The sequence below is a fragment of the Pseudoalteromonas sp. Angola-7 genome (assembly GCF_028599255.1).
GTDB lineage: Bacteria > Pseudomonadota > Gammaproteobacteria > Enterobacterales > Alteromonadaceae > Pseudoalteromonas > Pseudoalteromonas atlantica.
This window is the reverse complement of sequence record NZ_JAQREL010000003.1, coordinates 1-57,671: the sequence shown is the minus strand read 5'-3', so window position 1 is coordinate 57,671 and position 57,671 is coordinate 1. Positions and strand designations below refer to the sequence as shown.

Genomic DNA, 57,671 nt, shown 5'->3' with positions numbered 1-57,671 from the left:
CCATATCAACGCGGGCGCCCCAAAACTCATCATCGTTACTACGTGCTTTTTGTTTTAAAATGGCCAAAGCGGTTGTAAAGTCATCGTTTAACCAATGCGCTCTTGCAAGCCAAAGTAAGTCTTCTTCGTTTTTCGGCCCTGCGTAGTGAGGCCACAAAGCTCTCAGCCCAGCTAAATTACCGGTATCGTGTAACACCTTGGCTTTCCAATATTGTGAAAGAGGTGTTTTTCCGTTTATTTGCTCATAGCGCTCAATATGATTAAGCTCTTGTTTTGCGTTACCAATAAATTCGTTGGTTTGCATCCAATTTGCAAATCCGTTGTCTTTAAGCTGTCGGTTTTGCGCTTTATATTCGTAAATGTCGTTGGCATCTTGATATAAGTACAAGGCATTCGCATCATTAATGCTGTCGGTCAGCATAGCTACATCAACGGCTTTATGGGCCATTAACCATTTAAATTCTTTAAGCGCCTGTTTAGGCTTATTTTGCCAGCGCATAATTTTCCAATTTAAAAGCCTCAGCGCTTTATCATTGGGTGTTTTAAGTAATAACTTTGCGATTAATTGTTCAGCTGCGTTTGCATTGCCATTGGCTAAGTTTAAATGCATGGCTTTGGTTAAATATTCGCTGTTATTAGGCTGAGTTTTTAATAATTTTTCTACTGCTTTTAAGGCTTCTTTATTATCACCCGCTAAGCTTGCAAAATATAATGTACGCTCGGTATTAGCGGTATCACCGTATTTTTTCCACCATGTGTAAGCTTGTTTTGGATTGTTAGCACCCAGTGCAGTTTCAATGGCTTTTTGGGCTACATCGGCATTAATGTGGGTTTTATAAATAGCGAGCGCTTTGCCAGGCTCACCTGCGCCTAACCAAAAATCAGCGGCTAATAATGGCTGTGCTTGTTGCTCATAATATTGCGCTACGTTTACATTGAGCCCCGTGGCTTTAGCTATATTTAATAACTGGCTATCCCAGTGTTTAAATGCCGCAAGTTTAAGTGTTAGTTCTTCAAAACGGTCATCTTTATTTGCGCCACTATCAACCCACAATGCGTATAAAAGTTTTATTTCTACTTCAGTTTTTGTATCGCTCTTAGGGAGTTTTTCAAGCTCGTTAGTCGCTTGCGAATACTCATTTAAGCCCAGGTGAATGGCTATTTTTTTGGCGCGTAGTTTTTCATTATTAGGATCGCTACTTAATGCGGCATTTAAGTAGGTTTTTTCAAAGGTATAATCTTGCGATAGCGAGTCGTCTTCAAAAAATAAGGTGTGCGGAAACAGCGCGTAAAGTGAAAAGCAACTAACCGCTAATATAATTAAAATGGTTTTAACTGATACTAAGTGAGGGCGCTTTTTGTTATTCATTATTGAGCCCTTGTTGCGCAGTTTAAATAGCCATAAAATTCGCCAGCAGGTAATGTAAACTGCGTTGTATTGGCAAAGGTTTTTCCGCTAAAGCGCTTTCCCATATGCGAAATGAATTGACAATTGCGAGCATTTTTAAGCTCAATTTTAGCCTCAATCCACGCTTTAAAGCTGACAGGGCCGTTTACCTGCCAATTACTAAACGCGACATTAGCAGAGAGCAAATAAGGTTGGTTATCTGGCGTTGTATGATCAAAGTTAATAGTCGCTATTTCATCGCCCACGTGAATATAGTTTCCTTGCGCGGTTACCCCTAAAATACCCTGGCTGTTAGTCATATTGGGCACATCAAAAATAGTAGGCAAGCGCAGCGTTTTTATATATTTAGAACTAAATAGCCATTCGCCACGCGTATTTTTAGCGAGCGCAGAAAAATAAAAATCTTTGGCAATGCGTGCATATTGACTTAAATGGACCGGGGTATTTTCTCTGGCTAATACGTAATCAATATTGTAATGCAGCGCATCAAGCCCTGCTGGCACTTCGCCAGAGTAAAAATGAAAGTAAATTGTGTAAGGCTTTAACCTGTATGGTTTTTCGGTTATTTCAAATGTTTCTACTAAGCGTTTAAAACCATAGTAAGGGCCGTGCCATAAATTGGTGTAAACATTTTCGTTTAAAATGGGCGCGTATATTTGATACAGCAAATCTCGCTCAGGACGGCCAATAGGTGATATATGCGACAAGCTTGGATTGTCGGCATTTACGTCGGTATTTCCTCCATTAACGTTAATTACACCGGCATCGCGGGCAAGTTCGAGGGCTTTTGGGCCTGGGGTTGCATCACCTGACCATAGCATCATCACGGTTTTTTTATTTTTTGGTGCGAGTCGCTCATTAATGTAATTTATTGAGCCTGTTATTTCTTTATTTAAATCGATGGCGTCATAACCGGGTACATCTAAATGAAACCCGTAGTCGGTGTCGTCTTTATTTATTTCTTTTCTACCTGACAAGGCTGTCCAAAAATAGGGGTGGCTGTAAGTGTGTGATGCAACTTCGACATAAGGAAGCGCAAAAATTTCTTTGGCTATTTTTTCAAGTTTTGGGCTGTCAGCGCCATGCAATCCGTTAGGCTCAATATCGGCTTGGATAATTGAGGAGGTCAGTGGTAGCTTGTATTTTTTTATAACTTCATCGCGCACAACTTCTGCTGCGTAAGGTTTACCTGCAAAGTGTGCAATGCTCGTAAAGCCGTCGCCATCAATATGAAGTGTTAGCATACGCCGACCGCTTAATGTAGTTGTATCTGGGGCTAGTATAGGCGCAAGCCCCATTGCCTTAGTTAACACGGCTTTGGGGTCTACAACCCAGTTACTGCCCTCCATAGGCAGTGTATCTATAAGCCAAGGTGCAGCGATAAGTGAGCCGTACTTAGTTTTACTTCCTTGGGTTAGGGTGGTGCCATCTTCAGCGTGTATTGATATTAATGATTGCGCATTCTCTGCAAGTGTTAATAAATAGGGCTTTACAATAGCGGGCGCAGTGGTTGACTCACCCTTGAGCCAAGATGACATAGCTGCGAGTTTATAAGGCCCATTTGAAGGCAAATTAAAAGGCTCTACTCCTAAGCTTTTAAGTAACTTATTAGAAGGAGGGAGCTCGCCAAGTACCAGTTGCGGTACCACGCCTAAGTTACTTTCGAGCCACTCAATAACCTGTGCATTATAAAATTGATCGCTCGTCGTCCAAGAGATAATGCCAGCATGGAGGCTGGTATCTACTTTAGGTAAGGGCGTGTTAGCCATGTCTATGTAATCAGGTATGTAGCCTAAATACTCAATCATTGTGGCAAGCTTTAAGTGAACCGTAGTGTATATAAGTGGCTTTACATTACTGTTGTATGGAATAAGTATGCGCCTAGGCACTGGCTGTATATTTGATGTCCCCCAAGTTTGAAGGTGCCCATCAGTAACCCAAGGAGCATAACCTTGGGCAATAATTTGCTTAGCCATCGCAAGGCGCTGCTGTGGTTTAGCGTAATCAATTACCTGTACGTTAAAGCCCAGTGATTGTGCTTTATGAAGCTTTTCATTTAACCAAGCTTGATCGTTCTCAGTGGTAAGTTTGTAGCTGTTATCTACTGGATTAAAGTGGCTAAATAGCCCCTCGGCAACTAAATCAGAGACGTAATCGTTAAGCTGTGGCAGTAGCTCAAACCCTCTATTTAAAATTAAATGTTTATTAAATGTACTCGACAAACCTTTAATTATATTCACAAGCCCCACTTGTTGAGCCGCTTTATCGTAATCGGGTTTTAATAATTGGTAGCTGTCGAGCGTATCTAAAAATAAACCGTTAAAGCCTCGTTGTTGTAATTCACGTGCTTGTTTTTGCAGGTGTTGTTGCCAATGCTCAGCGGTTAAATCAGCAATATGGCTATTCCAGTGTGGATTTTTTGCTACTGAGGATTCATTTTCAGTAAACGATTCTCCCACACTTAAATAAGCGTATACGCTAATGTTGCGCTCTTTAAGCCAATTAAGTTCGTGTTGAGTGATGCTTTGCGGCTGCACAACAACCCGTGAGTAAAAGGTCATTTCAGCCAGCGGCATGGGGGATGAGTAATAAAAGGCAATGCTCTTGTTAGCAGGTTGCGCGCACACGTTTAAACAAATCAACAACGTTAGATATAAGAAGTACTTCATTATTATTTTTAAAAACCACAGCCTAAGTTAACGTTGAACATTGCCCCGCTTTTTGTATAAGTATTTATTATTAGAATTGTGATGATTATATGTTAAATAAAAATGCCTGGCTACCTTAATGTGAGATGAATAGTGGTGGAATTGCTTGGGTATTAACTAAGTAAAAGGTAATAAAAACGCCTTACTGCACAGTGTTTTCGATATGAAATTGCGACTAATGTCGAGTGATAATGTATATCTAAAGCGCTGTAATCTAATTATAATGCGCCCACCTTGCCAGCCCTTGGCAACCCCCTGCGCTATTTATAAATTGATATAAATAGTGACCTATTACATGCTTACTTTATTGCGTTGATTACTGCAAAGCAGACAGTGATAACGTGCATACCCTATTTGTGGAGATTTAATGAGTAACTTAAGCTTGAGAAATAAACTTTTACTACTGGCTATTTTACCGTTGAGCTTGTTATTAATTAGCTTAATGGCCAGCTCGTACTATTTAGAATCGCAAAACCAGCAACAAAATTTTGAAACAATTAAATCTAAACTCATTAAAGACAAACACACGCTACTTGCCACTGAAGTGGAAATAGCAAGCAAGTTGGTACGCCATCAGTTAGATAACGGATCAACACAAAGTGTTAAAAATATCCTTAGGGAGCTTACTTTTGGTGACGACGGTTACTTTTTTATTTACGACACACGTGGCGTTAGCGTGTTCCATGCCCTGTTAGGAAGTGTTATTGAAGGGCAAAATAAAATAGGGATGACAGACCCAAATGGTAAAAAAATAATTGTTGGATTATTAGAGCAAGCACGTAAAGGTGGCGGGGCATTTAATTACCATTTTCAAAAGCCAAATACCAACGGGTTAGTAGAGAAAATAGGCTATGCCGTAATGATACCAGGTACCGATTGGATGATTGGTACGGGTGCCTATATGGATGATATACAAACAGAGCTTGCAAATTATAAACAAACTATGCAATCGCATACTCGTGAAAAAATAACCACCTTGTTATTGATTGCCTTATTTTGGGTTGTGGTTAGCGTAGTGGGCGCACTTTTAGCGTCTAACGCTATGGTTAAACCTATCCAAATAATGGGCCAAAGCTTAGATGATATTGCTAAAGGTGAAGGCGACTTAACAAAACGCCTAGCTATACATACGCACGATGAAATAGGGCAGTTGGGCGAATCGTTTAATGTGTTTGTTAGCAAGCTGCAAAGCATTATAAGTAATGTGGCTGATGTTACTAATGATGTAAAAAACGCCTCAAGCGATATTAATTCGCAAACAAAACTGTTTGAAAATAAACTGCTTAATCATAACCACGAAACAGATTTAGTTGCAACAGCGATTACCGAAATGTCGGCTACTTCTCACGAAGTGGCTAAAAATACCACGCAAGTTGCTGAGTCTACTCATACGGCAACGCTAGAAGTGGCAAAAGCGCAAGAGTGCGTAGATATTTCCCTAAGTGAAGTTTCCAACCTTATGGGCGAAATTAACCTAGCAGCTGATCAGGTAAACTCTTTAAGTGAGCAATCTAAAAAAATAGACAGTGTACTTAGTGTAATAGGTGGCATTGCCGAGCAAACTAACTTGCTTGCACTTAACGCCGCCATAGAAGCCGCACGTGCCGGCGAGCAGGGTAGGGGTTTTGCCGTGGTGGCTGATGAAGTAAGGAGCTTAGCGAGTCGTACACAACTTAGTACCCATGAAATTAGTGAAATGCTAACTGAATTACATAACTTAGTGGGCGCCGCGGTAAATGCCATGCAGGCGAGCCAAGCAAGTTGTAATCGCTCAGTTGAGTCATCGCGCGATATATCGCAAAGTTTAGGTGCTGTGACTACGTCGGTTACCACCATTAACGACATGAGTACGCAAATTGCAACCGCTGCAACAGAGCAAAGCTCAGTGACGGAAGAGATAAATCGTAATGTGTTTGCCATTCAAGAAATTGTTAATGAACTAACCCAAGCAAGTAAGGCCACCTCTGAGGTTAGCCAGCATTTAGCAGGGCGCGGTGAAAACTTAGGACAGTTAATAGGGCAGTTTAAGGTTTAAAATTTAAAACGGCATTGCATAAACCACTACTAGCCGCAACTTATGTTGCGGCTTTTTATTTTAAATACAAAATGGTTTAGGGGGAGTTTACTTTTTGAAGTTGAATTTTTAGCAACGTACTTTTATTTGGTAAAGCTGTGCTTATATTTTAAGGTTGCTGCAAAGGCATAGGCGTATTAACGCCAAACATGTCAGACCCTAGCTAGAACAAATTTTTATTTTTGAAAGTTCGCTAACCCTAGGGAATTTTATTAATTATGTGTAGTCTATTACACGCATTTTGAATAAACAGAGTAACCCTAATATGCAACAAAGTATGCCTTCAGTACAAAACGCTGACCCCGAAACGCTCGTAGCAGAGCAAGACCTAGGCCGGTTGATATCGTTTTTACGTTCAAAAATTGCCACACACATCGATGCCCAACTCGATTGTATGGACTTAACCTCTGCGCAATATATTGTGGTAGTGCTATTAGCGCGTGGCTCAGTAAACACATTAGCCGGACTGAGCGATCATATGGTGTACGATAAAGGCGCGATGAGCCGTTTGTTAAAGCGTTTAGAAGAAAAAGACTTAATTGAAAAAACACAATGTGAGTTTGATAAACGCTCTACACTTTTAAGTTTAAGTGATAAAGGCAAAGCGCTTTATCCGCAAATAATGCCCTTAGTAAATCAAGTGTACGAAAAAGCACTTAGCGGTTTTTCTGAAAATGAAAAACACAGCGTTATGGACTTACTAAACCGAGCAATAAACAACCTAGATACACCTTCTTAAATCTCTAAAAAAGATTATCAACATTTTAGCGATACTGTTTCAATAAAAACTTAGCCTGCTAAGTACTAGATCTAATTGTGCGGCAAATCCAACTTTGCTAATATAGTTGCCTAGGCAATTAAAGTTATCATCTTGTTAGGTTTGTTATGATTGAAAATAAGTTGTTATCACAATTACAGCAGCAGTTTCCTGAACATGTATTTATGCAACAGTATTTAAGTGTTGTTCATAAAGGGCGTTTTGCGAACGCAATTGTATACAGGTACAAAGATGATACGTTTGACTTAATAGTAAAAGACTTTAGCCAAAGCCCGTGGTTTATTCGTAAAACCTTTGCCAAGCTTTCTGTAAATCAAGAATTTAAAGGGTTGAGCCGCTTAGCACCGCTTGATGCAGTTGCTAATCGGTTTAGCCGTTTATCGCCGATAGCGGTGGCGTATGACTACATAGAAGGCACGCCGCTTAGGAGCTTAATACACCAGGGTGAGACGTTGCCTGTTGAATTTTTTATTGAGCTTGAACGCCAAGTTGCAAAAATGCACCGCCTAGGCATTGTACATTTAGATTTACGTAATATGGGCAATATATTATGTGGTAGCGATGGCAAGCCTTATATCATTGATTTTCAGTCAACCATTAGCTTTTCGCGCTTTGCGCGTTGGTTGCAACGTTTTATGCGCGGCTCTGACATGTCGGGCGTATATAAAGCGTGGGATAAGCTAAGTCGTACACCTTTGCCGCGTGCTAAGCAGCAGTATTTACAGCGTTTTAACCATGTTCGTAAACGCTGGATATTTAAAGGCTACCCAATACAACGTGCATATGCATGGGGTGCTGCAATGGTCACGCAGTTTGTAGACTCTGACCTAATACGTAACTTAACCGATAGATTTTAATTCCCCTTTTTTCATTGTGTGACTTTGCCCATAACAGCTTAGCTTTATGGGCTTTTTTTTGGTTAAAAATAAGGCCAATAATTTCTTTTTTAATTTTAAAATAAACAGTAGTATCGCTGGTGTTTTTACCCCTACAATGCGCAAAAATAATGAGCGCAGTTTCAACCATCAAAGCTTAAAGCGTCTTAATAAGTTTAGGTTTTTTCTGCAATTTTTTATTGTTCAAGTAAACTATAAGCAATGTGCATTTTAAAATTTAAGGTTTCAAGATGATTGAGTATCCAGTCGACCAACTACCGCAGCTAATAAACGATTTATTACAATGCGAAACACACACGCAAAAAAGCCAGCTTTTAGCCGATGCACAGCTTAATTTATCTACTGAGCACCTATCGCTACTTTTTGAGGCCATCCCAAAAGAACAGCGTCTAGAAATTTGGCAGTTATTAGATAAAGACACGCAGCATGAAATATTCGTCACCCTGAGCGATGACAGCTGCTTATGGTTACTACAAACCTTAGATGATAGCGAGGCATACGCGCTATTAGATGAAGTGAATGTTGAAGAATTACTTGAGCTTGAAGAGGTTATTCCTGAGCGCTTTGTTGATTATGCTAAAAAGCAACTCGATGAAGCACAAACGAAACAATACGATCTTGCTCAGCAGTATCCGCCTGAGCAATTAGGTCACTGGGTTGGTTTCGACTTTCTAAAAATAACTGAAAAAGCAACAATTGCAGGCGTTAAAAAATTACTGCACAAAGGTTTGCCGCAATACAGCGAAGTTGTGTATTTAGTTAGCCGCCAAGGCAGCCTAATAGGTGAACTTGCAGTAAATGATTTAATAAAAGCCGATGAAGGCGATAACCTATTGGCGCTGGCAAACTATGATTTTTCATCATTGCATGCTGATGATGATTTATACGAAGCGGCAGAAGTGGTTATTCACAGTGAAAAAATGGCCATGCCGGTGGTTAATACCGATAACAAATTAGTCGGGCGTTTAACCATTAGCTCGGCATACGAACTACGCCAAGAAATTGCCGACGAAGCTGCTGCCAAAGCTGGTGGTTTACGCGAAGACGAAGACCTGTTTGCCAGTGTAAGAAAAAGTGCTAAAAACCGGGGAATTTGGCTGGGTATAAATTTAGCCACTGCGTTTTTAGCATCGTGGTTTATTGGCTTATTTGGCGCAACAATAGAGCAAGTTGTGGCACTGGCGGTACTTATGCCTGTGGTGGCCTCTATGGGCGGAATCGCCGGGAGTCAAACTTTAACGGTAATAGTGCGCGGTTTAGCGCTTGGCCAGGTAACCGACTCTAACCGCAATGCACTTTTAAAAAAGGAGCTACGGGTGGGTGCGGTGAACGGCTTAGTGTGGGCATTAGTGATTGGCGCGCTCACCTTTGTTTGGTTTAGCGACATAATGCTAAGCATTACAATTACCGTTGCTATATTGCTTAATTTAGTTGCTGCGTCGTTAGCTGGGGTTGTTATACCGTCTATTTTAGACAAAATGAAAATAGACCCTGCGCTTTCTGGCTCGGTAATATTAACCACGGTTACCGATATAGTTGGGTTTGTGACCTTTTTAGGGTTAGGCAGTTTATTACTGCTTTAAGCTAAAAAACAACAAAGCCGCATTAAGCGGCTTTGTTTGTTATTAAGAAAGGTCGCGTTCTTTAATAGTAACCACCCGCTGCGGAAAGGGTATTTCTATCTCAGCGCTATTAATGGCTTTATAAACGCCTGCGTTTATAGCAAGCTTGGTTTCTATTATTTTGGTTGTAGGCACCCAATAGCGATAACTAATGGTTACGCCGCTATCGGCAAAGCGCTCTATGCCTACTTGAGAAATAGGGTTTTGAGCCACCTGATCATGAGCCTTTAATACTTCTTCAATAAGGCTAACAGCGGTATCAGCGCAGGCAGTATAGGCTATGTCTATTTCTCCTTTAACTAACGAGTAGCTAAACGAGTTGTGAATAATTTCACCCACTATGTGCTTGTTAGGAATAGTGATTTCTACCTTTTCTTCATCAATTAAAATGGTGTAACCCAGCTCAATTGTTTTTACTTGGCCGCTGACCCCTTTTACTTCAATGGTATCGCCTACCACAAAAGGGCGCGTGGCAATAATAGCAAGGCCAGCGCCATAGTTTGAAAGCATTCCTTGTAAGGCCAAACCCGCACCTAGAGAGGCAGCACCTATAGCCGCTACAAAGGGGGTAACACTAATGCCTATTTTGCCAAGTGCTATCACTACAACCATCACAATAAGCAATACTTTTACCACGTTACTGACAAAGCTGGTAAGCGTGATATCGACATTGTGACGAGCCATCAATTTAGCGACTAAATTTGAGAGTTTTTTAGCCACCCACAAACCTAGTATAAGAATAAAAACGGCACCCACAATTTGCATGCTGTAGGTAACTAAATACTCAGTGAGCATGGTGTAGTATTTTTCAAATTGTTCTATTTCAGAACTGATCATAGTGGGCTCTTTATATTGCGTAATTATTTTTTGCTAACTATAGCAAAGTGTTGACTAAAAAAGGATATAGCACAGGGACTATTATGGCGGTTAATAATGCGCTTAAAGCCATAGCAACCGAGGAAAACGCGCCTATTTTTGGGTGCTCGTCCAGTGCTGCTGCGGTGCCTATAGCATGGCACGCAGTTCCCATTGCTATTCCTTGAGCTTGCTGGTTATTAACACCTATCCACTTAATGAGCATTAACCCAAAGAGCGCACCTAGTAAGCCAATAAATATAACTAATGCTGCGGCAAGAGAGCTAATCCCCCCTAAGGACTCAGTAACTATTAACGAAATAGGCGTAGTTACACTTAACGCAGCTACGGAGGCGCTTAAATTGGCGGGTACATCAAATAAAATACTTAAAATAAAAGCCACCACTGTGGCGTTAATAATGCCTAAGCTACAGGTGCTTACTATTAACAGTAGATTTTTTCTGACATGTATAAACTGCTGATACAAAGGTAAGGCCAGTGCCACTATAGCAGGCTCTAATAGCCAACTAAGTAGTTGGCTATGCGTGGAAAAATCAGCATAAGGTAATTTTAAATTAACAAGTACTAAGGCAATAATCGCAATACTTAAAAACACTGGGTTGGTGAGCGACTTTACTATGCTGTGCTGCCAGTGTTTATTAAACGCTCTTAATAATAAAAACAGCAAAATAATAGCGGGAGTTGTTAAGTACCATAGCGTAAGGTGCAGCTCAGTCATTGTTATTTTTACCTTTAACATAGCCAACAACGCTGCTTACCAGTAAAAGCGTACTGGCAGGGACTAGCAAAATAACCAAAACCAAATAGGGCCAATGCAGCTTAATAAGTGCAATGTGCTCGATAAATCCTACCCCCGCGGGTATAAAAAATATTGGCATAATATTTAAAATAGGGGAGGCCGAGGGCTTAATATGGTGCTCTTTCACTACACCTAACAGTAATAAACTCAGTAAAATAACCATGCCAAGGAGCGGTGCAGGGAAGCTGCCACCAATTAAGTGCATTATTAATTTAGCACACCCTAAGCACAGTAAAATAATTGCACTGCTAAGCAAGTACTTCATGATAATGGCTCATTAATATAGAAAGAAATTAACGTTAGCAAATACGCACTATTATTAAATGCTAATTTAGTCTTACCAGCGCTTTGAATTTGCATAGCTTATATCTGTTTTCCCTTTTGCTTTGGCAATTGCTTTTTTAGTATTAGGATTGAGTAACAAGCGAATTTGGCTAAACGTTTCTTTAGCTAAAATTTGTCGTTGGTTTGTTGTGTAGCTTTGTTGAGTAACGCGCTTTATCGCTGCCAGTGTATCGGGGGAGCGTTCACGTAATATATTTAACATGCGCTGCGTGGCCTGTTCGGTATTGTCTGTAAGCTCTGTGACTAACCCCAGCTCGTAGGCCGTGTGTGCACTAATAGGATTGGCATGGCTTGCCAGCCACAGCGCTTGGTCGCGCTTTAATAAACCAGCAAGCACTACATTAGCGCCCATATCGGGGCATAGCCCCCAACGCGCTTCCATAATGGCTAGTTTTGCTTGGGTATCAACAATTCTATAGTCGGCGCCCAATGCTATTTGTAGCCCACCCCCTAAACAATTTCCGTTTATTTGCGCAATCACAGGTACGCTTAACGATTGCCAGCCCAGTACCACTTTTTGCGCTAGGTTTTGATTGCCAGGTAGCCATTTTAGCAACAGCCTAACAATGTTTAATGGTGAGGCCATCACTGCAGCCACATCAAGCCCTGAGCAAAAATGCTCACCATCACCTTTTATTACTACGGCGCGAACACTTTTATCTTTTTTTATACGTTTAATAGTGCTGTTTAATTGCATGAACATATCAAAGCTAAGTGCATTTTGTTTTTCTGCGCGGCTTAAAATAACGTTAGCAATGCCTTGTTGTATTTCTAGTTTTATCATTGCGCTCTCCTATTATCATGTGTTTGAGCTTATGATGTACGCCTTACTAAGTAAAGTAACGGTTTGTTTTATAATAAAAAATAAATTGAATTATTTTTAACTTTTTTAGTCAAAGCACTTTAAATCTTATTTAAGCTTAACCGCGCATGAGCTGGTAACAAAAAAGTCATTATTTTTAGCTGTTTTTTCTCAAAACACAGATGAGTTTTGATATTATGTGCGCACTTAAAATGCATTGAGGTTTTACCCATGTCAGGCCCACGTTTATATAGCGAAGAAGAAGTTACCCATCAAGCGTACGATATTTTTTTAGAGCTGGCGCCAAATAATCTTAGCGAACAAGATGTTGAAGACTTTAACGAATACCGAGAAGAGCTTGGGTTTATTGAAGAGGGCGAGCCTGATGAGCAATGGCAAAACTTTGTTGCACTTGAAATAGAGCCGGAGTTATTTGTGCAAGTGCTAGTGGGGTTAGAGTTTGAAAACGAAGATGTGTTATTTGCAAAAATTTTAATTAGCCGTGATAAAGACGCGCCGTTTTGTCATATTTTATGGAAAGAAACAGAGCACGCTGAGTAAGCAGTTTTGTTTGTATGTGCAAGAGAGTTTACCGTGCATAAGTATTTACTATTCGTGTTTTTAATAATGAGCAGCCGGTGTTGGGCTGTTGATCCATTTGAAGACTTTCATGAATATGGACAACTCTCTGATGAAGAAATTCACGAGCTACATAAAGGCGAAATGCTCTATGGCGATACTGAATTTGGCTTGATTTTAAGTAAGGGTAATACTAACTCTACCAGCTTTAAGTTTAGAGGAAATTTATACCAAGACTTCGAAAATTGGCGTAACCAATTTAAATTAGACACCTTGTATAAACGAGATCAAAACGAAGATACAGGGCAAACCGATGTAACGGCAGACCGTATTTTTGTCTCTGCACAGGGTAACTACAAAGTGGGCGTTAAAAACTCTTCATTTTTTATTTACGGTGACTACGAAGAAGATAAATTTAGCGGCCTAGATTACAAAAGTACAGTGGCTACCGGCTATGGTGCCAGAGTTTACCAAGGTGTAAAAAATAAAGTAGATATTGATATTGGCCCAGGTTTATATCGCTCCGTCGCTGATGATGAGTCAGAGGTAAGCGAAGAAGATGAAAACAAAACCGGTTATTTAGTTCGTATTGCAATGCAGTGGGAGCGTTTGGTATCAAAGCGCACGCGCTTTAATCAAGATGTGAGTATTGAGCAGTCTTTGTCGGGGTTAAATTCGCGTTTGAAGTCAGAAACCGCTTTGATTAGCCAAGTCATAGGTGCGGTATCGTTAAAGTTTGCCTACATGTATCGTTATAATTCAAAACCTGAAGACGATAACCTTAAATACGACTCAGAATTAAGCGCCACGTTGGTGTACAGTTTTTAATAATAAAGAGAGCGTTATGTATCAGCATAAACAATATGCGGTGTTTATATTTTTTGTTTTAGCATGGATAGGCGGCTTTGTAGCCTTAGCCTGGAACTTAATGGGCGCCGATGTGCCATTAATGGTATTTGCCTGTGTATTGGTTTTAGTCGGCTTTTTGTTTCATGGTTTAACCGTAAAAGTTGACGAGCAAACAATTAGTTGGGCTTTTGGCCCTGGCGTTGCGGGGCAACGATTAGCACTTGCGGACATAGTGGAGGCTAAAGCGGTGCAAAACTCTTACCGCCATGGTATTGGTATTCGTATTACGCATGATGGGTGGGTGTATTCTGTATCCGGGTTTAGTGCCCTACAGTTAACCTTAAAAGACGGTACTAAGTACCGAGTGGGAACAAACGATCAGCAAGGCTTATTACGTGCGCTTGAGGGTAAAATAACACCCAGTGAAACCCCTTTAGAGGAACCGGCGCCAATAAAAACCGCGACCTACAACAATATGTTATAAAAAAAGCGCCTTAGGCGCTTTTTTTATAAACGGCGGTATGATTAGTGATCGTGACCACAACCGCCTTCACCGTGCACGTGGCCGTGCGCAAGCTCTTCTTCGGTTGCTTCGCGCACCTCTAAAATTTCTACATCAAAATTAAGGGTAATACCCGAAAGCGGGTGGTTGCCATCAACTATAACGTCTTCATCTTGAATCTCGATAATCATCACAGATTGATCACCATCATCAGTTGACGCTCTAAATTGCATACCCACTTCAATCTCCATGCCATCAAACATCGACTTAGGCACCGCTTGCATTAGGTTATCGTGACGTTCGCCGTAGCCTTCTTCAGGTTCTACTTTTACATTTAATGTATCACCGGCTTGCTTGCCTTGGAGTGCATTTTCAAGCCCTGGGATTAAGTAGCCTGTGCCAATAATAAAAACCAGTGGCTCGCCATCAAAAGAGTTATCAATGGTATTGCCATCGTTATCCAGTACTGAATAATGCATTTTTACTACTGTGTTTGGTGCAACGATCATAGTCATTCCTATTTATTCATCTTCAAGAGAGTAAGGTAGAGGCAGAATGCTTAGCTCTACCTGAGGGGTGTGCTTTGCACGAAGTACGTGTGTACTTGGTGTATCGTTTGGCAGCACAACAAGGCCAAATATGGTTTGGCTATTTTCGTTATAGCTTTGGGCAATTAGTTTACCAGCGCGGCGCCAGTTTTCGCCCACTTGGGTTTCAAGCTCAGGCTCTTCAAGTAGGCCATCGCTTTTACCTGTAACAATATACATAGCGCGTTTGTTTTTACCTAGGTACTTCATACGGGCAACCGTTTCTTGGCCGGTGTAACAGCCTTTTTTAAAACTAATGCCGTTAATCGCTTGAAGGTTTACCATTTGTGGTACGTATTCGCCAATGGCGTCACTATTTAATTGTGGCTCGCCCGCTTTTATAGCGGCTTCTTGCCATAGTGCGCAGTTATCTAATGTAGACACATCATCTGGCATACTAAATTGGCTATCAACCATTAGTAAAACGCGATTTGGCGCTAACTTAAGGGCTTTACCACTTGGGAAATCACAGGCCGTTTGGTCATCAGAAAAACGAATATCAAGTTTTTCTAGTACTGGGGTTAAATCGTCACTGATCAACCCGATTAATCTGTTCGTAGAAACATCAATATCTACTTTGGCAAACACAGCGTATTTTTTTAGCTCACTGAGCGACTTCTCTACCTCAGGCTGTGAACCTGCTAAGTAGTAGCTATCTTGGTGAGAAAATAATTTAAACACACCCCACAACTTGCCTTTGGCGCTGCAGTGACCAGCCCATAAATAATTGCTGTTAGATAGTTTATTGAGATCTTGAGTGATTTGTCCGTGAAGATAAGACAATTTATCCGCACCGGTTAGGCTAATAAGTTGGTGAGATAACGGACATGCATAAACGCTCGACATAAAAACCTTCTGTGCAATACAAATGAGTAGACATAATAACGCAGTTATAACCTAGGGTACAGCAACGAAGGCGGGCAGTTTTTTATTATTTGAACACAGATTAATAGCTGCTAATTAGGCGGGTATTTGTTAAACTCGGGGCAATTAAGTATGAGGTTTAAAATGACTGAAATTCATAGTAAAGCACGTATACGCTGGGCTTGTCGCCGCGGCATGTTAGAGTTAGATGTTTTGTTTATGCCATTTGTAGAGCAGGCGTATGATTCGTTAAATGCACAGCAACAGGCTGTATTTCAGCGTTTGCTAACCCAAGAAGACCCTGATTTATTTGCATGGTTTATGGGCCATGAAGAGTGTAAAGATGCTGAGCTTAATACCATGGTATCGCTAATTTTAGACCGAGTTCGTGTATAGGTTTACGGTAGTAAATAATAAAGCAGAACAGCGGCCTGTGGTGCTGTTTTTCTGCTTATTAAGTGTGGTATTAGGGCTTTATTTAAGCTCTTTTTTTAGCATTGTTGTTTGTATAACTGTAAATGCAATTGCGCTTTGCTGGGTATGGCAAAAAATAGTGGCTATTCACCCTGAAAGTGGCGTTATTATTTTAGAGCCTAAGCAAATACGCTTTGAAAATGAAAATTTAAAAGTTCAGGGGCAAATAACCCCTAAAACAAAAATATTAAATACCAGTGTGTGGTTACACATTAAAGGTTTTAATAAACGCCAATGGCTTATTATTTCAGCTAATGGCGTAAATAAGCAAAGCTACGCACGTTTAAAGCGCGCAGCATTGATTGCCATTAATGGCGAGGTGGAATCAAAATAGTAGGTGTTGGGTTTTCATTTTGCTCAGGGTAGTCAATCGTATAGTGAAGGCCGCGGCTTTCTTTACGCTGCATTGCACTTCTAATTATCAGTTCGGCTACTTGTACTAAATTACGAAGCTCCAATAAGTTATTACTTACTCTAAAGTTTGCGTAATAATCATGTATTTCTTGTTGTAATAACTCAACACGGTGCAGTGCTCGCTCTAGGCGTTTAGTTGAGCGCACAATGCCTACATAATCCCACATAAATAACCGCAGTTCGTGCCAGTTATGGGTAATAACAATTTCTTCATCAGAATTACTTACTCGGCTTTCATCCCAACTTGGCAGCGCAAGTGGTGCTGGCGCATGCTCAAGTTTACTTAAAATATCTTTAGCGGCAGCGTGAGCAAATACAATGCACTCTAATAATGAATTGCTCGCCATACGGTTAGCGCCGTGCAAACCTGTGTAGGCGACTTCGCCTACAGCGTATAAGTTATCTAAATCGGTTTTACCGTTAAAGTCGCTCATTACACCGCCACACGTATAATGCGCGGCAGGAACAACCGGGATGGCTTCTTTGGTTATATCAAGCCCTACACTTAAACACTTTGCGTAAATAGTAGGGAAGTGCTCAATAATAAAGTCTTTATCTTTGTGGCTAATATCTAGGTATACACAATTTGCACCTAAACGCTTCATTTCAAAGTCGATAGCACGGGCTACTATGTCGCGCGGTGCCAGCTCTTCTCTATCGTCAAAGTCTTTCATAAAGCGAGTGCCGTCGGGGCGCTTTAAATAAGCTCCTTCACCGCGCATAGCTTCGGTAATTAAGAAGTTTTGTAGCTCTGGATGATAAAGGCTTGTGGGGTGAAACTGGTTAAATTCCATATTGGCTACCCTACAGCCTGCACGCCACGCCATGGCAATACCGTCACCGCTAGATACATCAGGGTTTGAAGTGTACAAATACACCTTGCTTGCACCCCCTGTTGCGAGCGCTACAAATTTAGCGGAAATAGTTTCTACTTTTTTTGCTTTTTTATTCCACACGTACATGCCATGAATATGCGAGCCCGGCTTACCTAAGCTTTTATCACTAATTAAATCGATGGCATTGTATTGCTCGAGCAAGGTAATGTTTTTATGCGCTTTAACTTGGCTAATTAACGTGGTTTGTACGGCCTTACCAGTGGCATCGGCTGCATGTAAAATACGGCGATGGCTGTGTCCGCCCTCGCGGGTTAAATGAAAGCGCTCTTTTCCTTTGCTATCAAACTCCATATCAAAAGGAACGCCTTGCTCAATGAGCCATTGTAAACACTGATGCGCATTACTTGCAGTATAATGCACAGCTTCTCGGTCACATAAACCACCGCCGGCATCAAGGGTATCTTCAACATGTGATTCTATGCTGTCGTTTTTTTTATCAAATACTGCGGCAATCCCGCCTTGTGCATACAGTGTAGAGCCTTCGGTGAGGGCACCTTTACTGATCACAGTAACATTACAATAGTTAGCTAAAGACAATGCAAGAGATAAGCCCGCCGCGCCGCTACCGATAATAGCGACATCAGCAATATGATGTTTATTTTGGTTCATGTCAGAGGTACTTTGCGGTTACAATGCTCAAATTAGAGCAATATTTGTTTTTAATAGTGTAGTTGTATCATATTTGTCATATTACTACGTAGTGATTTTAATGGCTTAGCGCCGTTATTTACGACTATTTTATAAAAAAATAATATTAAGCAGAACTTTTTATTCATAAAGACGTCAGAGTATTTGTGAACAATGGCGACACTATGAATAACCAGCAAGAATCAAACAGAGGAGTACCGGCTCGAATGAGCGAGCAGGAATTAGATTTAGCGCTTGTAAAAAGGGTCCAGCAAGGAGATAAAAACGCCTTCAACCTATTAGTAAAGAAGTATCAGAGCAAAATTGCAGGGTTAATTTCACGTTATGTGTCTAACCAAGGCGATATTGCAGATGTAGCACAAGAGGCATTTATTAAGGCCTACCGTGCACTTCCAAACTTTAGAGGTGATAGTGCCTTTTATACGTGGTTATACCGTATTGCCGTTAATTGTGCTAAAAATTATTTAGTAGCTCAGGGCCGTAAACCGCCAGCAAACGATATAGACGCTGAAGATGCCGAGTTTTATGACGGTGCGGATTCGATGCGTTCAAACGCATCGCCTGAAAATTTACTGTTAAGCGACGAAGTACGCGCTGTTATTTTTAATACGATTGATAGTTTGCCTGAAGACCTCAAAACCGCGATTACCCTAAGAGAAATCGAAGGGATGAGCTATGAAGAAATAGCCGTGGTAATGGATTGCCCTGTTGGGACAGTACGTTCGCGTATTTTTAGAGCCCGAGAAGCAATAGATAATAAATTAAACCCATTAATAGGCGAGTCTTAGTATGACAAAAGCACACGTTAACAAGTTGGATAGCGAAACGTTATCAGCATTACTTGACGGCGAACAACACCTTGCAGAGGGTAAAATTTCTGATCAGGATGTTGCTACGTTTGGTCGATATGCGCTAATTGGTGATGCGATGCGTGCTCAAAAAAATAACAACGACATACACATCGATATAAGCGATAACATCGCCTTAGCACTTGAAAGTGAGCCTGTGTATGCCGATTTCACCCAATCGACAGCAAACAAAGCTCCAGATACCGAGCACAGTGAAGCGCAGCAAGACAACAAAGTAGTGGCGTTTAATTGGCGTAAGCCGGTTGCACAACTTGCTATTGCTGCAAGCGTAGCTATGTTTGCCATTGTTGGCGTAAATACCTTGCCGCAAGGTGCGGGCGAGCAAGAAAGCGAAATTCCGCTTTTACAAACTACCCCATTAACAGGTATGGCGTCGCCGGTGAGTTACTCTTCAGAACCTGCTCTTGAAAACGCTGAGCAAGGTTTACGCGAATTACAGCAACAACGCATTGGCGCGTTAGTTTTAGAGCATCAACGTCAAGCACGTGTTGCACACTCTTTGCAAACAGCGCAAAATAGTGACAAAGCGCAAGAGGAAAAAAACTAATTAAATGAAAGTAATCACTTTTGTTCTGTCGTTAGTATTAAGCTTTAATGTTTTTGCTAACGACACAAATCCCGCCAAAGATTTATTACTAAACATGGCGAACGCAGTGCATACCCGTAATTTTGACGCCTCTTTTGTGGTGGTAAAGGGTAAAGCCATGGAACCTTACCGTTGGGTGCATGCAAAGCAAGGTGAAACAGAGCTTGAGCATTTAAGTTTACTTAATGGCGCGGGCTTAGAAATGGTGAGAATTAACGACCAAGTAACCTACTTTGAACCGCAATCGCAGCCATATTCTATAAATACAGACTCCATTGCTGGGCCAATACCTGAAGTATTATTTAAAGATATTGAAGCGCTAAGCAGCCAATATGATTTTGTGCTAGGTGGTAAAGGCCGTATTGCAGGGCGAGCGGCGCAACTGGTGAGAATAGAATCAAAAGATGAATACAAATATAACTATTGGATTTGGCTTGATACAGAGTCATCGCTGTTATTAAAAGCCGCTTATGTTAACCACAAAGGTGAAGCATTAGAGCAGCTACAGTTAACCCATATTAGCGTAACAGAGCAACCAGCACCGATGATTTTAGAAGTGCTCAACCGTAATTTTCCAACGCCGTTACCAGGTAACGCACTGGAAGGTGAAAAAAGCAATGCCACAAACTGGCGCATTGGTTGGTTACCTAATGGCTTTAAATTACTAAAATCAGACCGCCATAAACTCGATTTAAACAACGAACTTACTGACTATTATTTATATTCTGATGGGTTTGTTGAAATTTCAGTTTTTGTACAGCGCCCCTTACCAGGTCGCCGCTTAAGCGGATCATTAACTTCTGGCGCAACGACAATTTATGTGCATAATGGCGGAAACTTTGATGTATCCGTTGTTGGTAATGTGCCAAGCCAAACCGCAAAGGCAATTGCTGAGTCAGTGACTCGCGCATTATAAACAATTCGTAAGGGTTGTTATGATTGAACAAACACTTACAGTGGTTGCCCTAGATGGCACCACTGCCCACTTAGAAGCCCAGCAAAAAAAAGCCTGCGAAGGGTGTAATGGTCGCTGTGGCTCGCAAGTCTTTGCCAAACTCTTTGGTAGCGATAAAAAAACCTTTCCATATCAATTTGATACTCCTGTAGAAGTGGGCCAAAAAGTAACGCTCTCATTAGATGATTCGCATCTAGTCAAACATGCTTTTGCTGTATACATGCTGCCTTTATTTTTAGGATTAACGCTTGCATTTATTAGTGCCGAATTACTACTTTTAGCGCAGGGATGGCAAATATTATTCGCCGCTTTGGGCGGTGTAGGTGGTTACTTTTTGGCCAAAAGCAAAGTGAAAACACTCAGGCATGATGTAAAAGTGATAAAAATTCATCCAATTAGCCTTCCTTTAACGCAAATAGATGGTGATTAAGGCCAATTAAATGTAAAATTGCCGTTTTATACCAGAGTAACTTGGAAATACAGGGTAAAAAGGCAATCAAAATTTGATTATCTAAAGCGCATTTAGCCACTTATATAGCACTTATACCCAATAAGTATTTTCAAGTCACTCAGGTGTTCGTACTTAGCCTATTAAAATAGAAGTTTAGAATCCAGTTTATGAAGCATATCCGTAATTTTTCGATCATCGCCCATATTGACCATGGTAAATCGACCCTTTCAGATCGTTTGATCCAGGTTTGTGGTGGCTTAACAGACCGCGAAATGCAAAAGCAAGTGTTAGATTCAATGGACATCGAGCGTGAGCGCGGTATTACTATTAAAGCGCAAAGTGTAACGCTTAACTACACTGCTAACGATGGCGAAACCTACCAACTTAACTTTATCGATACACCAGGGCACGTTGACTTTACTTATGAAGTTTCTCGCTCTTTAGCGGCATGTGAAGGTGCGCTTTTAGTTGTTGATGCCGGACAAGGTGTTGAAGCACAAACGCTGGCAAACTGTTATACCGCCATTGAAATGGATTTAGAAGTAATCCCTGTTTTAAATAAAATAGATTTACCGCAAGCTGATCCGCTTCGTGTAGCAGAAGAAATTGAAGACATTATTGGTATTGATGCCCTAGATGCTGTGCAATGTAGTGCAAAAACAGGTGTTGGTATTGCTGAAGTACTTGAGATGATTGTAAAGGATATCCCACCACCGGTAGGTGAAAAAGATCAACCTTTACAGGCGCTTATTATTGACTCGTGGTTTGACCCATACCAAGGTGTTGTATCACTAGTGCGTATTAAGCACGGTGAACTACGTGCCGGCGACAAAATAAAAATAATGTCGAACGAGCAAGTACATACAGCTGATCACGTGGGTATTTTTACCCCTAAACAAACCAACACGGGTATTTTACGTACCGGCGAAGTAGGGTTTGTTATTGCCGGTATTAAAGAAATACACGGCGCCCCAGTGGGCGATACGATTACGCATCAAAAAAATGCGGCACCAGTGCGTTTACCAGGCTTTCAAAAAATTAAGCCGCAAGTATATGCAGGTATGTTCCCAATTGCCTCTGATGATTATGAATCGTTCCGCGATGCGCTTAATAAACTAAGCTTAAATGATGCGTCGTTATTTTTTGAACCTGAAAATTCAACAGCACTGGGTTTTGGTTTCCGCTGTGGCTTTTTAGGTATGCTACACATGGAAATTATTCAAGAGCGTTTAGAGCGTGAATACGATATTGATTTAATTACCACGGCACCTACTGTAATCTACGAAGTAGTAACCAAAGAAGGTACGAGTCAAATTGATAACCCGTCTGACTTACCGGCGGTAAATGATATTGTTGAAATACGCGAACCAGTGGTAGAGGCAAACATACTTGTACCGCAAGAGTTTTTAGGTAGCGTTATTACTCTGTGTGTAGAAAAACGTGGTATGCAAACTAAAATGAGTTATCACGGCAAGCAAGTCGCTGTAACTTATGAGCTACCTATGGCTGAAGTGGTTATGGACTTTTTTGATAAATTAAAGTCAACCAGTCGTGGTTTTGCATCGCTTGATTACAACTTTAAGCACTTTCAAACATCAGACATGGTACGTGTTGATATACTTATCAATGGTGAACGTGTTGATGCGCTCGCTATAATTGTTCACCGCGACAGTGCACAATCACGCGGCCGCCAACTTGCTGATGCGTTAAAAGAGCTTATTCCGCGTCAAATGTTTGATATTGCGATTCAAGCTGCAATAGGACAACATGTTATTGCGCGTACCACGGTTAAGCAATTACGTAAAAATGTAATCGCTAAGTGTTACGGTGGTGATGTGAGTCGTAAGAAAAAGCTACTGCAAAAGCAAAAAGATGGTAAAAAACGAATGAAGCAATTGGGTAACGTAGAAGTACCGCAAGAAGCGTTTCTAGCTATTTTGAAAGTTGGTAAATAAAAACAAAGGATTATAGATGGCTGGTTATTTCTCAGTTTTATTGGTGTTATTAACGTTAGGCTCAGGTTTAATATGGTTAATTGACCACCTAATGTATGCGCCAAAAAGGCAAGAGCGTTTGGCGCTTGCCCAAACATCTGCCGGTGGCCAGCTTGATGAAGAAACAGCGGCGTTAATAGCACCTGAGCCGGCAATTACAGAAACTGCAAAATCGATTTTTCCGATGATTGCAGCTATTACTATTTTTAGGTCGTTTATTTTTGAGCCTTTTCAAATACCGTCAGGTTCAATGATGCCAACCTTGTTGGTGGGCGACTTTATTTTAGTACAAAAGTACTCGTACGGGATTAAAGACCCGGTATGGCGTAGCCAGCTTGTAGATGTAGGCGAGCCTGAACGCGGCGATATTGTTGTTTTTAAATACCCGTTAGATGAGCGAGTAGATTATATAAAACGTGCTATTGGTTTACCGGGCGATAAAATTGTTTATCGTGATAAGCGTTTATATATTCAACCTAATTGTAAAGAAGGCGAGACCCAGCAGGGTGACCTACTTTGTAATGAGTTTAATAAAATTGATTTTAAATTAATCAACGATAATGAGTTTAAACAAGGCCAGATGTCGCTTGCCCGAGTAAATGAAGATTTAACGACACTCAAGCACGACATTTTAATCAACCCACGCGCACCTGAACGTAAAGGGCGTTACTATCAGCAACCAGGTACTCCTTCGGATGAATGGACTGTACCAGCTGATCATTATTTTATGATGGGTGATAACCGCGACAACAGCCAAGATAGTCGCTTTTGGGGCTTTGTACCAAAAGAAAACTTGGTGGGTAAAGCTGTCTTTATATGGATGAGTTTTGAATTTGAGAATGGCCCAGATGATGTTTTACCAGGATGGGTTCCAACTGGTGTTCGTTTTGAACGCCTAGGTAATATTCAGTAACAATGAAAAAAAATGTAACAGAATTATATAAACGAATTGGCTACGAATTTGCTGATCAAGGTTTACTTGAACAGGCAATGACGCACCGCAGTCATAAAGGTCAACATAACGAACGCTTAGAGTTTTTAGGCGATTCAATTTTGAGCTTTGTTATTGCTAATGCTTTGTACGACAAATTTCCAAAAGCGCGTGAAGGCGATTTAAGCCGTATGCGATCTACGCTTGTGCGTGGCCAAACTCTTGCTGAATTTGGGCTAGAGTTTGGTTTAGGTGACTACTTGCGCCTTGGGCCGGGTGAGTTAAAAAGCGGTGGTTTTCGTCGTGAATCAACATTAGCTGATGCTGTAGAAGCCATTATAGGGGCTGTGTTTTTAGACTCAAACATAGACCGCTGTGGCGAGCTGATTTTAGCGTGGTACGAATCTCGACTTGATGCTATTTCACCAGGGCTTAATCAAAAAGATCCTAAGACCCTGCTGCAAGAGTATCTACAAGCGCGTAAGTTATCTTTACCGGGCTACACCGTTGTCGATACCAAAGGCCAAGCGCACAATCAAACGTTCACGGTTGAATGTATAGTTGAAGGTATGGATAGCATTATTTCTGTTGGTAGCTCGCGTCGTAAAGCCGAACAAAAAGCTGCCGAAAAAGCATTGAAGATACTAAAAAATGAATCTTGATACCTTAATACAGCCTCATGAAGGTGATATTGATACGTTTTGTGGCATGGTTGCCATTGTTGGCCGCCCTAATGTAGGTAAATCAACATTGCTTAATGAAATCATTGAGCAAAAAGTAAGTATTACCTCGCGCAAGCCACAAACAACTCGCCACCGTATTATGGGTATTCATACAGAAGGGCAACACCAAGCTGTTTATATTGATACGCCGGGCTTACACGTTGAAGAAAAGCGGGCTATTAATCGCTTAATGAACCGTGCTGCATCGAGTTCAATTGGTGATGTAGAGCTTATTATTTTTGTTGTTGAGGGCACTCACTGGAATGCCGATGACGAAATGGTACTTAATAAAGTATCGCAAAGTGGTAAGCCTGTTTTACTTGTTATTAATAAAATAGACCAAGTAAAAGACCGCGATTTAGTATTACCGCATATGAAGATGCTTGGCGACAAATTTGATTTTGTGGGCATTATGCCGGTATCGGCAACGCAAGGTAAAAACGTTGATTTAATTAAAGCCGAAGTAACTAAACGCTTACCACCGTGCGAATTTTACTTTCCTGATGACTATGTAACCGACCGCTCAATGCGTTTTATGGCGGCAGAAGTTATTCGTGAAAAGCTAATGCGCTTTATGGGTGAAGAGCTGCCGTATTCTGTTACTGTAGAAATTGAGCAGTTTAAATGGCAAGAAAACGGTGTTTGGCATATCAACGGGTTAATTCTTGTTGAGCGTGAAACCCAAAAACGCATGGTAATAGGTAACAAAGGCGAAAAGCTTAAAGTGATTGGCCGTGAAGCCCGTAAAGACCTTGAAGAAATGCTCGATAACAAAGTGTTTTTAGAGCTTTGGGTTAAAGTTAAATCGGGTTGGGCAGATGATGAACGTGCCTTAAGAAGTTTAGGCTATGGCGAAGATTAACCAGCATTTAGCCAACTAATATGGATAGCGACTTCTACACAGCGTACCTATTACATCGGCGTCCTTATAGCGACTCCCAAGTAATGCTCGATATGCTGGTAGAAGGCGTAGGCCAGCTTAGAATGCTAGCCAGAGTGAGTGGTCGCCAGGCCACTAAACACAAAGCACAATTACAGCCTTTTCAGGCACTGCTTGTTCATTACAGTGGCAAGTACGATTTAAAATACATTAATAAATTTGAGCTACATGGTAATCCTTTATATTTAACAAAGGATAAGCTTTACTGTGGCTTTTATTTAAATGAGCTGACTAACCGCATTGTGCCGGTAAACGAGCCACTTGAACAAGTGTTTGAGCTCTACAAAACTCACCTAGAGAACTTAAATAGCGATGTCGATTTACAATCGGTGCTGCGCTCATACGAATTTCAATTATTAGAGTTGTTGGGTTATGGCGTCGACTTTAGCTTTGATGCCAGTGGTGAGCCAATTGATGAAAGGCAAACGTATAGTTACTTTCCTGAGTTGGGTTTTTTGATGCAACAAGATACGCGCTCAGGTTTTAGCGGCGCTCAGCTCAAAGCGATTGCTAATCATGATTTTAGCCAAAGCGATGTACTCTATATGGCAAAACAATTAAGCCGTTATTTACTAAAACCTTTACTGGGTAATAAACCATTAAAAAGCCGTGAATTATTTATGGCCTCTCAATAAACATATTTTACAGGTAACAAAATGAAAGACATTCTTTTAGGCGTAAACGTTGATCATATTGCAACGCTTCGCCAAGCGCGTGGTACATCATACCCAGACCCAGCACATGCAGCCAGTGTGGCAGAGCACGCCGGTGCAGATGGTATTACTATTCATTTGCGTGAAGACCGTCGCCATATTCAAGACCGCGATGTATACGTAATGGCTAAAACGATTCAAACGCGTATGAATCTTGAAACAGCGGTTACAGATGAAATGATTAACATTGCTCTTGAAGTAAAGCCTGAGTATGTATGTTTAGTACCTGAAAAACGTGAAGAGCTTACGACCGAAGGCGGCCTAGATGTGGCTGGTAATGTAGATAAAATTAAAGCGGCCACTAAAACACTAACTGATGCGGGTATTAAAGTGTCATTATTTATTGACGCCGATAAAGCACAGTTAGATGCAGCTAAAGCGTGTGGTGCACCGTATGTAGAAATTCATACCGGCGCGTATGCAGATGCCACTAATGATGAAGATTTACACAAAGAGCTTGAGCACATACGAGAGGGTGTAAAATACGCGGCGAGCTTAGGCTTAATTGTAAATGCAGGGCATGGCCTTCATTATCATAACGTAAAACCAATTGCTGCAATGCCTGAAATTTATGAGCTTAACATTGGCCACGCTATTATTGCGCGCGCAGCTATTGATGGCCTTGAAAAAGCAGTACGCGACATGAAACGCCTCATGATTGAGGCAAGGTTATAAATTTAACCCCATGGTGGCACCATTTAATAGAAATACTTAATTAAGTAAAATGGTATTAAAACCTGTTAAAAGCGCATTTACTGCGCTTTTTTATTACGTGTTTTTAGCGTTGATGCTCGGTAGCACTTGCATCTGCCATGAGGTTTTCCAGCTCATCCTGAAGCTCAAATAGTTCAGGCTCAACGTTATCTAGCACGCAATCACTTTTAAGTGAGGTTTCTATGGTTTCTGCCAGTGATTTAAGCTTAGGCACACCGGTATAACAGCACGCGCCATGGAATTTGTGGATAACACTTAATACCGTTTGGCAATCGTTTTGCTCAATAGCTTCGTTGAGCTGCGAGAGCGTCTCTGGCACACTTTGTAATAGCATATTGAGCATTTCCAGCGCCAGCTCACCTTTACCCCCTGCGCGTTGTAGCGCAAGCGACCAATCTAAGCAGTTACTTTCAAATGGAGCTGGGCTTTGTGACGTTACACTTTTTATTTTGTCGCGGCTTACGGGCGATTGCGGACTATGATCGCAAATAATTTGGCTCAGCATGTCCTCATCAATAGGCTTAGTTAAATAGCCTTTAAAGCCATCTTTTAATAGCTGCTCTTTTTCACTGTGCAGTGCATGCGCGGTTACCGCAATAATAGGTGTGTCTTCGTTTAAAGAAGACTCTTTAATAAGTTTACACGCGGTAATGCCATCCATAATCGGCATTTGTATGTCCATAAATATAACATCGTACTTATGGCTTTTACTTAAACTGTAGGCTTGTGAGCCATTGTAGGCCGTATCTATAAATTCAACTTGCTCTTTTAACAAGGTGCAAATTAGTTTTAAGTTTGCATCGTTGTCATCTACCACCAGTACTTTTAATGGCAATAATGTTTGATCGCTTGGCTCAATATTTAAGGTAGGATGATCAAGGCGATAAGGCGCAGCCAGTACTTCACATAATTTACGGTGATTAAGCGGCTTACTTAAGCACGCATCGGCACCGCTACCAATAAACGCTTCGCGCATATTATGCGATACAGTATTGAGCATAAGGTATAAATAATCGCACGACTCGCGGACCATATTCACATAGCTCTTAAGTCGCTGCATATCATCTACCGATGCCATATCTCCAATAATACAAATATCGTATTTAAACATTTTATGTTTGATGGCGTCTAAAAACGCTGCTTCATTAAAACAGGCGGTTACAACCGCTTCCCACTCGTTTAATACAGAAAGCACAGAGTGGTGCGTATGCTCGTGTGGCTCTAGGTATAATATGCGTTTACCAATAAGTGATTTAGAAGGTAAGTCGTTACTAAAGGTATGATCAGGCAACCTAAACACACCATTAAAGGTAAAACAGGTGCCGCTTCCCGGGGCTGAATTTAGCGTTATTCGGCCATTCATAGCCTCTACAATGTGTTTGGTAATAATGAGACCTAAACCAGTGCCGCCAAATTTACGGGTAATGGATGAATCTGCTTGGCCAAATGCAGTAAATAACGCATCTTGCTTATCCATTGGAATACCCACACCGGTATCGGTTACTGATACTAAAATAGAGGCGCGGTCTTCATCTAATAAGCGGTAGCTTATATCAACTTTTATAGAGCCTTTTTCAGTAAACTTAATGGCATTACTTAACAAGTTAATAAGAACTTGTTTAAGGCGAGTGGGGTCACCGGTTAAATCATCAGGCACTTGTGGGTTGATATAAATAGATAGCTCAAGTTGTTTTTCATGCGCCGAGGGAGCTAATAATGTCATAACCTCGTTTACGCTATCGCGTAGTTGAAACTGGATTGATTCAAGCTCCATTGCGCCTGCTTCAAGTTTAGAAAAATCTAAAATATCGCTAATAATCGTCAATAAGCTATTGGCAGAAAGTTCTATGGTATCGAGGTAGTCTTTTTGATGTTTATTTAAAGGTGTTTTATACAATTGGCGCGTAAAGCCAATAACCCCATTAAGCGGGGTGCGTAGCTCGTGACTCATCTTGGCTAAAAAGTCGGACTTAACGCGGTTAGCATCTTGCGCCTCTTTTTTGGCCATGGTTAGCTGAATATTTGAGGTTTCGTATTGCTCTAGGGTTTCGCGGTAATCACTCGTGGCTTGATCAATATTTTTCTGCATTTCGTCTTTTTGCATAACCATAGTGTGGGCAATGGTATTAAGCCCTTCACGCAAAAGTTCAAATTCGCCCATCATGGTGTCGTTTAAACCCGTGTCTCTTTTACCTTCAACTAGTTTGTCGGTGGCAAGTACTAACTTATTAAGCGGGTTCATAAACATACGGCTAAGCTTAAGCGCTAAAATAGATGCCAATATTATTGAAAATAAAATAACAATGCCGCTAATTAAAACCGCTCGCTGCTGGCCTATAATCGCTTGGTCTTTATTAAGTTGTAAAATAACGGTGCCAAGCGGGGTTTGAAAATCATTAATATCCCATTTTGATACCGGCGCAGAGTGATTAAAAATTGGAGTATAGAACGTGATTAACTCTTCTGATTTATTAATTTTTGTTGTGTGAAGATTTTCAATTTGTTCTTTTTGAGTTAGTTCATCAAACGAGCGATGATAGTTGCTGGTCATAATAAGCTGATTGCTGGTATCAAAAATAGCAATCGATTTAATGGTTGGGGAGTGCTTATTGTGTGTGTAACTAATCAGACGGTTGAGCAGCTTTTTATTTTTTTCAAGTAAAGGCTGCTCTAAAGCAATTGCTAAGGGTTCAGATATTGAGCTGCCTTGCTGATATAAAATTTCATCAAGCTCAATGTAACGATTTATTGTAAAATAGCCGCCAAGTAACAAACCAATGATCACTGTGGGGATCAAGGTTAAGGTTAAAACAGAATCACGTAAGCCTAATTTGGTCATAATGGAAGCGTTATTATCATTATTAGTATGGATCGAGTATATACGGTTCATCGGCTATTCTCAAAGCATCTGATTTGCTTATACGTAATACAAAATTTAAGGTAATGCCGCATGGCGCAAATTTTTAAAGCAAAGAAAAAACCACTTAAACAGCAAACACTCACACTTAATATTACGGCCATGGATCATCAAGGGCGGGGCGTTGCCAAACACAATAATAAAGTGTGCTTTGTAAGCGGCGCTTTAATGAATGAAAAAGTAACGGCAACCCTAATAGAAGATAAAGCCAAATACAGTAGTGCAAAGCTGGTTAAGGTTATTAATCCAAGCGATGCACGCACGCAGCCTTTTTGTCAGCATTATAATCACTGTGGTGGTTGCCAGTTGCAGCACCTAGAAATAAATCAGCAAGTGGCTGAAAAGCAAAATGCAGTGACGCAATTGTTTCAAAAATTTGCCAAATTAAGCGACTTAAATTGGCAAGCGCCTCTTTTAAGTAAGCCCACTCATTACAGACGCAGTGCCCGTATTGCCGTAATGTATGATAAAGCCGCTAAAAAAGTGCGAGTTGGGTATCGTGCGCCTAGCTCTAAAAATGTGATTAGTATTGAGCAATGTGATGTGCTTAGTAAGGCATTTACTAACGTATTTAGTATTTTTGAAACGCTTATTAATCAATACAAAGCGCTACACAGTATAAGTCATTTGCAGTTGTGCCAAAACGAAGCTGGGAACTTTATTGTTATTCGCCATACTAAAGCGATACCAGATGAAGCCAAAAGCTACGTACAAGAAGCGGCAAACGCACAGCAGTGGTTAATTACCTGGCAAGACAACAGCGATGTTATAGAGCAGGCTCATTTGCCTACGCCGTATTATTTTTTAGAAAAGTTTAAATTAAAATTTGAATTTGGCCTTGGTAATTTTATTCAAGTAAATGATGAAGTTAACCAAGCTATGTTAGCTCAGTCGGTAAATTGGCTTAACTTGCAAGGAAACGAGCAAGTATTGGATTTATTTTGTGGTATTGGTAACTTTTCATTAGTGCTAGCCCAGCATGCTAAATCGGTTATTGGAGTAGAAGGGGTTGCATCGGCGGTTGCAATGGCGACGCAAAATGCGCAAACTAACTCTATCACTAATGCGCACTTTCATTGTTTTGATTTAACGCAAAAAATTGAAACAGCACAATGGTTTAATAAGGCGCTAGACGTATTAGTATTAGACCCTTCTCGCACAGGTGCTATGGCTGTTTTAGAGCAACTACCTTTAAAGCAGTTTAAAACCATTTTATACGTCTCTTGCGATCCTGTTACTTTAGCCCGTGACAGTGCAATTATTTCGCAAGCAGGCTTTGAAGTTACTAAAATTGGGCTAATGAATATGTTTCCACATACAGGACACATAGAAACAATGGCGTTATTTCAACGGAGGTAAAGCGTTTTATGGTCGCTACACGTCAATCACATCAACAGGACGACACAGGTGACTTTGCTACTAGCCTAAAACAGTTAGCGTTATCGCAAGAGAAAATAACGCTACTAAACAAAGCGCAAGCATTGTGTGTTACATGTGACAACCAAGCACGGCAAAACACGGCCATAGAAATGGTCGAGATTTTAGCCGAGCTAAATTTAGATGCAGAATCTCTCGCAACCGCGTATCTCACGCATTACTACTTAAATGACTTAGTAGACCTTGAAACCGTAGAAGCACAACTTGGCAAAAATGTAGCCATGCTTTTAACTGGGGTTGCGCAAATGGCTGCTATTAGTACTTTATCGCACCAAGGTAAAGGCACTATGCAGGTAGATAACATTCGTAAAATGTTACTTACCATGGTTGAAGATGTGCGCGCTGTGGTGATTAAACTTGCTGAGCAAGTGTGCCATTTACGCAATGTAAAAAATGGCGATGAAGAAGAGCGTGTTATTGCCGCTAAAGAAACCGCAGATATTTTTGCCCCGTTAGCAAACAGGTTAGGTATAGGCCAGCTTAAGTGGGAACTAGAAGATTTATCGTTTAGGTATTTACACCCCGACACCTATAAAAGCATTGCTAAACAACTTGATGACAAACGCCTTGCCCGTGAAGCCTATATGGAAGATATGGTTGCGCAAGTAAAAGCTCGCTTAAGCGAAGCCGGTATTGAGGCGCAAGTGTATGGCCGCCCTAAGCACATTTACAGCATTTATAAAAAAATGCAGCAAAAAAACTACGAGTTTGATCAGCTGTTTGATATTAGAGCAATGCGAATTGTTGTAGAGCGCCTGCAAGATTGTTACGGCGCGCTAGGTATTGTGCACACTAATTGGCGCCACCTTAATAAAGAGTTTGACGACTACGTTGCTACACCTAAACAAAATGGCTATCAATCAATTCATACCGTGGTATTTGGCCCTGAAGGGAAAACCGTTGAAATACAAATACGCACCAGCGAAATGCACCAAGATGCAGAGCTAGGCGTAGCCGCGCACTGGATGTATAAAGAAGGCGCTTTACCTGGGCGTGGCTCAGGCTATGAGCAAAAAATTAGCTGGTTGCGCAAATTACTACAATGGCAAGAAGAAGTGGTTGATGGGGGCGATTTAGCCGAAGAGCTTAAAAACCAAGTTGTAGAAGACCGCGTTTATATATTTACCCCAAGCGGTGATATTATCGATTTACCTGTTGGCGCTACACCGCTTGATTTTGCTTACTACATTCACTCAAATGTAGGGCACCGCTGTATAGGGGCTAAAGTATTTGGCAAAATAGTGCCGTTTACACATCAGCTATCAACGGGCGATCAGGTAGAAATTCTCACGCAAAAGCAGCCTAATCCAAGCCGCGATTGGCTAAATCCATCGCTTGGTTATATTAAATCGTCGCGTGCAAGGGCTAAAATCCATCATTGGTTTAAACAGCTCGACCGCGATAAAAACTTAAGCGCCGGTAAAGAGATTCTTGATAACGAACTGCAAAAGCTAGATTTAACCTACAAAGATTTAGACCCAGCTATTAAGCGCTTTAATTTTAAAGAACTAGATGACTTAATGGTTGCCATAGGTGCCGGCGATGTTCGCTTAAACCAAATGCTTAACTTTGTCAGTGATCGTACCGAAGAAGAACCCGTTATTCGTTTTAAAGCGCCAAGTAAAGTAACTGGCGATAAAAACGGCATTGTGGTGGATGGTGTAGGCAGCTTAATGAGCCACGTTGCTAAGTGTTGTCGCCCAGTACCTGGCGATAAAATAATTGGCTATATTACACAAGGCCGTGGCATTGGGGTACACCGCGAAGATTGCGATTCATTTAACAACTTAAAAGAGCAACACCCAGAGCGTGTTATATCGGTTAGTTGGTCAGATGAAATAAACGGCTCTTATGCGCTAAGTATAAAAATAGAAGCAAGCGATCGCTCAGGTTTAATTCGCGATATTAGCTCTGTACTGGCTAACGAAAAAGTAAATGTGATCAACATGAACGTTAATACTGTTGGGGCTGATCAGTTAGCGGTATTTACTATGCAAATAGAAGTGCATGACCTATCGGGCACAAACCGGGTTTTGTCTAAACTGCATCAAATTGAAGGTGTGCACAGTGCCAAGCGAAACCAATAAAATGGCAAACAGTAACGCCCTTGAGCAACTCCTCGATATTATGGCGTTGCTTCGCGATCCTACCGACGGTTGCCCGTGGGATCGCAAGCAAAACTTTAAATCGATTGTTCCGCACACGCTAGAAGAAGCCTTTGAAGTGGCCGACTGCATAGAGTCGGGAAATTTAAACGAGCTTAAAAATGAGCTGGGTGATTTACTGTTTCAAATCGTTTTTTACGCACAACTTGCCAAAGAGCAGGAGCTATTTGATTTTAACGACGTGGTTAGTGAGCTAAATAGTAAACTTACCCGCCGTCACCCCCATGTTTTTACCACTAAGCAAGCATTAACCGACGAGCAATTAGCAAAGCAATGGCAAGCAATTAAAACACAAGAGCGTGCTGCAAAAGTACAGCCAAGCAAAGCCTCACTTTGGCAAGATATACCCACCAATATGCCAAGCCTAACTAAAGCTAAAAAAATTCAGCAGCGTGTTGCCGCACTTGGTTTTGATTGGCCAAGCTACCACGGGGCACTTGATAAAGTAAGTGAAGAAGTACTTGAAGTAAAAGAAGCGCTTGAGCACGACCCTTCATCCGATCATACAGCAGAAGAAATAGGCGACTTATTATTTGCCACAGTAAATGTGGCTCGCCATGTTAAACGCGACCCAGAGCAACTACTCAGACAAGCCAACGATAAGTTCTCGGCGCGCTTTGAAAAAGTGCAAGGTTATTTAATTGCAAAAGGTAAAAGTTTAGAGCGCGCAACGCTTGACGAAATGGAAGAAGCATGGGAAGCCATTAAAAAAGCGAAATAAGATTAGCTCAGTACAACCTAATGTTAATCAACGAACATTTTTTGTGCGTCTAAACGCTATTTTTAGCTGGATTGCTCAACGCTGTTTTGGTACAATTTCGCCCCGTCTTGATGATATACCCAGAGTCTCTTTCTCGGGTGTTATATTCCTTTTAATTCCTGATATTCTAGGGTTCGCATGAGTACAAAATTTATCTTCGTTACTGGCGGGGTTGTTTCTTCGTTGGGTAAAGGTATTGCAGCAGCGTCATTGGCAGCTATTTTAGAGGCCCGCGGTTTAGATGTTACCATTTTAAAGCTGGATCCTTACATAAACGTTGACCCAGGCACAATGAGCCCAATTCAACACGGTGAAGTATACGTTACAGAAGACGGCGCCGAAACGGATCTTGATTTAGGTCACTACGAGCGTTTTATTCGCACCAAAATGACCAGCCGCAACAACTTCACACAAGGGCGAGTGTACGAAGATGTACTACGTCGAGAGCGCCGTGGTGAATACTTAGGTGCAACCATTCAGGTTATTCCACACATCACAAATGACATTAAGCAACGTGTATACGACGGTGCTGAAGGTCATGATATTGCGATTGTAGAAATTGGTGGCACAGTAGGTGATATTGAATCACAACCATTTATTGAAGCAATTCGTCAGTTAGGTACAGAAATTGGCCGCGAACGCGCGCTATTTATTCACCTAACGCTAGTGCCATTCTTAGGCCCTGCAGGCGAAGTAAAAACTAAACCAACACAGCACTCAGTTAAAGAGTTACGCTCTGTAGGTATTCAGCCAGATATTCTTATTTGTCGCTCAGACCGTAAATTGCCTAACAACGAACGTGCAAAAATTGCATTGTTCACAAACGTTGAAGAAAAAGCGGTTATTTCGCTTCCTGACGTAGACAGCATTTACAAAATTCCTGCACTATTAAAATCACAAGAGCTAGATAACTTTGTATGTCGTCGTTTCCACCTTGACGCACCAGAAGCTGATTTAGTTGAATGGGAACAAGTACTTTATCAAGAGTCTAACCCGACTGGCGAAGTAACGATTGGTATGGTTGGTAAGTACATTGAACTACCAGATGCATACAAATCAGTTAACGAAGCACTTAAGCATGCAGGTCTTAAAAACCGTTTAACCATTAATATTGAATACGTTGACTCGCAAGACTTAGAAAGCAAAGGGGTAGAACTGCTTTCTCATCTAGACGCTATTTTAGTACCAGGTGGTTTTGGCGGCCGTGGTGTTGAAGGTAAAATTTTAGCTGCTAAGTATGCCCGTGAAAACAAAGTACCTTACCTAGGCATTTGTTTAGGTATGCAAGTAGCGCTTATTGAATATGCACGTAATGTTGCAGGTTTAACCGACGCTAACTCAACTGAGTTTAATATTCACTCAAAAGCGCCAGTAGTGGGCTTAATTACCGAGTGGTTAGATGCTGAGGGTAACATTGAAATACGTGATGAAAAATCTGATTTAGGTGGCACCATGCGTTTAGGCGCACAAAAATGTCACTTAACGCCGGGTTCTAAGGTGCACGAAGTGTACGGCAATACAGAAATTATTGAACGTCACCGTCATCGCTACGAAGTAAACAACAACTTTGTAGAGCAATTAGAGCAAGCAGGCTTAAGCTTTACCGGTTTATCAGAAGATAAAAAACTAGTAGAGATCATCGAAAATAAAGATCACCCATGGTTTATTGCCGCGCAATTCCACCCGGAATTTACGTCAACACCACGTGATGGTCACCCGTTATTTGAAGGGTTTGTAGCAGCTGCTCATACTCATCAAAAAACGTCTTCGTAATTAAAAAAAGCCGTGCATATTGCACGGCTTTTTTGTCTAAAGGGCTGACTAAAAGATATAAAACGTAGTAAAGTTAGCTGAACTCACCATTTTGGGAATATAGAGGAATCAAGATGTCAGAAATCGTAAAAGTAATTGGTCGCGAAATTATGGACTCGCGTGGTAACCCTACTGTTGAAGCTGATGTATATTTAGCTGATGGTTCTTGGGGCCGCGCTGCCGCTCCTTCAGGTGCATCAACAGGTACTCGCGAAGCACTAGAGCTACGTGATGGTGACAAAGCCCGTTACTTAGGTAAAGGCGTATTAAACGCAGTTGGTTTTATTAACAACGAAATTGCGGATGCGCTAAAAGGCCAAAATGCATTAGAGCAAAGTGCTGTAGATAAAGTAATGCTAGATTTAGATGGCACCGAAAATAAAGAAAAACTAGGTGCAAATGCTATTTTAGCGGTATCACTAGCAACCGCAAAAGCCGCTGCACAATTTAAAAAAGTTGAGCTTTACGAGCACATCGCAGACTTAAACGGTACATCAGGTGTTTACTCAATGCCGTTACCTATGATGAACATCATCAACGGTGGTGAGCATGCAGATAACTCTGTAGATATTCAAGAATTTATGATCCAACCTGTTGGCGCTGAAAACTTCCGCGAAGGCCTACGTATGGGCGCTGAAGTATTCCACAGCCTTGCTAAAGTATTAAAAGCAGACGGCCACTCTACAGCGGTAGGTGATGAAGGTGGTTTTGCACCAAATCTTGCATCAAACGAAGCGGCACTTGCTGCTATTAAAACAGCTGTAGCAAACGCAGGTTACGAGCTAGGTAAAGATATTACACTGGCTATGGACTGTGCTGCATCTGAGTTTTACGACAAAGAAGCAAACATTTACGATCTGAAAGGTGAAGGCAAAAAATTCACTTCAGAAGAGTTTAACTACTTCTTAAAAGATTTAACTGAGCAATACCCAATTGTGTCTATTGAAGATGGCTTAGATGAGTCAGATTGGGATGGCTTTGCACACCAAACTAAATTAATGGGCGATAAAATCCAATTAGTTGGCGATGATTTATTCGTAACTAACACTAAGATTTTAAAACGCGGTATTGATAACGGTATTGCTAACTCAATCCTAATTAAATTTAACCAAATTGGTTCACTAACTGAAACGTTAGCAGCAATCAAAATGGCTAAAGATGCAGGCTTTACAGTTGTTATTTCACACCGTTCTGGCGAAACAGAAGATGCAACTATTGCAGATTTAGCGGTAGGTACTGCTGCAGGCCAAATTAAAACAGGTTCATTGAGCCGTTCTGACCGTGTTGCTAAGTACAACCAACTTCTTCGCATTGAAGAAGCGCTAGGTTCTAAAGCACCTTACAACGGTCTTAAAGAAGTTAAAGGTCAGTAATTCTATTTTATATAGAATCTTATTTTTAATTTTAGATAATAAAATCCTCGCTAATGCGGGGATTTTTTATGCCTGATAATTTATCAAAGAGATGAGAATGCTTTGTAGGCGTTAATCTTACTGACGCGCACTCAGTGCGAAAAGAGGGTACAAGAAAAGCGAAAACTCTTTATTTAAACCTCAAATTATTTTATTAAAAAAGGTGAAATATCTTGTAGGAGTTAAGCTCGCTGACACGCGCAAGTAGTGCGAAACAGGATTTGCTTAACTCATAATATTTTCTGCACAGCTCAGAGCTGAAATTGCTGCTTCAATATTTCACCTGTAAAACTGGTTTTTAAATAAAAACCACGCGGTAAGGTTTTTATTGTTTGCCCATTTGGACCAATAGCATCGGTAACTACTTTGCTATTAGCGGCTTTAGGCCTAATTTGTATAGCATCCCCTAAATGGCCCGATATTTCATCAACTCGCCCAAGCGCTATTAACTCCATTTGTTCTTCCCAGTCTCGTTGTAGCAACGCATCTTGCTCAGGCGTAGGCTGCCATAAAAAGCCACTGCCTATGGTTCTATCAAAAGGCGCAATATCGCGCTCACTCAATATAGGCAGCCATAAAACATGATTGAGTTTTTTACGCACAGCGCTTGTATGCCACGTCATGCCGGTTACGTTTATAAGGGGGGTAACCGACACAAAAGTGGTTTCTAAGGGTTTTCCTTTATACGAAATAGGCAGTGTTTTTAATTCAATGCCTAAATCTTCAAAGTCGGGGAGGGGTTTTGAGCCTGCAGTAGCGCCTAACACGTATTCAATAAGTTGCCCGGTCCAGCCTTTTTCACGTAATAGGTCGTCAGGGGTTTTAAAGCTGTATTGAGAGGCTAATTGCCCTAATGTTAAACCAGCAATAGCGTTTACGCGTTGCATTAAGTCATTAATTGAATGGGGTTTTGTTGGTCGCATGCTACTCATTTACCTTGAATAATTAACAGCGCCATGATAGCAAAACCCCCGTAAGGTGGATATCTTTGCTTTTGGTTGTTTTTTATACGCACTGTGTTTGGCGTAATTTTGCTCACCCCAAAAAGTCACAGTTTAACTGTAAGTGACTGACTAGCTTTAATATTTTCAATTAACTCATTCAGCTTTAATTAAGTTAGTAAATTCTATATGGGATAAATACAACTATATAAACATGTTTATCCACAGAATCTGTGGAGAAAGCGAGTTTTTAGATCTGCTATTGTGGACTTGTTTGCAAAATAGCCTTGTTTATCAAAAGTTATACACAAGCTGTGAGTAAATAGCACGAAACATAATAATCAAGGCATAGCTTAGCTTTTTTTGCTAAAAGTTGCGTGAATTAAGGGTTATTTTATCCTTGTAATTACTCAGTGCTCATTTAAGGTTAAGTCGTTATGCACAGCGTAAATAGTAAACGTGCGATTAGGGCCTGATGACTTTGGGGATAATAGTGTTTGCCGAATTGCAGCTAATGTGGAACAATCATTAAAAATCGACTTACAAATGAGGCACTAAGGTGATTGATGCCGAAGGTTTTCGTGCCAATGTCGGAATTGTAATTTGCAATAATCAGGGGCAGGTTTTTTGGGCTCGACGTTACGGTCAACATTCTTGGCAATTTCCCCAAGGCGGTGTTGATGACGGAGAAACACCCGAACAAACCATGTACCGTGAATTACACGAAGAAGTAGGTTTGCGACCAGAAGATGTAGAAATAGTTGCAAGCTCAAAACATTGGTTACGCTATAAATTACCCAAGCGATTAATTCGCCGCGACTCTAGTCCGGTGTGTATTGGGCAAAAACAAAAATGGTTTTTATTAAAACTGCGTTGCAAAGATGAAGATGTAAACTTGCTTAAAACACATCATCCCGAGTTTGATGATTGGCGCTGGGTGAGTTATTGGTACCCAGTAAGGCAAGTGGTATCGTTTAAACGCGATGTATACAGACGGGTGATGAAAGAGTTTGCACCGTTTGCAATGCCTTTTAATAAAAGAGAACATCATAAAGAACAGTGGCGACACAAAAGGTAGTAGCATAATTATAAAATAAGGAGCAGGTAATGCTGGCAACACTTAGAACTATTGCTGAGTCTGTTTCGCAACAAGCGAATTTAGACAGTGCCTTAGTGTGCTTTGTGAAAATGGTTAAAGAGGCCATGAAAACCCAGTGCTGCTCTATTTATTTTGCCGACTACAGCCAAGATAACTTTGTACTTATGGCAACCGAAGGCCTTAACCCCGACGCCGTAGGTAAGTTTAGAATTGGTTTTACCGAAGGGCTTGTGGGTTTAGTGGCCCAGCGTGAAGAGCCTATTAATATTGCTTTTGCAAAATCTCATCCGCGTTTTAAGCTCTCCCCCGAAGTAAACGAAGAAGGTTACAATGCCTTTTTGTCTGTACCTGTGGTGCATCAAAAAAAGGTATTGGGCGTTATTGTTGTACAACAAAAAATGGCGCGGGTTTTTAGCCAAGACGAAGAGTCGTTTTTAATTACCCTTTCAGCGCAGCTAGCCTCGCAACTTGCGCATGCTGAAATAAAAGAGCTTTTACGCCAAGACGAATCATCACACCAAACCTCAGTGCTCAAAGGGGTGTCGAGTGCGCCAGGTATTGGGATTGGCCAAGCCTTTGTGGTACTGCCTAAGCTTGATTTTAAATCTATAGAGCTAAAAAAAGATCCCGATAGCGCCGAGCAGCGCCGTTTGTTTACACAAGCCGTTGCTGCCACCCGCAAAGAATTTAATACCCTGTCTATGACCTTGAGTGACTCAATCCCACGTGAAGCACTCGCGGTATTTGATGTATACCAACAATTACTTGATGCGAAAAGTTTAGGCCACAATGTTGAGGTACAGTTACAAGAGGGCTGGTGCGCAAAAAGCGCCTTAAAAATTGTTATTGAGCGGCTTATTTCGCAGTTTAATGCCATGCAAGACCCCTACATAAAAGAGCGCGCAGTTGATGTAAAAGACATAGGTTTAAGGGTATTACACCACCTTGTAAACACAGAGCACGCAGTAAAAGATTACCCACCCAATACCATATTAATTGCGAATACCTTAACGCCCGCCATGCTGGCTGAAGTACCTAACGGGCATTTAGCCGGTGTAGTGAGTGTGAATGGCTCAGCCAATAGCCATGCCTCTATATTAACCCGAGCGATGGGAATACCGGCTATTTGGGGTATTGAAGATTTACCCTTATTGCAATTTGATGCTAAACCAATGATTTTAGATGCCTTTGCAGGGCGTTTATATATTTCTCCTTCGCAAGTGTTACTCGATGAATACGCACAGCTAAAGCACCAAGATAAACTACTCAATAACCGCTTTTTAGCAGAGCAAAGTGCACAGTCGGTTACCTTAGATGGTGAGCAAATAAATTTAATGCTAAATGCAGGGCTTGAGCTTAATACTGAGCAAAGCAGTGCGCATATTTGCGATGGGGTAGGGCTTTATCGTACCGAAGCATGGTTTATGCAAAAGGGGCAATTTCCATCGCAAGCTGAGCAAGAAAACTGGTATAGGGAGGTGCTAAAAAGTTACCAGCCAGCGCCAGTGGTTATGCGAACCCTAGATATTGGTGGCGATAAAGTTTTAGATTACTTTAATATTACCGAAGAAAATCCCTTTTTAGGGTGGCGCGGCATACGCATAAGCCTTGACCACCCAGAGCTGTTTTTAGATCAGCTCAAAGCTATGTTAAAAGCAAACATGGGCTTAGGTAATTTAAAAATAATGCTGCCTATGATCAGCGGTACAGAAGAGGTAGACGAAGCGCTCGCGTTATTTGAACAAGCTTATTTTGAACTGGCAGAAAAACACCCAGAGCAAAACTTGGAGCGCCCAGAAGTGGGCATTATGCTTGAAGTACCCTCAAGTATATTTATGCTCGACGAGTGGGCTAAAAAAGTAGATTTTTGCTCAGTAGGCAGTAACGATTTAACGCAATACTTACTTGCTGTCGATAGAGCAAATGCGCGCGTGGCTCAGTTATTTAACCCATATCACCCCGGTGTGTTAAGGGTATTAAATAAAGTAGCGAATGAATGTAATAAACACTGTTTACCCTTTAGTTTATGTGGCGAGCTAGGCGGCGAGCCAGAGGGCGCTATTTTACTCATTGCCATGGGTTATAGGCATTTAAGTATGAACATGTCGTCGTTAACTAAAGTAAAGTGGATTTTAAGGCGCTTAAATATTAACGATATGCAGCAATTACTCGCAGAGTGCTTAGTGCAATCGAACGCTAAACAGGTACTGCGCTTAACGCGCAATTTTATGATTGAACACCAATTAGGCGATCTGTTTTATACCGCCAAATAATGCAGCGCTTAAAGATGCTATTAACTTTATAATCCTTTAATATAGGCGCACGAAAAGGTATTTGAGAACACTATGTATGACTTAGCTTTACTCGTGGCCAGTTGTGCGCTACTTGGCTGTGTAGTTGGCTTTTTAGCTGGGCTATTAGGGATAGGCGGCGGTTTAATTATTGTGCCTGTTTTAAGTAGCTTATTACTGATGTTTGACGTTACTTCACCTGATCACGTATTAGTTATTTCTATTGCAACATCGCTAGCCTCTATTTTATTCACTTCTACTTCTTCAGTCTTGGCTCATCATAAAAATGATAATGTGCCGTGGCAAATTGCACCGTGGGTTATGTCGGGTGTAGGCTTAGGCGCGTTAATAAGTGGCTTTGCCGCAAGTTTAATACCCGAACAAGCATTACGCAGCGTGTTTGCAATAAGTGTTGTATTTATTGCAGGCAGAATGGTGTTGGCATCACGTAGTAAATCGCTTAAAGAAAAACCGCTACCAAAAGGGATTATTTTAGGGAGCATTTCTGCTCTTATGGGCGCGCTTTCTGGTTTAATAGGTATTGGTGGCGGCGCACTTATTGCCCCTATGCTTAATTACTTTTCAGTTGATATGAAAAAAGCGATAGGCTGTGCATCAGCGAGCGGCATTGTTATCGCACTATTTGGCTCTATTGGTTATATAAGCGCAGGCTGGCAGGTAACCGATTTAGCCCATGGGTTCGCAGGGTTTGTATACTTACCTGCATTATTTGGTATTGTAATAACATCGTGGTTTGTGGCGCCCTTAGGGGCTAAAGCAACTCATTATTTACCTGTTAATATAATAAAGAAAATTTTCGCGGTGTTGCTTGTGCTCATCGCACTTAAAATGGTTTTTAGCTAAAGGTTTATTTATGGCACTTGAGTTTCCTCAAATCGATCCAATAATTTTTTCTGTTGGACCGCTAAGCGTACGTTGGTACGGTTTAATGTATTTAATTGGTTTTGCATTTGCGATGTGGTTTGCTAATCGTCAAGCCGAAAAACCAAACTCTGGTTGGACTAAAGAGCAAGTTAGCGACTTGCTTTTTTACGGCATGCTAGGGGTTATTTTAGGCGGCAGAATTGGCTATGTATTGTTTTATCAGTTTAGCTACTTTTTAGAAAATCCATTATATTTATTTAGAATTGACCAAGGCGGTATGTCTTTCCACGGCGGAACATTAGGGGTTATTACCGCTATTATACTATTTGCCAAAACCCGCAAAAAATCACTATTCGCAGTGGGAGATTTTGTGGTGCCGCTGGTTCCGGTTGGCTTATTAGCAGGGCGTATTGGTAACTTTATAAATGGCGAGTTATGGGGCCGTGTAAGCGATGTGCCATGGGCAATGGTTTTTCCAACGGGTGGGCCGCTTGCGCGTCACCCATCGCAGTTATACGAAGCCTTTTTTGAAGGGCTAGTCCTGTTTTTAATTTTATTATGGTTTATCAAAAAGCCTCGCCCTGCAGGCAGTGTAGCCGGTGTATTTTTATTAGGGTACGGCGTATTTAGATTTTGTATTGAATATTTCCGCCAACCAGATGCGCAGCTTGGCCTATTTGCCGATTTTATCTCAATGGGTCAAATACTCTCGTTACCTATGATAATTGGTGGCCTAGGGCTATTAATTTGGGCGTACAAAAAACCGCAACCTGTAACCGCAGCAAAGGCATAGTAAGAACAGATCATGAAACAATATTTAAAATTATGTCAGCGCATCGTTGACGAAGGTGTATGGGTAGAAAACAAACGCACAGGCACGCGCTGCTTAACCGTTATTAATGCCGACTTAGAATACGATGTAGGTAATAATAAATTTCCTATGATCACCACTCGTAAAAGTTACTACAAAGCCGCTATAGCAGAGCTTTTAGGTTACTTACGAGGGTACGATAGCGCAGCGCAATTTCGCGATATAGGCTGTAAAACCTGGGATGCAAACGCAAACGATAATAACGCATGGCTAAATAACCCTAACCGCAAAGGCGAGGACGACATGGGCCGCGTTTATGGCGTGCAAGGGCGTAATTGGCAGCGCCCAGATGGCTCAACGCTCGATCAGCTTGCTAAAGTAATAAATAACTTAAAAAACGGGATTGATGACAGAGGTGAAATAATTACCTTTTATAATCCTGGTGAGTTTGAGCTTGGTTGCTTGCGCCCATGTATGCACACGCATACGTTTTCGCTGCTTGGCGACACGCTGTATTTAACATCGTATCAGCGCAGTTGCGATGTGCCGCTGGGCCTTAATTTTAATCAAATTCAGTGTTTTGTATTACTGGCATTGGTAGCGCAAATTACCGGCCATAAAGCAGGTAAGGCGTATCATAAAATTGCTAATGCGCATATTTACGAAAACCAGTTACCGTTAATGCGCGATGTGCAGTTAACACGTGAGCCGTTTGACTCACCGCAATTAAATATTAACCCAAACATAAAATCACTAGAAGATATAGAAACATGGGTAACACGAGACGATTTTGAAGTAGTAGGCTATCAATGCCACGAACCAATCCAATATCCGTTTTCAGTATAATAAGATTAAGGAGAACAAGATGAAAGCAGTGATCCCCGTAGCAGGCCTTGGAACGCGTATGTTACCTGCCACAAAAGCTATCCCTAAAGAGATGCTCCCAGTGGTAGACCGCCCGCTTATTCAATATGTAGTAAATGAAGCGGTAGCAGCAGGCGTTAAAGAGATTGTACTTGTAACGCACTCAAGTAAAAACTCTATCGAAAACCATTTTGATACCAGCTTTGAACTAGAAGCCACGCTTGAAAAACGTGTAAAGCGGCAATTACTTGCCGAAGTACAGGCAATTTGCCCTAAAGATGTGACCATTATTCACGTACGCCAAGGCGAAGCCAAAGGCTTAGGTCATGCAATTAACTGTGCAGCGCCAATTATTGGCAACGAACCCTTTGTGGTTATTTTGCCAGATGTAATTGTTGATGACGTAGAGAGCGACCTTAAAAAAGACAACCTAGCAGAGATGATCGCCCGTTTTGAAGAAACTAAGCACAGCCAAATTATGGTTGAGCCAGTACCAATGGACGAAGTAGACAAATTTGGTGTTGTTGATTTAGGTGACGTAGAGCTTCACCAAGGTGAAAGCTCGCCAATTATTAACATGGTAGAAAAACCGCCAATAGATGAAGCACCTTCAAACCTATCGGTAGTAGGGCGTTATGTATTAAGCGAAAACATTTGGCCACTGCTTGCTAAAACGCCGCAAGGGGCTGGCAACGAAATTCAACTTACAGATGCAATTGCCATGCTAATGCAGCAAGAAAAAGTAGACGCGTACGCAATGAAAGGGCGCAGCCACGATTGCGGTAGTAAAATAGGCTACTTAAAAGCAACGATAGAGTTTGCTCTGCGCCGCGACGAGTTTGCAGATGATTTAAAAACATTTATTAAATCGTTAATTTAGTTTTTATTAAATTACCCACCAAGGCGCCTGTTTAGGCGCCTTTTTTAGTGCTAAATTATTAATACCAAAATAGGTAAGGCTTTACTTAATTTTAACGCCGCCAGTAATAAAGATGGTCTACGCTTAATTATGTTCTGAATTTGACTTGCGTTATATAGCAACATAACGTAATTTATATTGTAAAGTTTATGTTAATTGGCATCAAAGTTGTATTAAAAGCCAAACTCACGGAAGGGTCATGTTAATTTTATCTAAGCAGGTAAATTAGCGTGCGGGAGCAAAAATCGCTCATTGTTTAAATTGCTAAGTTAAACGCTTTCTTGTGAGAATGTTTAACTGAAATGTAAGTGCACAGGCACTGCTTTCAGGATAACGGGTACATGCTTAAATTAAAAAAATACTATAAACACTTTTTTGTATGCCTTTTTACGCTTACGTTTGGCACGGCGTGCTCTATTACGCCTACCGCTAAACCTGCTGTTGATAATGAAATACCTAACACCACGCCCGATTACGTATCGATAACTGCACTAGAGCTTGCGCAATTAAAAGATGCCGCAATGCAATGGCAGCAAGCACGCGCCGGTATAGAGCGTATTTTAAAGCTTGAAAAAGAAATTACTTACCTGGTTAATCATATAGATATAATAAACTCTAAAGCTATTGCACAATCTAATGCAAGCCCTGCCTACAGCAGCCGTTACACTCGCACGCCTTCGCGTACAACCAGTAATAAGCCACGTCGTCAGCAAACTTACAAAGCTGCTAACAATAACCAAAAGCAAACTATAAAGCTTAATACCCCTAAACATGTATTTGCATTACAAGTTGCCTCGGTTGATTCTAAGCAGGATGTAGCCAAGGCTTGGCAAGAACTAAATACCAAAGCAGCGCCACTATTTAGAGATAAAATATTAACCAACGTAGAAACCGCAAAAATAAATGATAAAACCTTTTATCGCTTAAAGCTTGGCTCCTATAAAAACCTTAAAAATGCCAAAGCCGACTGTGAAGTATTTAAAATGTATAAGCTCGACTGCATTGTAAGTAACTACACCGATAAGCCAATTAAACTTTAATAGTGATACTAACCCGCAATAATAAATAATCATTTTATGGGGCTAATCGTGTTGCGTTCTGCGTTAATAAATCTCGTTTAGAACAACTAAATAGCGAATTTTTTTGTCTAGCTATCAATACGTTTTACTATCCTCAAAATAGATTACTTAATTAAGCTAATTGGTATAAAAGCGCAATAGGCCGTAGCACGCGTGACTTGCTAAGCGATGATTGGCTGTTAAAATAGCGCCCACTCTTACCCATATTAACAACATACTTATGCTGCACTACAAGGATTTTTTAGCCACATTAGTTTTAGGCTTTGCATTAGCAAGCAGTGCTCACGCACTCGCAACGGCCCAAAAGCAGGCGGTGCTCATTAAAAAAGATGACTTAGCCGTACTAAAAGAGTCAGCGCAGCAGTGGCAACAAACCAAGCCTCAACTAGAAAGACTGTTAAAGCTAGAAAGTGAATTACAGCGCACAGTAGATAAATTAAAACAACTTAACGCGCAGCCAAAACTGCAGCAAACTAACCACTTAGCTGTTGTAAATACAAATGCGCTGTTTGCTGTGCAAGTGGGGGCATATAAAAATAAAGCGGTACTTGAAGCGGCTATAAAGCAATTTCAATCGGCCTCAAATAAGCTTGAAGTAAATACCGAGCAAGTACTGATTGACCAGCACATCTTTTATAGATTAAAGCTTGGTGCGTTTAAAACAAAAGAAGCAGCAAACGATGCATGTAAGTTATTAATAAACAATAATACTTGCTTTGTAACCTACTACGTCAAAACGCCTCAAAGTTAATTAACCTGAACTCTGGTTAAGAGCCTTACTAGCATATTGAACTATCTTGATACTTAAATTTATTATCTCTGGCTAGAGATAGGTTTATTATCCAGAGTTTAGGTTAATTAGGCATAATAATTGCTTTATCCTCGGTATGTTTTGAAGAGGACGGCAACTATGCGCCTTTTACTGCCTTTAGTATTGTTAAATTTAACTGCTTGCAACTTGGTTCCGCCCCCAGAGCCGAGTGTGCCTACTGACGCGCCAAAAGCAGCAATGGCCCCCTATACCGTTAACGAGTATGTAGCAAATCTAGCCTCGCAGCTTAACCATGTAAATGGTGCTTTAAATGCCAATGCGCGCATTGGTGTGAGTAGCTTTTTTTATGCGGATGCTTTAGATACTAAGCTAGTAGCAGGGCAGGCCTCGGGTTTGAGCTTACAAATTCAAGAAAGCTTATTAACGCAATTTACCCAGCTTGGCTATCATACCGTTGAGTACCGCCTTGGCAATAACCTTATATTAGCGCAAAACGCAGACAGCATATTAAGCCGCGACTTAAGTAAATTACGCAATCGCCAAAATATTGACTTAGTCATCACCGGCACTGTAACGCGCCAACAGCATGCTTACATAGTTAATGCACGACTCGTTAATATTGAAAACAAGCAAGTACTGTCGGCAGGCAGCACAGAGATCCCTATAAATGTAATGTGGGGAAACGAAAAAATTCAGCAGCGTGACGGCTCTTTGTACCGCAGCGAATATTAATCAGGAGCACACCATGAGAAACCTATTAATTACCCTATGTTTGCCATTAGGCTTTGGCTGTTCGCAAATGTTAAATTCGCTACATTCAGAGCCGGAGCAAGTTGAGCAAGACAATGCAGCCCAGCTTGTTTCAGAGCAACGTGCGGTAAAAGCACCTGCACCAAATGAAGCGTTATTTCAGTCTAATTTAAACAAGCAAAGTAACTACACCAAAAGTGCCCCCGCAAAACGCAAAAATATAAACCATTATGTGCGCGGTATAATGCAAGACATGGTCGAAAACCTGCAATACGTAAACGACAAAACGCCACTTGCCGTTTCTAGCTTTGTATTTTTAGATGATGACTACAGCGATGGAAGCCTGTTAGGTAACCAAATAGCCGAAAGCTTCATGCACGAGCTGCATAGTTTTGGAGTACCGGTTATCGATTTTAAAACCACCGATTATATGCGAGTAACCCCCGCAGGCGACTTTGTATTTAGCCGCGACTACCTAGAGCTAAACCAAGATCAAAACTTTAATTACGTATTAGCAGGAACACTTGTGAGCCACCAAGGTGGCGTACTGGTAAATGCACGAATAGTGGGCATTAAAAGTAAAGCGGTAGTGGGCAGTGCGCAAGGGTTTATTCCTCAATCAGTGGTTGATGCGCTAAACAGTAGCTATCGCACCGACGGAATTATGCTTAAACAAGCAAGCGAGTGAGGTTGACCATGTTTTACAAACTATCTGCTATAGCGGGGCTAACGGCAACGTTAGCATTAACTGGCTGTTCAATAACGCAAAATAATGAGCATAACGAAAGCATAAACACGCGCTCAGATTACACCGTGGTAACGCAAAGTAGCCAACTAAAGCCTATGTATGCCAACCAATCTGTGCAGCAGCAAAGTGAGTACGACACAGCAAGGCAGTTTACACCGCTTAAACACCACAAAACGCTGGCAAACTATGTAGAGCAAATGGCGCTGGATTTAGTCGATACGCTTGAAGCCGAAGCGCCCGATAACAACAGCATCAACATAGCGGTTACCACCATTGTAGATTTAGACGCATCGCTTAATAAAAGTAATCAGTTGGGTAATCAATTAGCAGAGACGTTTATTCATCAGCTGCAAAAATTTGGCTACGGCGTGGTAGATTTTAAAACCATGGACAACATTGATGTATCAAACAGAGGCGACTTCGTGTTATCGCGCGATATAGAAAAGCTAAGCGAAAGCAGCATGGCTAACTATGTATTAGCAGGTACGTTAATTTACCGCCCAAATGGCGTAGCAGTAAACACCCGCGTTATAAATGTTCACAGCAAACATATTGTAGCAAGCAGCCGTAAACTCATACCGCTGTACGTGTTAAACAAAGAAGATATATATTTATCAAGCAATTAAGTTAATTTTAGCTTGATATGAAAAACAAAATGCCGTTATAATTTTTGTAAGCTGTAAGCTGTAAGCTGTAAGCTGTAAGCTGTAAGCTGTAAGCTGTAAGCTCTATGCGGCCTCTTAGTTAAATGGATATAACGGCCCCCTCCTAAGGGGCAGTTGCAGGTTCGATTCCTGTAGGGGCTACCAATTCATGTTTTCCATAGTAATTCATATTAGTTCATATTGACTCGTACCAAGTCAACTTCCCTTCTTATCTCTTGTATTTAAAGGTTTTGATAGTATCTCCTGAACGAACTTAAACGTTCATGATGGCTTTCTATATTCCATATCTTTAGTTACACTCATAGTTACACCGAATCGTTTTGTCGATTTTGATGTAACTAAAACCGCTGTAATTCAGTTAAGCGGATGAAAATTAAAGGAAGAATGCGGATCGTGATTTTAGTATCCCATTTTAAGGGTTGGCTACCTGTTCGATAGTGGAGTGAAACGTGCCTAGATTAACAACCCCTTTGAATGATACGCAGATAAAAAATGCGAAACCAAAAGCAAGTGAATACCTGTTGTCGGATGGTGGCGGGTTAGGTTTGCGTATAAAAAAGAATGGCTCTAAAACGTGGCTGTTTAATTACTACCGTCCGCACATCAAAAAGCGAGCTCAAATAAGTTTTGGTGTTTACCCTGCGGTACCATTAGCAGCGGCTAGAAAAAAACGTGATGAGGCAAGGGCGTTACTTGCTGATGATATTGACCCTAAAGAATACAGGGAAGAAATTCAGAGTACCAAAGCAACTGAGGCAAAGAATACCTTTGAAGCAGTAGCAACTGAATGGCTAAAGCTAAAAACAGTAAAAGTAAGTGAGCGGCACTCATTTAACATTTTACGAGGATTTGAAATACATGTTTATCCCGCGCTTGGTAAAGTGCCGATAAGTAAATTATCCGCACAGTTAACCATTGAAACGCTGCGCCCTTTAGAGGCAGCGAATAAGCTCGATATGCTAGGCCGCTTATGCCAGCGTATTAATGAAGTGATGGATTATGCGGTTAATACTGGGCGTATGCCGATCAATCATCTTCACAGTATCGCTAAAGCGTTTGATACTGTTAAGCATACGAATATGCCTACAGTAGCCCCTGAACAACTGCCAATGCTTTTAGCAACCGTTAACGATGCTCGTTTAAAGCTTATTACTAAATGCTTATTTGAGTGGCAGTTACATACAATGGCTAGGCCGTCAGAGGCAGCGGGGGCAATGTGGAATGAAATTGATTTTGATAATCGAGTGTGGAATATACCTGCTGAGCGTATGAAAAAGCGCAAACCGCAAGCAATCCCTTTAACTCCGCAAGTATTAGCCCTATTAGAGTATTTAAAACCTATTAGCGGCCATCGTGATTTTATATTCCCTTCTGATAACAACCCACGTACCCACCTAAGCCGAGAGACATTAGGCGCAGCGCTCAGGCGTATGGGCTTACAAGGCAAACAGACAGCCCACGGCTTACGCGCACTAGCTAGTACCACTTTAAACGCACAAGGTTTTGACTCTGATTTAATTGAGGCAGCACTAGCGCACGTTGATAAAAACCAAGTACGCGCAGCCTACAACCGAACCGACTATTTAGAGCGCAGACGTAAAATGATGTGCTGGTGGTCTGATCATATTGAAGCGGCTAGCAAAGGTGATTACTCGGTCACTGGTAGCCAACATTTAAAAGTAGTTTAAGGATTAGCTAATGGACGAATTTGTAACTTTTAATGCTGCTTTGGCTTTGATTTCTTCTAATAAAGAAACAGATATAAATGTAAAAGCGATTGAATTAATCGACCTTTATTTGAATGGTGATATTGATTTATATATCGAGCTAAGCGGCAAGCGTGGAAAGCGGAGTTTTCCATATAGCCCACTACCGCAAGCGTATAACCCGTTAGATGATTTGCTTCGTCTTTTAGAGGATGGAAAGGGAGAGGATGGGGGGCTGGTCGGGTATGTACCAAATGAGCTTATTGAAAAGTCTTTTGTAAGTAGTGTCGAGGGAATGCCCAGGCATCGAATTAAGCACTCATATGATTATGAATGCTCATATTTATCAGAAGATGAGCTTTATAAGTTAGAGGGCGTTTTTAGAGTTCCCCTGGACGAAGGGAGTTATTACTTAGAGCGTTTTAAAAAAGTTCTATTTTATGGTGAGGGAGATGATGAGTTAAGTAAGAGAGGTATTGATCTGCCAATGGGCGGGATTGGTAGAGTTGCCTCATTAGACGGACAAATATGGACGTTATATTGCCATGAAACGCATAAATCCAACATGCTTAACCTAAAAGATGCTGAGCCGCATCCAGATATAATATTTCCTGATATTAATGTGTTTTTGCTGAGGCGTGATCAGGTTGTATCGGTTGATAAAGTAAATTCAGAGGTTGTTAAACGACCTAATGCGGCAAAAAGAAATCAGGATACTCGTAATCAGATACTAGAGGCCGCTCTATACGAGTTGGCAAATAATTACAAAGAGTGTTTGAAAAGTGGCGTAGTTATGGCTTCAAAAGTAGTAGAGGCTTTTACCTTAAATCATAAAGCTCATTGGCCTGATGGTTGTGGAGTTGATAAGGAGACAGGGAGAATTAAAGACGTTCCTTTAAGTGATGAAAGGATGATTAGACTTGTTAGAGGCGCAATTAAAAAGAAAAATTGAAATTTAATTATTATATATCAGAGTATTAGGTTAGCTAACAGTTAACTAACGTTAGCTGACAGGAAATTTATTTTTAACCTCTTAATATTCGCCTTGACCCAATAAAATAGAAGGTGAAAGGCGATGACAGATAGAATTTTAAAATTAAATGATGTTGTGGAAATTACTGGCGCTAGCGTATCTACGATTAACCGCTGGGAAAAGGCGGGTAAGTTCCCTGCTAGAAAAAAGCTAGGTATTAAGGCTATGGGCTGGCTTGCTAGTGATATTCAAAAATGGATGGAAAGCTTACCCGGTGCTAATGAAGTGAAAGGGGCGGCCTAGTGAAAGGGAGCAGCGGCAAAAAAGCCGCCACTCAAGCCAATTCAGCAGCCAATGATAATAGCCCAAAAAAGCCGAGAACGCAGCCAAAGAAAGAGCGAGCATTTATTTATATTCTACAGCACCCCAAAGGCGCTACAGAAAACGATATTTTGCGTAACGTTGGCCTATCCAGTGGTAGGAACTACTTCACGCAGTTAGAGCGCTTGCATGGTTTTGAGTTAACGCGAGTGAATGATGAGAACCCAGACGGTATAGGTACTCACCTTAGATATAGCTTTTCATCACCAAAAATAGCAGCGGCAATTTTGAAAGAGATTAACGCGAGCCGAATAAGGCGAAAAGCAGCAGTATTAAGCAAGGAGCAAGAGGCGGAGTTGCTCGCGCCTTTTAATCGTTTGCCATAAGTAATTACTAAAGTATTGCCACTACTGGCTATTAAAAATTTAATTAATAAGGAACAGGATAATGACTACAAACAATATGAAACAGGATGCGAGCATTTCGGCGGATAACTTTGACTATCTTGACAGAGTAGTAAGTCAGGTACATAGCCTAACAGTGTTTATTACTGCTAATGATAACTACAAGTCTATGACAGAGACCACATTAGCAAACTTACTTTGGACGGTTAGCGATCGCATAGGGGGAGTTTTAACGGATAGCGTTGATATGTATTTTGGTGAAATTCCTAGAGAACAATTGAAATTTGAGCAGCTTTTAATTCAGGCTAAAACGGTGCTGGACGCTTTGCGTAATAGTGAGGGGTTTGGCGGATTGCTTGGAGGTCATCTGAGTAATGTAATTTGGCTGGTGGATGGTCTGCTTGAGGATGCTATAAAAGAATTAGGCAAAATGTCTACTCGTTCTGATGAACAGGCCGCTTAATAAAAATATGCGCCACCAGCATATTAAATCAACTTTGAATTATCCCTTGGTAGTGATCGTGGCCAAGGGAAGCCCACCTAAGAAAATAGCCTAAAAAACCTATGTACCAGTATTTTTATGTAAGCGAATACTATCGCTGTGTGCTTTGTCGTTTATGGCTTTTTGTTAGTGAAACAATATGAACACTCAAAGTCGGTTTTTTACCCTCGAAAAAAGGCTATTTTTGAAGATGCGCCCCAGTAGAGGCGTTATAGCTATGGATAGTAGCTACTAACAATTAACTGGGTATTTAATAATATCTACGGCTCATGAATGACTAACCAACTAACCATAAATAACAATGATAAAGGGTATGAACACATTTTTGTCCACGGTGAAAAGGGCTGGTGGGTAAACGCTGGAAAAAGCGGTTTAATGGTTAAGCCTATGCGAGCTATGCTAGACCAAATTGAGGCCATGTTGAGTAGCCATAGCCGTGTAATGTTAATTCGTTTTGATTTGCGTATGGAGTCGTACACGCCAGATAACAAAATCATCACTGTATTTAACCGTAGGCTGTTTAAATGGGTTAAGGCTCAATATGGGGTTAGTCGTATTGGTTTTGTATGGTGTAGAGAGCTTGAGAGGGCAAAACGTCAACATTACCACTATGCGCTTATGCTAGATGCGTCAAAAGTTAACTATCCAAACAGCATAACCAAGAAGGTTTTACAGATATGGGGCGAGCTTAACGGTTCGGCTTATGTACCAAAAAATTGTTATTACATCATGAAGCGCGATTGCTTGGAGTCACAGCAAGAGGCTATTTACCGTATATCTTATTTAGCTAAAGCGCGTGGGAAGGGCTACAAAGCTACTCAGGCTAAAAATTACGGTGCTAGTAGGATAAAGCCAAGGGCTAATGAGTTTTGAAATGCTTTGCTACGTTAAGAATAATTAAGCTATATTTAGCTGTTACTACAATTAAATGGAATTAATAAAATGAAAAAATTAAGTGTTGTGTTGCTTAGCTTGGCTCTTCCAGCTTGTGCGGGTCATGAGTTTATAAAAACAGGCGAGAGTCAAAATTATACAGCTAAGAATGAAGATTGCGGTGTAACAATATTTAGGGCCCCACCAAGAGGTAAGCAATACCAAGAGCTAGGTATTTGTATGGCATCGGCACCTGGAGGCGGAATAATATCTGATAATACACCGGATGCTATAAGAGAATTACAAAAGTGCGCTTGCTTGCAAGGAGCTGACGCGATTGTGTTAAGTGGCATAAGTGAGGCGGGTGCTGTTGGTTTTGTTACAGGCCCATCTCAACAGAAAGTTAAAGCAACGGGTATAGCCATAAAGTACAGAGAGTAGGAAAAGCTGAGCATGCAATAATACTTTGACGCCCTTAATTAATTTAAGGGCGTTTTTTGTTGCTTTTAACTAATTTAAAGCGGAACAGTGCGGAACAAATGGCGGAACAATTAAAATTTTAAGTGGTTGTTTTTTATTTGGTAGTTATTTAATTCGGAACAAATGAGGGTGTAAATAAACGATTTGCTCTTTTGGTAATGAGTAGAGCTTAAGTGCGCACTAGTAAAATGCGCACTCATAAATTATTAACCACATGATCCCCTAGGCTATTTGTTGTTTAAGCTGGGTGATAACTACGTCAATTTACGATTTAATGCGCAGCTTTAAGTATTTATAGTCACAGTATCAATAAAGCTAACTAGTTTAGGTGAGTCTTGTTGCTGGGCTTTGCCCTGTCTCAAAGGCGTTGTCGTAGTTTAGATTGGTGTTGTTTGTTGCGTTGTAAGTGATCACGTTGGTGTCTTTAACGTCTATTTCAGGCATCTTATTGTTGCTGTAGTAACTGCCAGCGGCACCAGCCAGCGCACCAGCAGCGCCTAGTACTGAGTCAGTATTTTTTCTGCTGTTGCTAGCATCGTTAATGGCTTTTTTCTGTGAGCTTGCCGCTATATCACTAAGCGTTGCTGTTGCCTCTTGTGATTGCCCTTGACCCATTGCCATTACATTGCTCATTTTGCCTATGTAACGCTCTTGGCCGGCCACTTGTGATCGTGACTTAGCATCGCTTGTTACTGACGCTTCATTGTCTGTTATATCGCTAAGTCCTTGCTTGAATTTGCCGCTATTTGGGTTTATACCGCTGGATTCCATGCTTGCTAGTGTATTGTTAGTGCCTTCTGAGAATGACTTTTTATAACCAAGGTTAGTATTCTCGGCTATATCATCGTAAACACTTGCGTCATTGGCTTGCTTAGCATCATCGATAACCATGTTTTCAAATGGCACAATGTTATCTTGGTAGTAGCCCCATTCCTCGGCATATACTTTTGCTAGCTCTTTTTCATATTCGGTTTCTTTAACGTCACCACTGGACTTACCCATAACAGATCCTTAGTAATATTTAATGTGCGGATTTAAAGTGAGCCAGCAACAAAGCCAACCGCTGCCCCAATAGCAGTGCCCCAGCCTGGCATTATTTGTGTTCCAATCATTGCGCCTGAACCGGCGCCACTAAGTTGGGCGCTTTTCTGCTGCTGATCTAAATTATTATTTTTCATTTCACGGTTTTGCTCTAAATCTGACAGGGTTTTTAATGATCCTGTCGCTTTATTCTTAGTGCTTTGCCCCGCTTGCATAATTGAATAGCTCATAAGTCAGCCTCGATGATATTGAGTGATATTTAAGAGGTAGTTTACTGATGTATGGATATTATGCAATTTGATAGTTTTAGCCCTTCCTTGGCTTGTACGTGGCTATGTATGCAAATACAAATATTGCGGCAGAGAAAGAGGCCGATGTGATTATAAGGTCAATATACTGACTTCCGTGGTCTCCAATAATTATGAATAGAACAAATGAAGTCAGGCCAATTGATAATGATCTTTTTAACGGTTTTTTCAATCTTACTCGAGAGTTATCAATTTCAATTTGTTCTAGCCTTATTTCGGCCTGTGTAGGCTTGGCTTTGTAAGGTGGGTATAGGAACTGCCTAGTTAAAGCGAATATCTCCAAAGGTAAGAACGCAACTATAAACGCTCCGACAATTAACCCAACTACACCATGCTCTTGTTTAAGATATTCGAATACAGAAAGCTTACTTTTGCCAGCTACAAAATTTGTGGGGTTGGTTTCGCTATAAACGATGTATAGCTGGGTGCCAACCCTTACTTCTTCACCGAAGTCTATTAGCCCTTTGTGTCCACTAAAAGCTATGAGGTGGTCATAGTGCCTATTAGTACGGCCTTTGCGTCCGCTTGATTCACTGTATTGATATGCTATTACTCTAGCTGTGGTTACTTTCCCGTTTTGTGCCAGGTCATAACTTTTTAGGATGCTGCCTGATGAGTACCAAATGACCAGTATCAGAAATGATGAGTAGGCGGCTATCTTAAATATTAATTTAATTCGTTCCATGAATAATTGTCCTTTTTTATTGGTGGCTCAATAATTCCACTTCTAATGTGAGGTGTAAATAATATTAGCAAAGTGGTGACAAAAAGTTTTAGTTACACTGGTAGTTACATCGGAAGTATTTTGTTTTTATTAAGTTGTTAATTTTCATGTGCTTGCTGGTTTGGTTTGGTGTTTGTAGGGGCTACCAATTAAATCAGAAACCTAATGCAATATTAGTAGCTCTTTTGTGCCTGCGTAGGTCGGATAAGCGAAGCGCCATCCGACACAGTAAAATACCTTACCAATTATTATCAATATTTTATGCTGTCGAGTGACAGGAGAGTGCCAATTGCGTACACTAAAACGGGTGAGGAGCATTGTCCTTGTTAAATTTCTTGTTATGTGAGCTTACTCTGAAAAAGGCTTATACCAACTTCTCTTGTAATCAAGAGTAATATTAATAAAGTCAGGATAAATATACAGGTTTTTAACCTTATCTACTCCTTTTACCTCTAAGGTTAAATACGATGACTTATATGGGTTATCTCTAAAGTCAGGTGCTGAGCGATGAAGACCGACTTTAACACTCAATGTATTCTTACCCTCTATGAGGCTATAGGCATCATCAACTCCTACTTTATTATCAAATTCGCCATTATTAGCTACAAAAAACAATCTGGTGTGATCTTCAGTTCCTTTCACATAGTTGTAACTAACTTTAAGTAAAGAGTGGCTCTCATTATTACTAATAACCTCTATTTTGCAGACACTAGTTTTGGTTGAACATTCATTTTCATAAATTACCCCCGTTTTTCCTAGGTTTACAAATAAACTTCCTGATAATTTCGTTGAGTTAACAAAGAAGTAAAAACAAACTAAGAGCAATATAAAAACGGAGGTAAAGATAATTTTCTTCATAGGTTATCCATAACGTTGATTAAAATTCACATAGACATAATGACTCCCACACGGTGTTAGCCTCCGCTTTTCGTGGGTTAGCTTAATTCAAAGCCAGAGCCATAATTAGTTTGTCAATTAACTAAACAGCAGAGGCTAACATGAATAAACATAGCATA

The 57,671-nt window shown here is 40.9% G+C and carries 57 protein-coding genes and 1 tRNA gene (1 of these 58 running past the window's edge); 43 read left to right on the top strand and 15 right to left on the bottom strand.

Translation table 11 applies throughout. The annotated features are described in order from the left end of the window. On the bottom strand, positions 1–1,369 hold the 5' end (the start) of the coding sequence (locus PSH50_RS05230; RefSeq protein WP_273587467.1) for a tetratricopeptide repeat protein. Its footprint begins 1,919 nt before the window's first position; only the first 1,369 of its 3,288 coding nucleotides appear in the window; it begins with the start codon at positions 1,367–1,369; the stop codon falls past the left edge of the window. Further along, complete coding sequence (locus PSH50_RS05225; protein ID WP_273587468.1) at positions 1,369–4,077, bottom strand: endo alpha-1,4 polygalactosaminidase; 2,709 nt, start codon at positions 4,075–4,077, stop codon at positions 1,369–1,371. Before PSH50_RS05225 ends, PSH50_RS05230 begins: the two co-directional genes overlap by 1 nt. A 406-nt stretch (positions 4,078–4,483) precedes the next feature. On the opposite strand from PSH50_RS05225, the gene PSH50_RS05220 reads away from it, so the two are divergent. The 4 genes from PSH50_RS05220 to PSH50_RS05205 all read left to right on the top strand — a co-directional run bounded on the left by PSH50_RS05220 (position 4,484) and on the right by PSH50_RS05205 (position 9,447). Next, positions 4,484–6,151 (top strand): methyl-accepting chemotaxis protein, encoded by a 1,668-nt coding sequence (locus PSH50_RS05220; RefSeq protein ID WP_273587469.1) that lies wholly within the window; start codon positions 4,484–4,486, stop codon positions 6,149–6,151. A 304-nt stretch (positions 6,152–6,455) separates the two neighbouring features. Continuing rightward, the gene (locus PSH50_RS05215) at positions 6,456–6,929 is read left to right on the top strand and encodes a MarR family winged helix-turn-helix transcriptional regulator (RefSeq protein WP_052026274.1); all 474 of its coding nucleotides are present in this window, start codon (positions 6,456–6,458) and stop codon (positions 6,927–6,929) included. Between the two features lie 146 nt (positions 6,930–7,075). Beyond that, positions 7,076–7,825, top strand: a complete 750-nt coding sequence (locus PSH50_RS05210) for a serine/threonine protein kinase (RefSeq protein ID WP_273587470.1) — start codon at positions 7,076–7,078, stop codon at positions 7,823–7,825. Between the two features lie 269 nt (positions 7,826–8,094). After that, positions 8,095–9,447, top strand: a complete 1,353-nt coding sequence (locus tag PSH50_RS05205; protein ID WP_024033089.1) for a magnesium transporter — start codon at positions 8,095–8,097, stop codon at positions 9,445–9,447. Positions 9,448–9,489: 42 nt separating this feature from the next. Here PSH50_RS05205 and PSH50_RS05200 read toward each other — a convergent pair whose 3' ends face one another. The 4 genes from PSH50_RS05200 to PSH50_RS05185 form a co-directional block, all read right to left on the bottom strand. Continuing rightward, a complete protein-coding gene (locus tag PSH50_RS05200) occupies positions 9,490–10,323 on the bottom strand; it encodes a mechanosensitive ion channel family protein (protein WP_029774567.1) in 834 nt (277 codons plus the stop codon). 37 nt (positions 10,324–10,360) lie between these two features. Further along, positions 10,361–11,080 carry an LrgB family protein gene (locus tag PSH50_RS05195; RefSeq protein ID WP_121637848.1) on the bottom strand — a complete coding sequence of 240 codons (720 nt, stop codon included), beginning with the start codon at positions 11,078–11,080 and terminating at the stop codon, positions 10,361–10,363. Beyond that, the gene (locus tag PSH50_RS05190) at positions 11,073–11,426 is read right to left on the bottom strand and encodes a CidA/LrgA family protein (RefSeq protein WP_004586211.1); all 354 of its coding nucleotides are present in this window, start codon (positions 11,424–11,426) and stop codon (positions 11,073–11,075) included. The genes PSH50_RS05195 and PSH50_RS05190 overlap by 8 nt, the downstream gene beginning before the upstream one ends. Positions 11,427–11,498: 72 nt before the next feature. Next, the gene (locus PSH50_RS05185) at positions 11,499–12,290 is read right to left on the bottom strand and encodes a crotonase/enoyl-CoA hydratase family protein (protein ID WP_054982702.1); all 792 of its coding nucleotides are present in this window, start codon (positions 12,288–12,290) and stop codon (positions 11,499–11,501) included. Positions 12,291–12,539: 249 nt separating this feature from the next. Between PSH50_RS05185 and PSH50_RS05180 the strand changes: the two genes are divergently transcribed. Genes PSH50_RS05180 through PSH50_RS05170 form a run of 3 tightly spaced genes read left to right on the top strand, consistent with a single transcriptional unit; the run spans position 12,540 to position 14,220 of the window. Beyond that, a complete protein-coding gene (locus PSH50_RS05180) occupies positions 12,540–12,869 on the top strand; it encodes an HI1450 family dsDNA-mimic protein (RefSeq protein WP_029771932.1) in 330 nt (109 codons plus the stop codon). Positions 12,870–12,902: 33 nt separating this feature from the next. Continuing rightward, positions 12,903–13,715 (top strand): DUF481 domain-containing protein, encoded by an 813-nt coding sequence (locus tag PSH50_RS05175; protein ID WP_004586215.1) that lies wholly within the window; start codon positions 12,903–12,905, stop codon positions 13,713–13,715. A 16-nt stretch (positions 13,716–13,731) separates the two neighbouring features. Continuing rightward, a complete protein-coding gene (locus tag PSH50_RS05170) occupies positions 13,732–14,220 on the top strand; it encodes a hypothetical protein (RefSeq protein WP_273587471.1) in 489 nt (162 codons plus the stop codon). Positions 14,221–14,261: 41 nt separating this feature from the next. Here the strand turns inward: PSH50_RS05170 and PSH50_RS05165 are convergent, their stop codons facing one another. Together PSH50_RS05165 and PSH50_RS05160 are read right to left on the bottom strand one after the other, a co-directional pair. Next, a complete protein-coding gene (locus PSH50_RS05165) occupies positions 14,262–14,747 on the bottom strand; it encodes a peptidylprolyl isomerase (RefSeq protein ID WP_004586217.1) in 486 nt (161 codons plus the stop codon). 12 nt (positions 14,748–14,759) lie between these two features. Continuing rightward, positions 14,760–15,671: a folate-binding protein YgfZ gene (locus tag PSH50_RS05160; protein WP_256851215.1), complete on the bottom strand. Its 912-nt coding sequence runs from the start codon at positions 15,669–15,671 to the stop codon at positions 14,760–14,762. A gap of 162 nt (positions 15,672–15,833) precedes the next feature. On the opposite strand from PSH50_RS05160, the gene PSH50_RS05155 reads away from it, so the two are divergent. Together PSH50_RS05155 and PSH50_RS05150 are read left to right on the top strand one after the other, a co-directional pair. Beyond that, entirely contained in the window at positions 15,834–16,085 is a 252-nt protein-coding gene (locus tag PSH50_RS05155) for a succinate dehydrogenase assembly factor 2 (RefSeq protein ID WP_004586219.1), read from the top strand. Further along, positions 16,078–16,497 (top strand): hypothetical protein, encoded by a 420-nt coding sequence (locus tag PSH50_RS05150; RefSeq protein ID WP_138684439.1) that lies wholly within the window; start codon positions 16,078–16,080, stop codon positions 16,495–16,497. Before PSH50_RS05155 ends, PSH50_RS05150 begins: the two co-directional genes overlap by 8 nt. On the opposite strand, the gene nadB is transcribed toward PSH50_RS05150, so the two are convergent. Further along, the gene (gene nadB / locus PSH50_RS05145) at positions 16,472–18,082 is read right to left on the bottom strand and encodes an L-aspartate oxidase (protein WP_024033085.1); all 1,611 of its coding nucleotides are present in this window, start codon (positions 18,080–18,082) and stop codon (positions 16,472–16,474) included. The genes PSH50_RS05150 and nadB overlap by 26 nt on opposite strands. 245 nt (positions 18,083–18,327) lie before the next feature. Here nadB and rpoE point away from each other — a divergent pair, with 245 nt between their 5' ends. The 10 genes from rpoE (at position 18,328) to pdxJ (ending at position 26,957) form a co-directional block, all read left to right on the top strand. After that, positions 18,328–18,909: an RNA polymerase sigma factor RpoE gene (gene rpoE / locus PSH50_RS05140; RefSeq protein ID WP_273587480.1), complete on the top strand. Its 582-nt coding sequence runs from the start codon at positions 18,328–18,330 to the stop codon at positions 18,907–18,909. Position 18,910: 1 nt separating this feature from the next. Then, the gene (locus PSH50_RS05135; protein WP_024033083.1) at positions 18,911–19,537 is read left to right on the top strand and encodes a sigma-E factor negative regulatory protein; all 627 of its coding nucleotides are present in this window, start codon (positions 18,911–18,913) and stop codon (positions 19,535–19,537) included. Between the two features lie 4 nt (positions 19,538–19,541). Then, a complete protein-coding gene (locus PSH50_RS05130; RefSeq protein ID WP_273587472.1) occupies positions 19,542–20,492 on the top strand; it encodes a MucB/RseB C-terminal domain-containing protein in 951 nt (316 codons plus the stop codon). Between the two features lie 19 nt (positions 20,493–20,511). Continuing rightward, positions 20,512–20,961: a SoxR reducing system RseC family protein gene (locus PSH50_RS05125; RefSeq protein WP_004586225.1), complete on the top strand. Its 450-nt coding sequence runs from the start codon at positions 20,512–20,514 to the stop codon at positions 20,959–20,961. Between the two features lie 188 nt (positions 20,962–21,149). Further along, complete coding sequence (gene lepA, locus PSH50_RS05120; RefSeq protein ID WP_029771928.1) at positions 21,150–22,937, top strand: translation elongation factor 4; 1,788 nt, start codon at positions 21,150–21,152, stop codon at positions 22,935–22,937. Positions 22,938–22,953: 16 nt separating this feature from the next. Then, positions 22,954–23,889, top strand: a complete 936-nt coding sequence (lepB, locus tag PSH50_RS05115; protein ID WP_004586227.1) for a signal peptidase I — start codon at positions 22,954–22,956, stop codon at positions 23,887–23,889. 2 nt (positions 23,890–23,891) lie between these two features. Beyond that, positions 23,892–24,569 carry a ribonuclease III gene (gene rnc / locus PSH50_RS05110; protein WP_004586228.1) on the top strand — a complete coding sequence of 226 codons (678 nt, stop codon included), beginning with the start codon at positions 23,892–23,894 and terminating at the stop codon, positions 24,567–24,569. Continuing rightward, positions 24,559–25,491, top strand: coding sequence for a GTPase Era (gene era, locus PSH50_RS05105; protein WP_004586229.1), 933 nt, complete (start codon positions 24,559–24,561; stop codon positions 25,489–25,491). The genes rnc and era overlap by 11 nt, the downstream gene beginning before the upstream one ends. Positions 25,492–25,511: 20 nt before the next feature. Continuing rightward, positions 25,512–26,204: a DNA repair protein RecO gene (gene recO / locus PSH50_RS05100; protein ID WP_024033080.1), complete on the top strand. Its 693-nt coding sequence runs from the start codon at positions 25,512–25,514 to the stop codon at positions 26,202–26,204. A 21-nt stretch (positions 26,205–26,225) separates the two neighbouring features. Continuing rightward, positions 26,226–26,957, top strand: a complete 732-nt coding sequence (gene pdxJ / locus PSH50_RS05095; protein ID WP_004586231.1) for a pyridoxine 5'-phosphate synthase — start codon at positions 26,226–26,228, stop codon at positions 26,955–26,957. 103 nt (positions 26,958–27,060) lie between these two features. On the opposite strand, the gene barA is transcribed toward pdxJ, so the two are convergent. After that, on the bottom strand, positions 27,061–29,835 hold the full coding sequence (gene barA / locus PSH50_RS05090) for a two-component sensor histidine kinase BarA (RefSeq protein ID WP_024033078.1): 2,775 nt from the start codon (positions 29,833–29,835) through the stop codon (positions 27,061–27,063). A 111-nt stretch (positions 29,836–29,946) separates the two neighbouring features. Here barA and rlmD point away from each other — a divergent pair, with 111 nt between their 5' ends. From rlmD to eno, 5 genes are all read left to right on the top strand, one after another. Next, positions 29,947–31,272, top strand: coding sequence for a 23S rRNA (uracil(1939)-C(5))-methyltransferase RlmD (rlmD, locus tag PSH50_RS05085; RefSeq protein WP_273587473.1), 1,326 nt, complete (start codon positions 29,947–29,949; stop codon positions 31,270–31,272). A gap of 8 nt (positions 31,273–31,280) precedes the next feature. Further along, positions 31,281–33,437 (top strand): GTP diphosphokinase, encoded by a 2,157-nt coding sequence (gene relA, locus PSH50_RS05080; protein WP_024033076.1) that lies wholly within the window; start codon positions 31,281–31,283, stop codon positions 33,435–33,437. A gap of 1 nt (position 33,438) precedes the next feature. After that, positions 33,439–34,236 carry a nucleoside triphosphate pyrophosphohydrolase gene (mazG, locus tag PSH50_RS05075; RefSeq protein WP_273609441.1) on the top strand — a complete coding sequence of 266 codons (798 nt, stop codon included), beginning with the start codon at positions 33,439–33,441 and terminating at the stop codon, positions 34,234–34,236. A gap of 177 nt (positions 34,237–34,413) precedes the next feature. Beyond that, complete coding sequence (locus PSH50_RS05070; RefSeq protein WP_004586236.1) at positions 34,414–36,048, top strand: CTP synthase; 1,635 nt, start codon at positions 34,414–34,416, stop codon at positions 36,046–36,048. Between the two features lie 113 nt (positions 36,049–36,161). After that, positions 36,162–37,460, top strand: coding sequence for a phosphopyruvate hydratase (gene eno, locus PSH50_RS05065; RefSeq protein ID WP_273609343.1), 1,299 nt, complete (start codon positions 36,162–36,164; stop codon positions 37,458–37,460). 290 nt (positions 37,461–37,750) lie between these two features. Here eno and mutH read toward each other — a convergent pair whose 3' ends face one another. Further along, positions 37,751–38,422: a DNA mismatch repair endonuclease MutH gene (gene mutH / locus PSH50_RS05060; RefSeq protein WP_248462370.1), complete on the bottom strand. Its 672-nt coding sequence runs from the start codon at positions 38,420–38,422 to the stop codon at positions 37,751–37,753. A 577-nt stretch (positions 38,423–38,999) separates the two neighbouring features. On the opposite strand from mutH, the gene rppH reads away from it, so the two are divergent. The 19 genes from rppH (at position 39,000) to PSH50_RS04965 (ending at position 54,543) form a co-directional block, all read left to right on the top strand. Further along, entirely contained in the window at positions 39,000–39,518 is a 519-nt protein-coding gene (gene rppH, locus PSH50_RS05055; RefSeq protein WP_004586239.1) for an RNA pyrophosphohydrolase, read from the top strand. 29 nt (positions 39,519–39,547) lie between these two features. Beyond that, on the top strand, positions 39,548–41,812 hold the full coding sequence (gene ptsP, locus PSH50_RS05050) for a phosphoenolpyruvate--protein phosphotransferase (RefSeq protein WP_273609342.1): 2,265 nt from the start codon (positions 39,548–39,550) through the stop codon (positions 41,810–41,812). A 72-nt stretch (positions 41,813–41,884) separates the two neighbouring features. After that, on the top strand, positions 41,885–42,694 hold the full coding sequence (locus tag PSH50_RS05045) for a sulfite exporter TauE/SafE family protein (RefSeq protein ID WP_054982694.1): 810 nt from the start codon (positions 41,885–41,887) through the stop codon (positions 42,692–42,694). A 10-nt stretch (positions 42,695–42,704) separates the two neighbouring features. After that, positions 42,705–43,508 carry a prolipoprotein diacylglyceryl transferase gene (lgt, locus tag PSH50_RS05040; RefSeq protein ID WP_004586242.1) on the top strand — a complete coding sequence of 268 codons (804 nt, stop codon included), beginning with the start codon at positions 42,705–42,707 and terminating at the stop codon, positions 43,506–43,508. A 12-nt stretch (positions 43,509–43,520) separates the two neighbouring features. Beyond that, positions 43,521–44,372 carry a thymidylate synthase gene (locus PSH50_RS05035; protein ID WP_004586243.1) on the top strand — a complete coding sequence of 284 codons (852 nt, stop codon included), beginning with the start codon at positions 43,521–43,523 and terminating at the stop codon, positions 44,370–44,372. 19 nt (positions 44,373–44,391) lie between these two features. Then, positions 44,392–45,270: a UTP--glucose-1-phosphate uridylyltransferase GalU gene (gene galU / locus PSH50_RS05030; protein ID WP_121637835.1), complete on the top strand. Its 879-nt coding sequence runs from the start codon at positions 44,392–44,394 to the stop codon at positions 45,268–45,270. Positions 45,271–45,650: 380 nt separating this feature from the next. Next, positions 45,651–46,349, top strand: coding sequence for an SPOR domain-containing protein (locus PSH50_RS05025; protein WP_029771919.1), 699 nt, complete (start codon positions 45,651–45,653; stop codon positions 46,347–46,349). A gap of 211 nt (positions 46,350–46,560) precedes the next feature. Further along, entirely contained in the window at positions 46,561–47,139 is a 579-nt protein-coding gene (locus tag PSH50_RS05020; RefSeq protein WP_273609341.1) for an SPOR domain-containing protein, read from the top strand. Positions 47,140–47,298: 159 nt separating this feature from the next. Next, positions 47,299–47,892 carry a FlgO family outer membrane protein gene (locus PSH50_RS05015; protein ID WP_273609340.1) on the top strand — a complete coding sequence of 198 codons (594 nt, stop codon included), beginning with the start codon at positions 47,299–47,301 and terminating at the stop codon, positions 47,890–47,892. A 13-nt stretch (positions 47,893–47,905) separates the two neighbouring features. Then, entirely contained in the window at positions 47,906–48,598 is a 693-nt protein-coding gene (locus PSH50_RS05010) for a FlgO family outer membrane protein (RefSeq protein WP_004586248.1), read from the top strand. 8 nt (positions 48,599–48,606) lie between these two features. Continuing rightward, the gene (locus PSH50_RS05005) at positions 48,607–49,284 is read left to right on the top strand and encodes a FlgO family outer membrane protein (protein ID WP_273609339.1); all 678 of its coding nucleotides are present in this window, start codon (positions 48,607–48,609) and stop codon (positions 49,282–49,284) included. Positions 49,285–49,392: 108 nt separating this feature from the next. Continuing rightward, positions 49,393–49,467: transfer RNA gene (locus PSH50_RS05000), tRNA-Arg, on the top strand. Between the two features lie 305 nt (positions 49,468–49,772). Continuing rightward, positions 49,773–51,011, top strand: a complete 1,239-nt coding sequence (locus tag PSH50_RS04995; RefSeq protein WP_273609338.1) for an integrase domain-containing protein — start codon at positions 49,773–49,775, stop codon at positions 51,009–51,011. 10 nt (positions 51,012–51,021) lie between these two features. Continuing rightward, positions 51,022–51,981, top strand: a complete 960-nt coding sequence (locus PSH50_RS04990) for a hypothetical protein (protein WP_273609337.1) — start codon at positions 51,022–51,024, stop codon at positions 51,979–51,981. Positions 51,982–52,104: 123 nt separating this feature from the next. Beyond that, a complete protein-coding gene (locus tag PSH50_RS04985; RefSeq protein ID WP_121637829.1) occupies positions 52,105–52,305 on the top strand; it encodes an AlpA family transcriptional regulator in 201 nt (66 codons plus the stop codon). Next, positions 52,305–52,709, top strand: a complete 405-nt coding sequence (locus PSH50_RS04980) for a hypothetical protein (protein WP_273609336.1) — start codon at positions 52,305–52,307, stop codon at positions 52,707–52,709. Before PSH50_RS04985 ends, PSH50_RS04980 begins: the two co-directional genes overlap by 1 nt. A 61-nt stretch (positions 52,710–52,770) precedes the next feature. Beyond that, entirely contained in the window at positions 52,771–53,190 is a 420-nt protein-coding gene (locus PSH50_RS04975; protein WP_273609335.1) for a hypothetical protein, read from the top strand. Positions 53,191–53,502: 312 nt separating this feature from the next. Beyond that, positions 53,503–54,102 carry an inovirus-type Gp2 protein gene (locus PSH50_RS04970; RefSeq protein ID WP_273603018.1) on the top strand — a complete coding sequence of 200 codons (600 nt, stop codon included), beginning with the start codon at positions 53,503–53,505 and terminating at the stop codon, positions 54,100–54,102. 69 nt (positions 54,103–54,171) lie between these two features. Further along, positions 54,172–54,543 (top strand): hypothetical protein, encoded by a 372-nt coding sequence (locus PSH50_RS04965; protein ID WP_273609334.1) that lies wholly within the window; start codon positions 54,172–54,174, stop codon positions 54,541–54,543. A 363-nt stretch (positions 54,544–54,906) separates the two neighbouring features. Here the strand turns inward: PSH50_RS04965 and PSH50_RS04960 are convergent, their stop codons facing one another. The 4 genes from PSH50_RS04960 to PSH50_RS04945 all read right to left on the bottom strand — a co-directional run bounded on the left by PSH50_RS04960 (position 54,907) and on the right by PSH50_RS04945 (position 57,513). Further along, positions 54,907–55,584, bottom strand: coding sequence for a hypothetical protein (locus PSH50_RS04960; RefSeq protein WP_273609333.1), 678 nt, complete (start codon positions 55,582–55,584; stop codon positions 54,907–54,909). 32 nt (positions 55,585–55,616) lie between these two features. Beyond that, positions 55,617–55,853 (bottom strand): hypothetical protein, encoded by a 237-nt coding sequence (locus tag PSH50_RS04955; protein ID WP_273609332.1) that lies wholly within the window; start codon positions 55,851–55,853, stop codon positions 55,617–55,619. Positions 55,854–55,929: 76 nt separating this feature from the next. Further along, complete coding sequence (locus PSH50_RS04950) at positions 55,930–56,616, bottom strand: hypothetical protein (RefSeq protein WP_273609331.1); 687 nt, start codon at positions 56,614–56,616, stop codon at positions 55,930–55,932. Between the two features lie 387 nt (positions 56,617–57,003). Further along, positions 57,004–57,513, bottom strand: a complete 510-nt coding sequence (locus tag PSH50_RS04945) for a hypothetical protein (protein ID WP_273609330.1) — start codon at positions 57,511–57,513, stop codon at positions 57,004–57,006. Positions 57,514–57,671 lie beyond the last annotated feature (158 nt).

What these genes read in the sequence shown, in the direction of transcription:
- PSH50_RS05135 (WP_024033083.1), top strand. Translation starts at nt 18,911, where the DNA reads ATGACAAAAGCACACGTTAACAAGTTGGATAGCGAAACGTTATCAGCA.
- nadB (WP_024033085.1), bottom strand. Translation starts at nt 18,082, where the DNA reads ATGAACCAAAATAAACATCATATTGCTGATGTCGCTATTATCGGTAGC.
- PSH50_RS05010 (WP_004586248.1), top strand. Translation starts at nt 47,906, where the DNA reads ATGAGAAACCTATTAATTACCCTATGTTTGCCATTAGGCTTTGGCTGT.
- PSH50_RS05045 (WP_054982694.1), top strand. Translation starts at nt 41,885, where the DNA reads ATGTATGACTTAGCTTTACTCGTGGCCAGTTGTGCGCTACTTGGCTGT.
- lepB (WP_004586227.1), top strand. Translation starts at nt 22,954, where the DNA reads ATGGCTGGTTATTTCTCAGTTTTATTGGTGTTATTAACGTTAGGCTCA.
- PSH50_RS05165 (WP_004586217.1), bottom strand. Translation starts at nt 14,747, where the DNA reads ATGATCGTTGCACCAAACACAGTAGTAAAAATGCATTATTCAGTACTG.
- PSH50_RS04985 (WP_121637829.1), top strand. Translation starts at nt 52,105, where the DNA reads ATGACAGATAGAATTTTAAAATTAAATGATGTTGTGGAAATTACTGGC.
- PSH50_RS05025 (WP_029771919.1), top strand. Translation starts at nt 45,651, where the DNA reads ATGCTTAAATTAAAAAAATACTATAAACACTTTTTTGTATGCCTTTTT.
- PSH50_RS05070 (WP_004586236.1), top strand. Translation starts at nt 34,414, where the DNA reads ATGAGTACAAAATTTATCTTCGTTACTGGCGGGGTTGTTTCTTCGTTG.
- PSH50_RS05205 (WP_024033089.1), top strand. Translation starts at nt 8,095, where the DNA reads ATGATTGAGTATCCAGTCGACCAACTACCGCAGCTAATAAACGATTTA.
- PSH50_RS05170 (WP_273587471.1), top strand. Translation starts at nt 13,732, where the DNA reads ATGTATCAGCATAAACAATATGCGGTGTTTATATTTTTTGTTTTAGCA.
- barA (WP_024033078.1), bottom strand. Translation starts at nt 29,835, where the DNA reads ATGACCAAATTAGGCTTACGTGATTCTGTTTTAACCTTAACCTTGATC.
- PSH50_RS05035 (WP_004586243.1), top strand. Translation starts at nt 43,521, where the DNA reads ATGAAACAATATTTAAAATTATGTCAGCGCATCGTTGACGAAGGTGTA.
- PSH50_RS05160 (WP_256851215.1), bottom strand. Translation starts at nt 15,671, where the DNA reads ATGTCGAGCGTTTATGCATGTCCGTTATCTCACCAACTTATTAGCCTA.
- PSH50_RS04945 (WP_273609330.1), bottom strand. Translation starts at nt 57,513, where the DNA reads ATGAAGAAAATTATCTTTACCTCCGTTTTTATATTGCTCTTAGTTTGT.
- PSH50_RS04975 (WP_273609335.1), top strand. Translation starts at nt 52,771, where the DNA reads ATGACTACAAACAATATGAAACAGGATGCGAGCATTTCGGCGGATAAC.
- PSH50_RS05125 (WP_004586225.1), top strand. Translation starts at nt 20,512, where the DNA reads ATGATTGAACAAACACTTACAGTGGTTGCCCTAGATGGCACCACTGCC.
- PSH50_RS04955 (WP_273609332.1), bottom strand. Translation starts at nt 55,853, where the DNA reads ATGAGCTATTCAATTATGCAAGCGGGGCAAAGCACTAAGAATAAAGCG.
- PSH50_RS05215 (WP_052026274.1), top strand. Translation starts at nt 6,456, where the DNA reads ATGCAACAAAGTATGCCTTCAGTACAAAACGCTGACCCCGAAACGCTC.
- PSH50_RS05220 (WP_273587469.1), top strand. Translation starts at nt 4,484, where the DNA reads ATGAGTAACTTAAGCTTGAGAAATAAACTTTTACTACTGGCTATTTTA.
- PSH50_RS04965 (WP_273609334.1), top strand. Translation starts at nt 54,172, where the DNA reads ATGAAAAAATTAAGTGTTGTGTTGCTTAGCTTGGCTCTTCCAGCTTGT.
- PSH50_RS04960 (WP_273609333.1), bottom strand. Translation starts at nt 55,584, where the DNA reads ATGGGTAAGTCCAGTGGTGACGTTAAAGAAACCGAATATGAAAAAGAG.
- PSH50_RS05195 (WP_121637848.1), bottom strand. Translation starts at nt 11,080, where the DNA reads ATGACTGAGCTGCACCTTACGCTATGGTACTTAACAACTCCCGCTATT.
- PSH50_RS05225 (WP_273587468.1), bottom strand. Translation starts at nt 4,077, where the DNA reads ATGAAGTACTTCTTATATCTAACGTTGTTGATTTGTTTAAACGTGTGC.
- PSH50_RS05200 (WP_029774567.1), bottom strand. Translation starts at nt 10,323, where the DNA reads ATGATCAGTTCTGAAATAGAACAATTTGAAAAATACTACACCATGCTC.
- PSH50_RS05190 (WP_004586211.1), bottom strand. Translation starts at nt 11,426, where the DNA reads ATGAAGTACTTGCTTAGCAGTGCAATTATTTTACTGTGCTTAGGGTGT.
- PSH50_RS05130 (WP_273587472.1), top strand. Translation starts at nt 19,542, where the DNA reads ATGAAAGTAATCACTTTTGTTCTGTCGTTAGTATTAAGCTTTAATGTT.
- lepA (WP_029771928.1), top strand. Translation starts at nt 21,150, where the DNA reads ATGAAGCATATCCGTAATTTTTCGATCATCGCCCATATTGACCATGGT.
- era (WP_004586229.1), top strand. Translation starts at nt 24,559, where the DNA reads ATGAATCTTGATACCTTAATACAGCCTCATGAAGGTGATATTGATACG.
- galU (WP_121637835.1), top strand. Translation starts at nt 44,392, where the DNA reads ATGAAAGCAGTGATCCCCGTAGCAGGCCTTGGAACGCGTATGTTACCT.
- PSH50_RS05185 (WP_054982702.1), bottom strand. Translation starts at nt 12,290, where the DNA reads ATGATAAAACTAGAAATACAACAAGGCATTGCTAACGTTATTTTAAGC.
- PSH50_RS04990 (WP_273609337.1), top strand. Translation starts at nt 51,022, where the DNA reads ATGGACGAATTTGTAACTTTTAATGCTGCTTTGGCTTTGATTTCTTCT.
- PSH50_RS05210 (WP_273587470.1), top strand. Translation starts at nt 7,076, where the DNA reads ATGATTGAAAATAAGTTGTTATCACAATTACAGCAGCAGTTTCCTGAA.
- relA (WP_024033076.1), top strand. Translation starts at nt 31,281, where the DNA reads ATGGTCGCTACACGTCAATCACATCAACAGGACGACACAGGTGACTTT.
- mazG (WP_273609441.1), top strand. Translation starts at nt 33,439, where the DNA reads ATGGCAAACAGTAACGCCCTTGAGCAACTCCTCGATATTATGGCGTTG.
- PSH50_RS05155 (WP_004586219.1), top strand. Translation starts at nt 15,834, where the DNA reads ATGACTGAAATTCATAGTAAAGCACGTATACGCTGGGCTTGTCGCCGC.
- PSH50_RS05015 (WP_273609340.1), top strand. Translation starts at nt 47,299, where the DNA reads ATGCGCCTTTTACTGCCTTTAGTATTGTTAAATTTAACTGCTTGCAAC.
- PSH50_RS04950 (WP_273609331.1), bottom strand. Translation starts at nt 56,616, where the DNA reads ATGGAACGAATTAAATTAATATTTAAGATAGCCGCCTACTCATCATTT.
- PSH50_RS05005 (WP_273609339.1), top strand. Translation starts at nt 48,607, where the DNA reads ATGTTTTACAAACTATCTGCTATAGCGGGGCTAACGGCAACGTTAGCA.
- mutH (WP_248462370.1), bottom strand. Translation starts at nt 38,422, where the DNA reads ATGCGACCAACAAAACCCCATTCAATTAATGACTTAATGCAACGCGTA.
- rlmD (WP_273587473.1), top strand. Translation starts at nt 29,947, where the DNA reads ATGGCGCAAATTTTTAAAGCAAAGAAAAAACCACTTAAACAGCAAACA.
- rnc (WP_004586228.1), top strand. Translation starts at nt 23,892, where the DNA reads ATGAAAAAAAATGTAACAGAATTATATAAACGAATTGGCTACGAATTT.
- PSH50_RS04970 (WP_273603018.1), top strand. Translation starts at nt 53,503, where the DNA reads ATGACTAACCAACTAACCATAAATAACAATGATAAAGGGTATGAACAC.
- pdxJ (WP_004586231.1), top strand. Translation starts at nt 26,226, where the DNA reads ATGAAAGACATTCTTTTAGGCGTAAACGTTGATCATATTGCAACGCTT.
- ptsP (WP_273609342.1), top strand. Translation starts at nt 39,548, where the DNA reads ATGCTGGCAACACTTAGAACTATTGCTGAGTCTGTTTCGCAACAAGCG.
- recO (WP_024033080.1), top strand. Translation starts at nt 25,512, where the DNA reads ATGGATAGCGACTTCTACACAGCGTACCTATTACATCGGCGTCCTTAT.
- PSH50_RS05180 (WP_029771932.1), top strand. Translation starts at nt 12,540, where the DNA reads ATGTCAGGCCCACGTTTATATAGCGAAGAAGAAGTTACCCATCAAGCG.
- lgt (WP_004586242.1), top strand. Translation starts at nt 42,705, where the DNA reads ATGGCACTTGAGTTTCCTCAAATCGATCCAATAATTTTTTCTGTTGGA.
- rpoE (WP_273587480.1), top strand. Translation starts at nt 18,328, where the DNA reads ATGAGCGAGCAGGAATTAGATTTAGCGCTTGTAAAAAGGGTCCAGCAA.
- eno (WP_273609343.1), top strand. Translation starts at nt 36,162, where the DNA reads ATGTCAGAAATCGTAAAAGTAATTGGTCGCGAAATTATGGACTCGCGT.